The organism is Burkholderia sp. FW306-1C-G01B (assembly GCF_058781685.1).
In genome coordinates this window covers 57,672-113,630 of sequence record NZ_JBYSWZ010000005.1, presented here as the reverse complement: position 1 = coordinate 113,630, position 55,959 = coordinate 57,672, and the positions used below count along the sequence as shown (strand labels likewise).

51 protein-coding genes and 1 pseudogene (2 of these 52 running past the window's edge) are annotated in these 55,959 nt (G+C 68.3%); 33 read left to right on the top strand and 19 right to left on the bottom strand.

Annotated features, from left to right (window positions below; translation table 11 throughout):
• From AC3WLY_RS12140 to AC3WLY_RS12130, 3 genes and pseudogenes are all read left to right on the top strand, one after another.
• On the top strand, positions 1-664 hold the end of the coding sequence (locus AC3WLY_RS12140) for a penicillin-binding protein 1A (RefSeq protein ID WP_492308329.1). 1,916 nt of this gene lie to the left of the window's left edge; 664 of the gene's 2,580 nt are visible here — the last part of the coding sequence; its start codon lies beyond the left edge, outside the window; the stop codon is at positions 662-664.
• A 24-nt stretch (positions 665-688) separates the two neighbouring features.
• Positions 689-892 (top strand): annotated as a pseudogene (locus AC3WLY_RS12135) (PilZ domain-containing protein); the annotation flags it as partial.
• A gap of 224 nt (positions 893-1,116) precedes the next feature.
• A complete protein-coding gene (locus AC3WLY_RS12130) occupies positions 1,117-1,446 on the top strand; it encodes a DUF4148 domain-containing protein (protein ID WP_034179562.1) in 330 nt (109 codons plus the stop codon).
• Positions 1,447-1,577: 131 nt separating this feature from the next.
• On the opposite strand, the gene AC3WLY_RS12125 is transcribed toward AC3WLY_RS12130, so the two are convergent.
• From AC3WLY_RS12125 to AC3WLY_RS12115, 3 genes are read right to left on the bottom strand one after another with little or no spacing between them, the layout of a single operon-like run.
• Entirely contained in the window at positions 1,578-2,471 is an 894-nt protein-coding gene (locus tag AC3WLY_RS12125; protein ID WP_492308330.1) for a DMT family transporter, read from the bottom strand.
• An 8-nt stretch (positions 2,472-2,479) separates the two neighbouring features.
• A complete protein-coding gene (locus AC3WLY_RS12120; protein ID WP_492308331.1) occupies positions 2,480-3,268 on the bottom strand; it encodes a DUF2182 domain-containing protein in 789 nt (262 codons plus the stop codon).
• A gap of 23 nt (positions 3,269-3,291) precedes the next feature.
• Positions 3,292-3,894 (bottom strand): DUF1326 domain-containing protein, encoded by a 603-nt coding sequence (locus AC3WLY_RS12115; protein ID WP_492308332.1) that lies wholly within the window; start codon positions 3,892-3,894, stop codon positions 3,292-3,294.
• A gap of 342 nt (positions 3,895-4,236) precedes the next feature.
• Here AC3WLY_RS12115 and AC3WLY_RS12110 point away from each other — a divergent pair, with 342 nt between their 5' ends.
• Complete coding sequence (locus AC3WLY_RS12110) at positions 4,237-4,641, top strand: lysozyme inhibitor LprI family protein (protein ID WP_492308333.1); 405 nt, start codon at positions 4,237-4,239, stop codon at positions 4,639-4,641.
• Between the two features lie 55 nt (positions 4,642-4,696).
• Here AC3WLY_RS12110 and AC3WLY_RS12105 read toward each other — a convergent pair whose 3' ends face one another.
• Positions 4,697-5,344, bottom strand: a complete 648-nt coding sequence (locus AC3WLY_RS12105; protein WP_034179559.1) for a response regulator — start codon at positions 5,342-5,344, stop codon at positions 4,697-4,699.
• Positions 5,341-7,455, bottom strand: coding sequence for a PAS domain S-box protein (locus AC3WLY_RS12100; RefSeq protein WP_310139989.1), 2,115 nt, complete (start codon positions 7,453-7,455; stop codon positions 5,341-5,343). Before AC3WLY_RS12100 ends, AC3WLY_RS12105 begins: the two co-directional genes overlap by 4 nt.
• A 320-nt stretch (positions 7,456-7,775) precedes the next feature.
• Between AC3WLY_RS12100 and AC3WLY_RS12095 the strand changes: the two genes are divergently transcribed.
• The 5 genes from AC3WLY_RS12095 (at position 7,776) to AC3WLY_RS12075 (ending at position 13,311) form a co-directional block, all read left to right on the top strand.
• Positions 7,776-8,246: a universal stress protein gene (locus AC3WLY_RS12095; protein ID WP_072436774.1), complete on the top strand. Its 471-nt coding sequence runs from the start codon at positions 7,776-7,778 to the stop codon at positions 8,244-8,246.
• Positions 8,247-8,614: 368 nt separating this feature from the next.
• On the top strand, positions 8,615-9,121 hold the full coding sequence (locus AC3WLY_RS12090; RefSeq protein WP_175959096.1) for a cupin domain-containing protein: 507 nt from the start codon (positions 8,615-8,617) through the stop codon (positions 9,119-9,121).
• Between the two features lie 188 nt (positions 9,122-9,309).
• Positions 9,310-10,335: a DedA family protein/thiosulfate sulfurtransferase GlpE gene (locus tag AC3WLY_RS12085; RefSeq protein ID WP_175959097.1), complete on the top strand. Its 1,026-nt coding sequence runs from the start codon at positions 9,310-9,312 to the stop codon at positions 10,333-10,335.
• Between the two features lie 441 nt (positions 10,336-10,776).
• Positions 10,777-12,159 (top strand): amino acid permease, encoded by a 1,383-nt coding sequence (locus AC3WLY_RS12080; protein ID WP_175959098.1) that lies wholly within the window; start codon positions 10,777-10,779, stop codon positions 12,157-12,159.
• Positions 12,160-12,375: 216 nt separating this feature from the next.
• Positions 12,376-13,311: a universal stress protein gene (locus AC3WLY_RS12075; protein WP_492308334.1), complete on the top strand. Its 936-nt coding sequence runs from the start codon at positions 12,376-12,378 to the stop codon at positions 13,309-13,311.
• Between the two features lie 517 nt (positions 13,312-13,828).
• Here AC3WLY_RS12075 and AC3WLY_RS12070 read toward each other — a convergent pair.
• Together AC3WLY_RS12070 and AC3WLY_RS12065 are read right to left on the bottom strand one after the other, a co-directional pair.
• Positions 13,829-14,263: a hypothetical protein gene (locus AC3WLY_RS12070; RefSeq protein ID WP_492308335.1), complete on the bottom strand. Its 435-nt coding sequence runs from the start codon at positions 14,261-14,263 to the stop codon at positions 13,829-13,831.
• 83 nt (positions 14,264-14,346) lie between these two features.
• Entirely contained in the window at positions 14,347-14,835 is a 489-nt protein-coding gene (locus AC3WLY_RS12065; protein ID WP_492308336.1) for a hypothetical protein, read from the bottom strand.
• Between AC3WLY_RS12065 and AC3WLY_RS12060 the strand changes: the two genes are divergently transcribed.
• Together AC3WLY_RS12060 and AC3WLY_RS12055 are read left to right on the top strand one after the other, a co-directional pair.
• A complete protein-coding gene (locus AC3WLY_RS12060; protein WP_175959101.1) occupies positions 14,828-15,082 on the top strand; it encodes a DUF3562 domain-containing protein in 255 nt (84 codons plus the stop codon). The two genes, AC3WLY_RS12065 and AC3WLY_RS12060, sit on opposite strands and share 8 nt — an antisense overlap.
• A 342-nt stretch (positions 15,083-15,424) precedes the next feature.
• Positions 15,425-17,224, top strand: coding sequence for a methyl-accepting chemotaxis protein (locus tag AC3WLY_RS12055; protein WP_175959102.1), 1,800 nt, complete (start codon positions 15,425-15,427; stop codon positions 17,222-17,224).
• Positions 17,225-17,254: 30 nt separating this feature from the next.
• Here AC3WLY_RS12055 and AC3WLY_RS12050 read toward each other — a convergent pair whose 3' ends face one another.
• Positions 17,255-18,292, bottom strand: coding sequence for a sigma-54 interaction domain-containing protein (locus AC3WLY_RS12050; protein ID WP_175959103.1), 1,038 nt, complete (start codon positions 18,290-18,292; stop codon positions 17,255-17,257).
• 388 nt (positions 18,293-18,680) lie between these two features.
• On the opposite strand from AC3WLY_RS12050, the gene AC3WLY_RS12045 reads away from it, so the two are divergent.
• Entirely contained in the window at positions 18,681-20,672 is a 1,992-nt protein-coding gene (locus AC3WLY_RS12045; protein ID WP_492308337.1) for a hybrid sensor histidine kinase/response regulator, read from the top strand.
• A gap of 121 nt (positions 20,673-20,793) precedes the next feature.
• A complete protein-coding gene (locus AC3WLY_RS12040) occupies positions 20,794-21,414 on the top strand; it encodes a DUF4142 domain-containing protein (RefSeq protein WP_425130949.1) in 621 nt (206 codons plus the stop codon).
• Between the two features lie 22 nt (positions 21,415-21,436).
• Here the strand turns inward: AC3WLY_RS12040 and AC3WLY_RS12035 are convergent, their stop codons facing one another.
• The 3 genes from AC3WLY_RS12035 to AC3WLY_RS12025 form a co-directional block, all read right to left on the bottom strand.
• Positions 21,437-21,949, bottom strand: a complete 513-nt coding sequence (locus AC3WLY_RS12035) for a PRC-barrel domain-containing protein (RefSeq protein WP_310140005.1) — start codon at positions 21,947-21,949, stop codon at positions 21,437-21,439.
• Between the two features lie 109 nt (positions 21,950-22,058).
• Positions 22,059-22,490, bottom strand: coding sequence for a CBS domain-containing protein (locus AC3WLY_RS12030; RefSeq protein WP_034179547.1), 432 nt, complete (start codon positions 22,488-22,490; stop codon positions 22,059-22,061).
• A 338-nt stretch (positions 22,491-22,828) separates the two neighbouring features.
• On the bottom strand, positions 22,829-23,077 hold the full coding sequence (locus tag AC3WLY_RS12025; protein WP_175959107.1) for a hypothetical protein: 249 nt from the start codon (positions 23,075-23,077) through the stop codon (positions 22,829-22,831).
• A gap of 143 nt (positions 23,078-23,220) precedes the next feature.
• Here AC3WLY_RS12025 and AC3WLY_RS12020 point away from each other — a divergent pair, with 143 nt between their 5' ends.
• From AC3WLY_RS12020 to AC3WLY_RS12000, 5 genes are all read left to right on the top strand, one after another.
• Complete coding sequence (locus tag AC3WLY_RS12020) at positions 23,221-23,520, top strand: hypothetical protein (RefSeq protein ID WP_072436785.1); 300 nt, start codon at positions 23,221-23,223, stop codon at positions 23,518-23,520.
• Between the two features lie 320 nt (positions 23,521-23,840).
• Positions 23,841-24,152: an ATP-binding protein gene (locus AC3WLY_RS12015; protein WP_310140015.1), complete on the top strand. Its 312-nt coding sequence runs from the start codon at positions 23,841-23,843 to the stop codon at positions 24,150-24,152.
• A gap of 213 nt (positions 24,153-24,365) precedes the next feature.
• On the top strand, positions 24,366-25,244 hold the full coding sequence (locus tag AC3WLY_RS12010) for a MipA/OmpV family protein (protein ID WP_072436788.1): 879 nt from the start codon (positions 24,366-24,368) through the stop codon (positions 25,242-25,244).
• A gap of 91 nt (positions 25,245-25,335) precedes the next feature.
• Positions 25,336-27,030, top strand: coding sequence for a VRR-NUC domain-containing protein (locus AC3WLY_RS12005; protein ID WP_492308338.1), 1,695 nt, complete (start codon positions 25,336-25,338; stop codon positions 27,028-27,030).
• Positions 27,027-29,327, top strand: a complete 2,301-nt coding sequence (locus AC3WLY_RS12000) for an ATP-dependent DNA helicase (RefSeq protein WP_492308339.1) — start codon at positions 27,027-27,029, stop codon at positions 29,325-29,327. The genes AC3WLY_RS12005 and AC3WLY_RS12000 overlap by 4 nt, the downstream gene beginning before the upstream one ends.
• A gap of 96 nt (positions 29,328-29,423) precedes the next feature.
• Here AC3WLY_RS12000 and AC3WLY_RS11995 read toward each other — a convergent pair whose 3' ends face one another.
• Positions 29,424-30,194, bottom strand: coding sequence for an IclR family transcriptional regulator domain-containing protein (locus AC3WLY_RS11995; RefSeq protein WP_175959112.1), 771 nt, complete (start codon positions 30,192-30,194; stop codon positions 29,424-29,426).
• Between the two features lie 164 nt (positions 30,195-30,358).
• On the opposite strand from AC3WLY_RS11995, the gene AC3WLY_RS11990 reads away from it, so the two are divergent.
• Both AC3WLY_RS11990 and AC3WLY_RS11985 read left to right on the top strand, forming a co-directional pair.
• The gene (locus AC3WLY_RS11990) at positions 30,359-30,592 is read left to right on the top strand and encodes an AbrB/MazE/SpoVT family DNA-binding domain-containing protein (protein ID WP_175959113.1); all 234 of its coding nucleotides are present in this window, start codon (positions 30,359-30,361) and stop codon (positions 30,590-30,592) included.
• Entirely contained in the window at positions 30,579-30,992 is a 414-nt protein-coding gene (locus tag AC3WLY_RS11985) for a PIN domain-containing protein (protein ID WP_175959114.1), read from the top strand. The genes AC3WLY_RS11990 and AC3WLY_RS11985 overlap by 14 nt, the downstream gene beginning before the upstream one ends.
• 259 nt (positions 30,993-31,251) lie before the next feature.
• Here AC3WLY_RS11985 and AC3WLY_RS11980 read toward each other — a convergent pair whose 3' ends face one another.
• Together AC3WLY_RS11980 and shiA are read right to left on the bottom strand one after the other, a co-directional pair.
• Positions 31,252-32,553 (bottom strand): UDP-N-acetylglucosamine 1-carboxyvinyltransferase, encoded by a 1,302-nt coding sequence (locus AC3WLY_RS11980; RefSeq protein WP_492308340.1) that lies wholly within the window; start codon positions 32,551-32,553, stop codon positions 31,252-31,254.
• Between the two features lie 204 nt (positions 32,554-32,757).
• Positions 32,758-34,065 carry a shikimate transporter gene (gene shiA / locus AC3WLY_RS11975; protein ID WP_492308341.1) on the bottom strand — a complete coding sequence of 436 codons (1,308 nt, stop codon included), beginning with the start codon at positions 34,063-34,065 and terminating at the stop codon, positions 32,758-32,760.
• Positions 34,066-34,423: 358 nt separating this feature from the next.
• Between shiA and AC3WLY_RS11970 the strand changes: the two genes are divergently transcribed.
• Entirely contained in the window at positions 34,424-35,551 is a 1,128-nt protein-coding gene (locus AC3WLY_RS11970) for a 4-hydroxyphenylpyruvate dioxygenase family protein (protein WP_492308342.1), read from the top strand.
• 159 nt (positions 35,552-35,710) lie between these two features.
• On the opposite strand, the gene AC3WLY_RS11965 is transcribed toward AC3WLY_RS11970, so the two are convergent.
• Complete coding sequence (locus AC3WLY_RS11965; protein WP_492308343.1) at positions 35,711-37,051, bottom strand: type II toxin-antitoxin system HipA family toxin; 1,341 nt, start codon at positions 37,049-37,051, stop codon at positions 35,711-35,713.
• A 2-nt stretch (positions 37,052-37,053) separates the two neighbouring features.
• Positions 37,054-37,470, bottom strand: a complete 417-nt coding sequence (locus tag AC3WLY_RS11960) for a helix-turn-helix domain-containing protein (RefSeq protein WP_072436796.1) — start codon at positions 37,468-37,470, stop codon at positions 37,054-37,056.
• A gap of 402 nt (positions 37,471-37,872) precedes the next feature.
• On the opposite strand from AC3WLY_RS11960, the gene AC3WLY_RS11955 reads away from it, so the two are divergent.
• The 8 genes from AC3WLY_RS11955 to AC3WLY_RS11920 all read left to right on the top strand — a co-directional run bounded on the left by AC3WLY_RS11955 (position 37,873) and on the right by AC3WLY_RS11920 (position 47,047).
• The gene (locus AC3WLY_RS11955) at positions 37,873-38,892 is read left to right on the top strand and encodes a DNA-binding protein (protein ID WP_492308344.1); all 1,020 of its coding nucleotides are present in this window, start codon (positions 37,873-37,875) and stop codon (positions 38,890-38,892) included.
• A 100-nt stretch (positions 38,893-38,992) separates the two neighbouring features.
• Complete coding sequence (locus AC3WLY_RS11950) at positions 38,993-39,613, top strand: TetR/AcrR family transcriptional regulator (protein WP_175959120.1); 621 nt, start codon at positions 38,993-38,995, stop codon at positions 39,611-39,613.
• 236 nt (positions 39,614-39,849) lie between these two features.
• Positions 39,850-40,908, top strand: a complete 1,059-nt coding sequence (curA, locus tag AC3WLY_RS11945) for an NADPH-dependent curcumin/dihydrocurcumin reductase (RefSeq protein ID WP_492308345.1) — start codon at positions 39,850-39,852, stop codon at positions 40,906-40,908.
• Positions 40,909-41,007: 99 nt separating this feature from the next.
• Entirely contained in the window at positions 41,008-41,307 is a 300-nt protein-coding gene (locus AC3WLY_RS11940; protein WP_492308346.1) for a putative quinol monooxygenase, read from the top strand.
• A 139-nt stretch (positions 41,308-41,446) separates the two neighbouring features.
• Positions 41,447-41,902 carry a 2Fe-2S iron-sulfur cluster-binding protein gene (locus tag AC3WLY_RS11935; RefSeq protein WP_310140040.1) on the top strand — a complete coding sequence of 152 codons (456 nt, stop codon included), beginning with the start codon at positions 41,447-41,449 and terminating at the stop codon, positions 41,900-41,902.
• Between the two features lies 1 nt (position 41,903).
• Positions 41,904-44,138, top strand: coding sequence for a xanthine dehydrogenase family protein molybdopterin-binding subunit (locus AC3WLY_RS11930; RefSeq protein WP_492308347.1), 2,235 nt, complete (start codon positions 41,904-41,906; stop codon positions 44,136-44,138).
• 12 nt (positions 44,139-44,150) lie between these two features.
• Positions 44,151-45,449 carry a c-type cytochrome gene (locus AC3WLY_RS11925; RefSeq protein WP_492308348.1) on the top strand — a complete coding sequence of 433 codons (1,299 nt, stop codon included), beginning with the start codon at positions 44,151-44,153 and terminating at the stop codon, positions 45,447-45,449.
• Between the two features lie 152 nt (positions 45,450-45,601).
• Positions 45,602-47,047 (top strand): NAD-dependent succinate-semialdehyde dehydrogenase, encoded by a 1,446-nt coding sequence (locus tag AC3WLY_RS11920; RefSeq protein WP_204422912.1) that lies wholly within the window; start codon positions 45,602-45,604, stop codon positions 47,045-47,047.
• A 157-nt stretch (positions 47,048-47,204) separates the two neighbouring features.
• Here the strand turns inward: AC3WLY_RS11920 and AC3WLY_RS11915 are convergent, their stop codons facing one another.
• From AC3WLY_RS11915 to AC3WLY_RS11905, 3 genes are all read right to left on the bottom strand, one after another.
• Entirely contained in the window at positions 47,205-48,434 is a 1,230-nt protein-coding gene (locus AC3WLY_RS11915; protein ID WP_492332673.1) for a phosphotransferase, read from the bottom strand.
• Positions 48,435-48,524: 90 nt separating this feature from the next.
• Entirely contained in the window at positions 48,525-49,991 is a 1,467-nt protein-coding gene (tagH, locus tag AC3WLY_RS11910; protein WP_492308349.1) for a type VI secretion system-associated FHA domain protein TagH, read from the bottom strand.
• 48 nt (positions 49,992-50,039) lie between these two features.
• Positions 50,040-50,426, bottom strand: coding sequence for a TssQ family T6SS-associated lipoprotein (locus AC3WLY_RS11905; protein ID WP_175959215.1), 387 nt, complete (start codon positions 50,424-50,426; stop codon positions 50,040-50,042).
• A gap of 630 nt (positions 50,427-51,056) precedes the next feature.
• Between AC3WLY_RS11905 and tssJ the strand changes: the two genes are divergently transcribed.
• The 4 genes in view from tssJ to tssM are tightly spaced (at most 14 nt apart) and all read left to right on the top strand, a layout consistent with a single transcriptional unit that may run on beyond the window.
• Positions 51,057-51,572, top strand: coding sequence for a type VI secretion system lipoprotein TssJ (tssJ, locus tag AC3WLY_RS11900; RefSeq protein ID WP_034179516.1), 516 nt, complete (start codon positions 51,057-51,059; stop codon positions 51,570-51,572).
• Positions 51,569-53,002 (top strand): type VI secretion system baseplate subunit TssK, encoded by a 1,434-nt coding sequence (gene tssK, locus AC3WLY_RS11895; RefSeq protein WP_425130935.1) that lies wholly within the window; start codon positions 51,569-51,571, stop codon positions 53,000-53,002. The genes tssJ and tssK overlap by 4 nt, the downstream gene beginning before the upstream one ends.
• Before the next feature lie 14 nt (positions 53,003-53,016).
• Positions 53,017-54,351: a DotU family type VI secretion system protein gene (locus AC3WLY_RS11890; protein ID WP_175959129.1), complete on the top strand. Its 1,335-nt coding sequence runs from the start codon at positions 53,017-53,019 to the stop codon at positions 54,349-54,351.
• Position 54,352: 1 nt separating this feature from the next.
• On the top strand, positions 54,353-55,959 hold the 5' end (the start) of the coding sequence (tssM, locus tag AC3WLY_RS11885) for a type VI secretion system membrane subunit TssM (protein ID WP_492308350.1). 2,026 nt of this gene lie beyond the right edge of the window; 1,607 of the gene's 3,633 nt are visible here — the first part of the coding sequence; the start codon lies at positions 54,353-54,355; its stop codon lies off the right edge, out of view.

The window sequence follows — 55,959 nt, the reverse complement described above, 5'->3', positions numbered from 1 at the left end:
CGGCAGCATCCGCACGCGCTTCGGCATTCGCGGCGATGTAGCCGGCAAGACGGGCACGACGCAGGACAACGCGGATGGCTGGTTCATCCTGATGCAGCCCGGCCTCGTCGCCGGTGCGTGGGTCGGTTTCGACGACGGCCGCGTGACGCTGCGCAGCGATTACTGGGGGCAGGGCGCGCACAGTGCGCTGCCGATCGTCGGCGATTTCTTTCAGCGCGCGCAGCGCGCCCGGATCGTCGACACGAAGGCGAAATTCGATACCGAGCCGTCGCCCGGCTGGTTCGCGTCGCTGCGCGAGCGTGCGACGGATCTGTTCGACACGTGGTTCAGGCCCGAGCCGACGAAGGCGCCCGCACCGGTCAGGACGCAGCGCATGGAGCCTTCATCGGAGGCCGACGAAGGCGCGGCATCGGCCGCGTCGGCGGCATCGGCGCCCGAAGCGGCGTCCGGCGGCATCGTCGAGGAATGGATACCGGCGTCCGAAGTGGCCGCATCGGCCGCTGCATTATCGCCAGGCGCATCGCAACCGCAGACAGCGCAGCCGCCGGCAGTGGGCGCAAGTACGACGAGCGACGGCAGTGCGGGCATCGGTGCTGCGCCGGCCGCCACGCCGACCCAGCCGCCCGCGCCGGTCGCTCCCGACGCGACGGGCGCCTCGCAGTAACGAAGCCGTTCAGATTTCGCAGCGATGCTGCCGTACGCGGCGGGCGACCGCGTCGAGCAACTGGCGCTCGACGGCACGGTGCGGGCCGTGCATGCCGATCCGGCGGCGCCGGCACTGACGCTGCATCACGCGGCGTTCGGCGAGACCGGCGCCGACGATCTGGTCCGCCTCAAGGCACTGCTGTTCGACAGGCTGATGGCCTCGGCGGACATTGGCCCATCGCGCTGACGCGTGGGCCGCGCGCGCCAGATGCTGTATCGCAGCATTCGGCGCATGAATGTCGACAATCATCTGATGATTGTGGCTATTCCGGCGAAATTGTACGGTTTCCGTCAACAGTGAATTTGCGATTTAAGTATTTACCCTGATAGTCGCGCCTCCTAGACTTCTACCCATGCGCAACGACCCCGAGTCCGAAGCGCCTGACAAAACAATCCTGGAGGTAACGCATCATGAAATCGCTGATCAAGGCAGTTGCACTGGCCGCCCTGGTGGCCGCACCGGTCGTCTCGTTTGCCCAATCGAACCAGCAGCCGCTGACGCGCGCGCAAGTGCGCGCCGAGCTGGTCCAGCTGGAAAAGGCCGGCTACAACCCGAACGACTGGGTGAACTACCCGGAAAACATCCAGGCCGCACAGGCAAAGATCGCCGCAGCGCAGAACACCGGCGCGCAAGCTGACGCAACGGGCTACGGCGCGAATGCCGCCGCGACGTCGCAGTCGGGCCAACGCGTGGTCGTGCCGGCCGCCGCCGATCGTTCGTCGGTGTACTTCGGCCACTAAGCGGGCCGGCGCCCGCAACGGCACCCGGTTTGCGGTTCCCCCGAAACCCGTGCACGGTATCCGTGTACGGGTTTTTCGTTTCCGCATGCCCGAATGAGCCGCCGGGGCGAGCGCGGTGCGCCTGCCTGGCATTACGGCGCGGTGCCTGCCTTGCGAGCACGGGTCGCGAGCACCGCCGCGACGCCACCGAGGATGGCGGCCGATGCGAGCGCGAGCCGCCAGGTCGGCTGTTCGGACAGGAACAGCACGGCGCCGCACGCGGCGATCGGCGGCACGGACAACTGGATTGCCGCGGCGCGCATGGCCGTGAGGTGCCGCAGCGCGGCATACCAGACGACGTAGCCGAGGCCCGAGGTGAGCGCACCGGAAAGCACGGCAAGCGCGACGCCGGCCGGCGTCACGCGCATGCGGGGGGCGAGCGCGACGCTCAACGCGAGCGCCAGCGGTGCGGCACGCAGGAAGTTGCCGGCGGTCGCCGCGACCGGATCGGCGGGCTTGCGGCCGCGTATCGAATAGATGCCCCATGCAATGCCGGCGACGGTCATCAGCGCGGCGCCTTGCGGCGTCGGCGCCGCGAGCCCCGGCGACACGAGATACAGCAGCCCGCCGAGCGCGACGCCGAACCCGGCCCAGCCCGCCGGGGCGAACCGTTCGCCGGCGCGCCATCCCGCCGCGAACATCGTCAGTTGCACGGCGCCGAACAGGATCAGCGCGCCGGTTGCGGCACTGACGGTCAGGTACGCGAACGAGAAGCACGCGACATAGGCGAACAGCATCGCCGCCGCGGGCCAGTCCGCGGGCGGGGCGGGCCGTCGCGCACCCGCGCGGGCAACGATCGCGAGCATCAGCGCGCCCGACACGAGGCGCAGGCTGCCGAAGCTGGCCGCGTCGATCCGCCCGGCCTGCAGCGCGAGCCGGCACAGCAGCGAATTCGACGCGAATGCGAGCATCGCGACGGACGTCAGCGCGGCGACCCGCACGCCCGGCCGTACGTGCAGCGCGAATGCGGAGGCGGGCGGGCGCATCGCGGGCCTCACGCGTGGTTCGCGACGATCAGCATGGCCGCGCCGAACAGCGCGGCGCCGAGCGGCGCCGTGAGCTGCCGTCCCCACGCCGCATTCTTTTCGATGGCCATCAGCGCGGCGAGCGACAGCATCCAGCCGAGACTGCCGGCGCCGACGACGAACATCAGCAGCATCAGCGCCCAGCAGCACCCGACGCAGAAGAGCCCGTGGCTTGCGCCCAGCGCAAATGCGTTGCGCAACGGCGTGCGGCCGCGCCAGCGGCTGATCACGAAACTGAAAGGGGTGCGGCACCGGTCCAGGCAGTGTTCCTTCAGCCAACTGAACTGAAATGCACCGGCGAGCGCAAACACGGCCGCGCCGATCAGCCAGCCGCGCCACGCGAGCGCCGGCACATGCGCGACGCCCGTCAGCACCAGTGCATGCAGCCCGTGCGCGACGAGGCCGAATCCGCTCCACACGACGACGTAGCCGACGCCGACGAGCGCGAGCAGGCGCGCCTGATCGGGGCGGTTCGCGACGACGCGCGCGAACGCATCGAACAGCGCCAGCGTGGTCGGCAGCATCATCGCAAGGATCATCAGCGTCCAGGCGGCCGCGTCGAGCACGGCCGGCAGCCATAGCGCGCCGCCCGGCAGCGCGCGACAAAGTGCGCTGAACGGTTCGGGGGCGGCACCGTCGCCGTGCTCGAGATAACGCCCGTACGGACTGCGCGTCCACGCCCACAACGTGACCCACGCGAATCCAACGAGGCTTGCGAGCACGAGCGGAAACAGGCGCCGGTGCAGCGACGCTGCCATGGCCGTTTCCGTGCGATCGCGATTCACGCGTCGAACAGGAACGTGCTCTGCAACGCGTTGTGATTCTTCAGATCGATGTCGATGCCGATCGCCGCATTCTTCGACCGGTAGACGGGCGCCTTGCCGACGAACACGGGGGCGCCGGGCACGGTCGAGAACACGGTGTCGGTCAGCGTCGTCTGCGCGCCGCTCGGGCCCAGGTACGGCTCGAGTTCCGCGTGATAGTCGGTGCCGATCGACAGCGTGCCGCGCGCGCCTTCGACGTCGAACCGGATCGGTGCGCGCTCGATCGACACGACCTTGCCGATCAGTTTCGCGAGTTCGGCGATCGGGCCGCCGGCCTGTCCCGTGTAGACCTTGAGCAGCGCCTGCTCCTGCTCGTCGGACGCCGTGTCGCTGACGTAGATCGCAGCCGTCCAGTTGCCTTCCAGGATATTGCCCGGCACGCGGCACACCGCGGCGATCGTGTTGCCGCCGACGTCGACGCCGTCGACCGTGCCCTTGTCGACATGCCAGGCGACGATGGTGTCGCACACGCCGAAATCCGGATCCTCGCCGATCCAGCACGGGCACAGTACGCGACAGTTGCAGACCTCGAGCAGACGGCCTTCCAGGTGATAGCTCATGATTTCCTCCAGAGAGCGACGGCGATCGCGCGTTGCGCAAGGCAGAGGAAACCGGCTGACGAAACGTCAGGCCCGCTCGGCGGCACGAACGCGAAATGCGCTGAGAAATGCGCGGAAGCGGGACGGGATGGACGCGATAGCGCTGGCCTGAAGCGGCGTATCAATTTTTCCAGTGTAGGTGCGCGTGGATGATATGCAAGCCGACGCGCGAGTATGATGCCGGCTGACAAGCGGACGCGCGTGCGCTAGCATCGCGGACGGTGTCGCCGCGCGCCGAGGCGCGGCAGGGGCGTCAGGCTCCGCACCGGCTTCCACGACTTCAACGAACAACAAGGAGCATCCATGCGTGTCTTGACCGGTCTGCTGTGCTCGCTGGCACTCGCGGCGAACGTCGCCCATGCACAGGCGAATTGTGCGGACGCAACGGATCAGGCGACGATGACGGCGTGTGCCGATCGCGCGTACAAGAAATCCGACGGGGATTTGAACCGGACCTACCAGTCCGTCACCGCGCGCCTGCGCGATGCACGGCCGCTTGCCGACAAACTCGTGAATGCGCAGCGCGCGTGGATCGCGTACCGCGATGCCGAGTGCAGTTTCTCCAGCGCGAACGCCGAGGGCGGTAGTGTATATCCGATGGTCGTATCGACCTGCCTCGACGATCTGACGAAAGCGCGTACGGAAACGCTGAAGGCCTATCTGTCCTGCGAGGAAGGCGATCTCGCGTGCCCGGTGCCCGCCATGTAAAGTCACGCACCGGCTCGACCGGTGCGGTTCGCGATCCTCTGTTACACGTCGTCCGTTACACGTCGTCCGTTTCGTCGAGCAGCTTGTGCCGCATCGCGTAACGCACCAGCGCCGCTTCGTGCGGCATCTGCATCTTTTCCAGGATTCGCGTCTTGTAGGTGCTGACCGTCTTCGCGCTCACGCACAGCGCGTGCGCGATCTCGGTCAGCGTCTGGCCGGCGGCGATCCGTCGGAACACGTCGAATTCGCGATCGGACAGCCGCTGGTGCGGCAGCGTCTCGGCCGGCTCGTTCAGGCTCTGCGCGAACTGCTCGGCCATCGCGAGGCTCACGTAGACGCCGCCCGACGCCACCTTCGTGACCGCGCCGACCAATTCGGCGCTCGCGCTTTCCTTCGTCAGATAGCCTGACGCACCCGCGCGGAACGCGCGTACCGCATATTGCTGTTCCGCGTGCATCGTCAGCACGAGCACGCGCAGCGCGGGCTTCTCGTCCTTGATCTGCTTGATCAGTTCGACGCCGTTGCGGCCCGGCATCGACAGGTCGAGCACGAGCACCTGCGCGGGCGTCGAGCGCACGAGCGCAATCGTCGACGGGCCGTCGCAGGCTTCGCCGGCCACCTCGAATCCGCTGGCGTTCTGGAGGATGTGCCGCAGACCGTCGCGCACGAGCGTATGGTCGTCGGCGATGAGCACCTTGATCATGTGATGAGGGTTTCCTGTTGGACGGTACTGAGCGGTAACGCGACGGTAATCGAGAAACCGCGCGCGAGCGCGGTGTCGATCGTCACGGTACCACCGAGCATGTGCGCGCGTTCGCGAATGCCGATCAGGCCGAACGATTTGTCCTCGTGGACCGTGCCGCCGGGCGCCGCGCCGCGGCCGTTGTCCGCGACGCGCAGCACGCAGAAGCCGTCCTCGATGTCGAGCCGCAACGCGACGCGCGTCGCATCCGCATGGCGCGCGACGTTCGTCAGCGCTTCCTGGACGATCCGGAACAGCGTGGTCGCGCCCGCGCTGGTGAACGTAAGGCCGCCCGTTTCGATGTGACGCTCGACATCGATCCCGTAGCGGTTCGTGAAATCGTTCGCGAGCCATTCGATCGCGGGCACGAGGCCGAGATCGTCGAGCATCACCGGCCGCAGGTCGGCCGCGATGCGCCGCACCGACGCGACCGTCGCGTCGATCAGCCGCCGCATGCCCTGCAGGTGCGACAGCATGCCTTCGTCCGGCTGCGCGCGGCCGGGCACGCGTAACTGCTGCTCGACCACCGACAGGTCCATCTTCAGCGCGGTGAGCTGCTGGCCGAGGTCGTCGTGCAGCTCGCGTGCGATGCGCGTCTTTTCTTCTTCACGCACGTTCTGCAGGTTCGCCGACAGTTCGCGCAATTCCTCGCGCGATTGCTTCAGCGCATTCTCGGCGCGCAGCCGCTCGGTGATGTCGCGCAGCATCACCGTATAGAGCTTGCCCGACGCGTCGCGAATCTGCGAGATCGACGCCTCGATCGGAAATTCCTCGCCGCTGGCGCGCAGCCCGAACAGCACGCGCTGGCGGCCCATCTGCCGCTCGGAAACGCCCGTCACGCCGAACTGGTCGACATGCCTCGCGTGCGCGGCGCGGAACCGCTCGGGGATGAAGCGCGACAGCGGCGCGCCGATCGCCTCCATCGCGGACACGCCGAACACCTGCTCGGCCATCGGATTGAAGATCACGACCGTTTGCTTCTCGTCGATCGTGATGATCGCTTCCATCGACGAACGGATAATGCCCATCATCCGCGCCTCGTTGAGGATGCCGCGGCTGCTCGCGCCGGAATCGGCCGTGGCGCCGGACCGGCCGCGCATCAGCGCATGGACGAGCGCCGCGAACGCGAACGACGCGATCAGTCCGGCGGCAAGCACGGTGCCGGCCGCGCGCTGCGCGCCGGTTGCGCTCGGGCGGCCGTCGGCGGAATAGGCGAGCGTCAGCACGGTGCCGCCGAAATTCAGCACGTCGGTGCGCCGCAACAGGTCGGGCGAAGCCAATGCCTCGTCGGTCGTCGTTTCGACGCTGGCGATCGCGCGCGGATCGCCGCCGGCGGTCATCCACAGGTCGATCCCGCGTTCCGCGTCGAGTGCGCGCTCGACCAGGCGCCGCGGGCTCAGCGCTGCGAACAGCATCCCGTCGGCGCCGGCTTCGCGCGTGCCGGACGGCGTGGCGGCCGCATGCGGCGAGGCGCTCACGGGCAGGAACAGTGTGAGGGTGCGCGCGTCGCGGGACGTGTCGTCGTCGGCCGGGTGAACGCCGAGCGCGATGTCGCCGGTTTGCAGCGCGCGCGCCAGCGGCGCTGCGTCGGACGCGCCGAAGCGCACGACAGGCGAACTCGACGGGGGCGCGCTGAGCGCCGCGGCCGCGAGCGCGCCGCCCGGCATCGGTTTCGAGCCGGCGAGGGCGCTGCGTGTCGCGGGCGGCAGCGGCACATAGCCGATCTGCCGCACCGGCGAGCGGCCGCTGTCGAGATCGAGCGTCTCCGCATACCGGCGCCATTGCTCGGGCGTCATTTCCGGGACGAGGCTGAATGCGCCGCGCGCGCCTTCGAGCACGGCGACACCGGACTGCAGCTCGTGGCGCAGCATCGCGGTCACGTGCGTCGTGCGGCGCTCGAAGCGCGTACGGACGGCGCCTTGCCACTGCTCGCGCACCAGCAGCGCGACGCCGAGCGACAGCACCGCGCCGGCGCACAGCGCGACGATGCCAGCCGCAAGCGGCTGGCGTAACATGCTCTGGAGGCGCGTGGGCCCTCGGGAATCACGCGTCGGGGTTCCACTGGCGGTCATTCGATGGCCATTCTGTTGTCGGGGCGGCCCGCAGCACTCGGGCAGCGCGGCAAAACCGGGCAAAACTCGCACCGGCTGCGTACAGCGTCTATTTTGAAGATGAAATTGTGCGCGTTTTACACGTTTTATGTAATAGGGTCAGCTGAAAATGCGGCAAACGGCGTGGAGCAGCGGGCGCGCCGGCCGCGCTTGACGCGCGTCAACGAGCGCGTCGGCACGTGGGGCAGACTGTTCGGCAGGCGAGCCGGCAACGGGCCGGCTTGCGGTAACGGGCCGTCGTCGTACAACGCGCGACGCATGCCCGGTCGGAGGGACGGACCATGTACAAGCGGATTTTCGTCGGGCTCGACGGCGGCCCGAGCGCGCGTCTCGCGCTGAACGAGGCGATCCGGATCGCGGCGGCGTCCGGCGGCGAGGTCACCTGCGCGTATGTCGTCGAGCATCGGCCGCAGCTCGTCGACGTCGACGCGGGCTTCGCAGCCGAGCGCGACGGCGATGCGGCGGCCACCGCCGCTGCGACGCCGGTGCTAGACGCTGCGAAAGCGGAGCTCGCTCAGCAGCACGTGCCGGGCACCGTGCGCGCGCTCGACGCGTACGGCGAGGATGTCGCCACGGTGCTGATGCGCACGGCGGCCGAAACCGACGCCGACCTGATCGTAATGGGCACGAGCGGGCGGCACGGGCTGCGCCGGCTGCTGCTCGGCAGCGTCGCGGAATCGCTGCTGCGCACGGCCGACCGGCCCGTGCTGCTGGTGCGGCACAGCGAGCCGGGCGCGCCGGCGACCGCGTGATGCATGCGGTGCGTTGCTGACGCATGAGCGGTTGCGGGCAGGAGACTGCCGCGCGCCTTTGCCGGATGTCTGCCTGATGGAACGCGCGACGCGCTGATCGGCGCAGCGCGCGCGAGTGCGCCTGTCGCGTTCGACGCATGCGTCGTCCGGACGAGAGGGCGCCCCGGATGCGCACGCATAGGCGCCATTGCGCGCCCGCGGGTTGCATCCCGACCCGCAGTTCTGGCAGCATCGACCGTGTCCGATTCCTCGCCGCGCGCATGGCCGCGGCGATCGACGCAGCGGTATCCGGCGGCACCCGGTCGCATCCGCGACGAACCGGGCCATACGCTGGATGCCGGATTCCTACCTTGCCGACGTCATCCGCCATGCCGATTTCCGCCACCGACCTGATCCGCCAGTTCGACCTGCAGCCGCACCCCGAGGGCGGCTATTTCCGCGAAACCTACCGTGCGGCCGATTCGGTCGTGCGTCCGGCCGACGGTGCACCGCGCGCCGCATCGACCGCGATCTACTACCTGCTTTGCGACGGCGCCTATTCGTCGTGGCACCGGATCCGCTCCGACGAGGTCTGGCATTTCTACGCAGGCGATCCGCTCGAGGTGTGGGTGCTCGACGAGCGCGACGGGCTGACGATCCACCGGCTCGGCAACCCGCTCACGCATCCGGGCACCGTGTTCCAGACGGTCGTGCCGGCCGGGCGCTGGTTCGGCGCGCGCTGCGCGTCGCCGGAGCACGTCGCGCTGGTCGGCTGCACGGTTGCACCGGGCTTCGAGTTCGCGGAATTCGAGCTGGCGGACGCGGCCATGCTGACAGCCGCGTTTCCCGACTACGCGGAGCACGTCGCAAGGCTCGCGCAGCGCCCGGACGCGTAACTGTCGCAAGTGGTGCAGCCGTCGGCCTGAAGCCCGTGACGATGGCGTGTGTTCCGCGCGATTCCGGTCAAACCCGTTTAGAATGCGCGTGATGCACAAGGTCTGCTGCGGACGTGCCGCGGCGGCCGTTGCGCAGCCGGTCCGACGGCCCCCGTCGCGCGGCCCGCATGTCTTCCAGGAGCGCCGCCGTGTGGCACTTTCCCATTGCAATTCCATCGTCGCTCGGCCCGTGGGCCGTGTTCGCGAGCGTGTTGATCACGCAGCTCGGCGTGCCGGTGCCGGCCGTGCCGATGCTGATTCTCGGCGGCACGATGGCGGCGATGGGGCAGGCGTCCTGGGCCAGCATGTTCGCAGCGGCGATCGGCGCGACGATGCTCGCCGATTCGCTGTGGTTCTTCATGGGCCGCACGCGCGGCCGGCGCCTGCTGAACGGCCTCGTGCGCTTCTCGCTGTCGCTCGACACGACGCTGCGCTTCGCGCGTAACGTATTCGAAAGATACGGCGCGCCGCTGCTCGTGCTGTCCAAATTCCTGCCGGGCCTCGGCCTCGTGTCGGCGCCGCTGCTCGGCACGACCGCGATCGGCGTGGGCGTATTCCTGTTCTGGGATCTGGCCGGCGCGTCGCTGTGGGCCGCGTTCTGGCTCGTCGGCGGCGCGGCCATTCACGACCAGATCGTCCAGTTCGTGCTGTGGGTGCGCGCGAGCGGCGGCACGATCCTCGACGCGTTCCTCGCGATCTTTATCACGTTCCTGCTGTACCGCTGGGTGCGCCGCGTGCAGTTCCGCCGCTATCTCGCGCAGGTGCGCATCTCGCCGCCGCAGCTCGTCGAGATGATGACGTCGGACGAGCCGCCGCTGATCTTCGACGCGCGGCCGAAGGCGATCCGCGAGCGCGAACCGTACCGGATCGCCGGTGCGGTGCCGGTCGACCTCGATTCGCCGGACCTGCTCGATCCGGAAGTGTTGAAGCGGCCGATTGTCGTCTATTGCGTGTGCCCGAACGAAGCGACCGCGAAACGCATCATCGCGAAGATGCAGCGCAAGAAGATGATCCACAACATCCGGGCGCTGAAGGGCGGCCTCGATGCGTGGGAGAAGCACGGCTATCCAGTCGAGCCGCTGCCGGCCGATCTCGATTCGTCGCGCTATTTCGTGCGGCCCGAACACGGTGCGCTCGAAGGCGAATATACGGTGAGGGCGACGCTGTCCAAATAAATGCGTGCGCGGCGTCGCGCGCATTCGAATTCCGCCAGCGGTTTCACGCATAGCGATTTGAGAAAATCGGCTGGCATGAAACCTCCGATCATTCATATAATCCCGCCTGCATATTGCGTGCGCCTAATCGCGCACATTCGACGCGCGCTCGTTCGCGCCGAAAGCGATTGATCCCGTTGCCGCTCGTCACGCGCACAGCCGCGTCGTACGGGCCGCACGGGCGTATTCCGTGAAAGGCCCGATCCGTTTTCCGGATTGTTCCGGAGAATACGGATAATCCGCGGCGATTCCAATCGAATTGACGCAGCACCCGTGTCGTTTCTCATTCGGAAAACGACGGCGGAGATTATTTCGTTTTCGGCTGCCGAGATCGGCATGAACGGTCGCGCATTGACATCGACACAATGACGGCGGCCCGCGCGCGGCTGCAAGGAGACGGACTTGAAACAACCAGAAGACCAGTTGCACCGCGGGCTGGAAGAGCGGCACATCAACCTGATGGCGCTCGGCGCGACGATCGGCGTCGGCCTGTTCCTCGGCTCGGCCACCGCGATCCGCACGGCCGGCCCGGCGATCCTGCTGACCTACCTGCTGGGCGGCATCGCGATCTTCCTGATCATGCGCGCCCTCGGCGAGATGGCGATCACCAATCCGGTCGCCGGCGCGTTCAGCCGCTACGCGCGCGACTACCTCGGCCCGCTCGCCGGCTACCTGACCGGCTGGACCTACTGGTTCGTGTGGATCGTCACCTGCATGGCGGAAATCACGGCGGTCGGCGTCTACATGCACATGTGGTTCCCCGGCGTGCCGAACTGGATCTGGGCGCTCGCGGCGCTCATGGCAATGGGCTCGGTGAACTTCATCGCGGTCAAGCTGTACGGCGAATTCGAGTTCTGGTTCGCGTTGATCAAGATCGTCACGATCGTGCTGATGATCGTCGGCGGCGGGTTGATGATCGCGTTCGGCATCGGCAACGGCGGTGTCGCGACCGGCATCTCGAACCTGTGGGCGCACGGCGGCTTCATGCCGAACGGCATCGGCGGCGTGATCGCCGCGCTGCCGATCGTGATGTTCGCGTATCTCGGCGTCGAAATGCTCGGCCTCACGGCCGGCGAGGCGCGCAACCCGGAGAAGTCGCTGACGAAGGCCGTGAACTCGGTGTTCTGGCGCGTGCTGATTTTCTACATCGGCGCGCTGTTCGTGATCATGTCGCTGTATCCGTGGGACCAGATCGGCACGCAGGGCAGCCCGTTCGTGATGACGTTCTCGCGGCTCGGCATTTCGGCCGCCGCCGGCATCATCAACTTCGTCGTGCTGACCGCGGCGCTGTCGTCGTGCAACAGCGGCCTGTTCAGCACCGCGCGGATGCTCTACAACCTCGCGCAGCAGGGCCAGGCGCCGGCCAGCCTCGGCCGCGTGAACCGCAACGGCGTGCCGGTGTACGGCGTGATCGTGTCGGTCGCGCTGCTGCTGATCGGCGTGCTGCTCAACTATCTCGCGCCGCAGCACGTGTTCACGTGGCTCACGTCGGTGTCGACGTTCGGCGCGATCTGGACGTGGTGCGTGATCCTGATCGCGCAGATGCGCTTTCGCCGCACGCTTTCAGCCGACAAGATCGCGCGCCTGCCGATCCGCGTGCCGTTCTATCCGCTGGGTTCGTACATCGCGCTCGGGTTTCTCGCGCTGGTCGTCGTGCTGATGGCGTTCACGCCCGACACGCGCGTCGCGCTCGTGATCGGGCCGGTATGGATCGTGCTGCTCGGCATCGCGTATGCACTGTTCTACGCGAACCGTCCGGCTGCATCGGTGCCGACGAAGTCGTAAGCAGTACGGGCAGGGGCTGCGCGATCGTTGATCACGATCATGCGCGCGTGGGCCGGACGTCCTATGCTGAACGCATTGCTTGTCCGCGCTTCGCGTGGTCACCCGGCGATCCCCGCGACCGCGCCAGCCGTTCGGCCGCCCGGCCGTCGCGCGCCGCTTCCGCGCGAAGCTCCCGTCGTCGTTCCGCGACGACGCGCCCGCACGGAGGCCTTCGCCATGCAGCCTGCCCAGTCCATCCCGACGCTCGCGCGAATCGCGCTGGCCGTCGATCCGACGCCCGAATCGCTGGCCGCCGCGCGCTACGCGCGCACGCTTCTGCGTGCCGGCATGCGATTGCGCATCGTCTGCACGATCGACAACCCGCGCCTCGTATTGCCCGACATCCCGCGCATCGACGCGCTGCTGACGTCGGCGCGCGAGGACATGATCCGCGAGGCGCAAGCCACCAACGCGCGGATCGCGGCGCTGTTCGACGACAGCGGCATCGAGGTCGAGCAGGTCGTCGTCGATACGTCGGTCACGGGCGGCACGGTCGCCGATGCGCTGGTGAACGACACGCTGGCGTGGCGCGCGGACGTGCTCGTGGTCGGCGCGAATCCGCATCACGGGCTGCTGCGGCTCGTCGAAGGCGCGATGTCGGACACGCTGACGACACGCGCGCGCTGCGCGCTGCTGATCGTGCCGGCCGGCTATGCACGTCCGTCGGACGGCACGCTGCAGCGGCTGATGTTCGCGGTCGACGGCAGCGAGCCGTCGCTGCACGCGGTGCTTGTCGGGCTCGGCTTCGCGGCGCCGACGACGTTGCTGTATGCGGCGTACGTGATCGATCGCGCGGTTCGTCTGACGGATTTCGTGCCGGTGCGCGCGCTCGAGGATGCGTACCGTGCGGAGGGCGAGGATGCACTCGCGAAGGTCGGTCCGCTGTTCCATGCGACCGGTAACCCGACCAAGCGCGGTATCGTCGAAACGCGTCCGACCAGCGACGACGTGGCCCATGCGCTGATGCGCGACGCCGTGCACTGGCGTGCGGAGTTGCTGGTGGTCGGCACGCATGGCCGGCGCGGCATCGCCGCCTGGCTGATCGGCAGCGTCGCGCGCCGCGTTGCGCACCTCGCGCAAGTGCCTGTCTTGCTCGTGCGTGGCGCGGAGTGAATGGCGCGCTGTCACGCACGAAACGGGCCTTGGTTGACCTGCATCAGAAACGGCATGCGCATCGCGTGAGACATTCATTGAATATCCGCCGATGCGGCCGGTCTGTCGTGCAAATGTAATGACAGTCGCGCATGAACGCGGGCATCGATCGACGGCGCGTTGGTCGCCGACCCATCCTTTTCAGGAGCCGCGCCTCGCATTGCATGGCGCATCGTCCGACCCGGAACTCTCTGGCACGAGGGTAGGCAGCCGATGGCTGCCTTGGAGGACGGGCGGGGTGCGAGTCACCCCGTCCGCTTTCCGCATTGCCGGCCCCGTCAGATTTCTTTTCCCCGCAGGAATTGTCGTGAATGCTGCCGTGTGGAACGGCACGCGATGGCCCGTCATGGCGCGCAGTCGATTCGGGCCGGCGGATGCTCGCGGCATGCATGGCATCGCCGTACATGCGCGGCACGCTGCAGGCCCTGTAGAAGCCAGGCCATCGCACGGCCCCGTGCCGTGCCTGCTGCGTGCGCGCTCAGAGGGTGCGAAGAGTCGACCGCAGAGTGTGCTGGCGGCCGGCACCGCGGCGTACATGCGGGCGTCGGCGCACGACATGCAGCGGTGCGCACACGCCGCATGTGCGATTGCGCAGCCGGTTCGCATGCGGCCAGCCGGGGCGCGCCTTCCGGCGCGACTCCGAAACGGCCGGCGCGTCGTCCGCGGCCCGCGCGCAGAGTGCCGCGGCGAACCGTTGCAGCGCGAGTACCGACCCCGCGACGCTCTGGTATTTTTCGCGACCGATCTGCCCGTCGAGCATGACGAGCAGCCCGGCTTCGCGTGCGAGCGCGAGCAAGGTGTCGAGATCGTCGGACGGACGGATGCCGGCTGACCCGACCCGGGCGGGCAGGGCGCGCGCATTGCCCGACGCGTGCCGCTGGCCGTCCCGGCCTGCGAAGTTGCGATGTGTCATGGTTGGTCTCCCGCGCCGGACCCCGCATGCCGGCTCGATGGCCGGCTGGGCGATGACCCGGTATGAACGCTTTGTTCATGCCATCAGTATCGGGCGGCGACAACGCGCTGCCAAGCAGCGTGCGCTGAAGTCGCTGTCAGGCATTGCGCGGTGCGTATCGGAATCCGCTGACACGCGTGGCGGCCGATCGGCGGGTGCGGTGGCATCTGCCGTGATCCGCGCGTTCGTTCCGACGAATGAGCGGGGTGCCGCAGACGTCGCTTGACGCATGATTTCGGCCGGTCTAAGTTCCCCAACTGCATCGGCGTCGCGCGGCGTTCCATCGTCAGCCCGTCGACCGGTGCCGCGCCCGGGGTGGCGTGGCAGGGCTTGCAGTTTCGTTCGCGGGCGGTTTGCGCCGCGAACCGGGCGCGGCCGGTCCGGAGACGGATCGGCACGGCGGCACGCAACGTGCCGTTGATCGCGCGCAAATATGCTCCGGCGCATCGTACGCCGCGCAGCCGTCCAGTTTCTAAACTTCCAGTACCGTCATCTTTTCGTTCCTCGACCGTCAGGAGTTCGTCGATGTCCAAGGACAATTTGCTCGATTCACTCAAGGAAGCCGCCCAACAGCGTGCGATCGGCGCAGACCAGTTGCGCGCGATGCTCGACGACGAAGTGCGCGTGCTGTCGTCCGGCGCGCGTGTGCACGACTACATCCACGTGTTCGCGATCCGGCACCTGCGCGAACGGATGCGCCAGCAGGACGATCTCGACAGCGACACGCGGGCCGATACGTCGCCCGCTGAATCCGATCCGCGCCCGAGCCATCGTCTATGACGGGCGCTCGCCGCGGCTGACGCGGCGGGCGTTACCCGATCCGTCGCCGGGCCGCGGTCAAATCCCGCTCGACCTTCACGCATGCGGTCGACGGCGAGCCGGCCAACCCGAAACGCCCGGCGATTTCCGCGCACGAGGCTGTCGGCACCGTCGCCGCGCCCGGCGACCTGCGCGCGGGCACCGGTCAGGCACGGCAGTCTCCTGACGATCCGCCGACAGCCGGCGGCGTTTCGTCATACATTTCGCTGAATTGTCGCAACGGCCTCAAGTAAGCGGCGCGATTGCCGTTTACCCGGTGAACTGGTCCACCGCGCGTTCGCGCTCCCTTACCGAGTCGTTGCCATGTTCTCCTCCATCCGCGCCCGCATCCTTGCCGCGTGCGTCGCCATCGTCGTATTCGCGCTCGTCGCCACCACGCTGATCAACTACTTCATCGCACGCTCGTACAACGACGACGCGATCGACCGCAACCTGACCTCCGTCGCGAGCGGCCACGTGGTCGGGATCGCCGACTGGGTCGCCACCCGGAGCCGGATGATCGCGTCGCTGCAGGATGCCGCGCTGGCACCCGATCCGCTGCCGGTGTTCAAGCAGATGGCCGCGGCCGGCGGCTTCACGAACGTCTACGCGGGTTATGCCGACAAGGCGTTCCGCTTCTCCGACCCGACCGGCATCCCGCCCGACTACGATCCGACCGGCCGCCCGTGGTACAAGCAGGCCGCGCAGGCCGGCAAGCCGGTCGTCACGCCGCCTTACGTCGACGCCGGCACCGGCAACCTGGTCGTCACGTTCGCGGTGCCGATCCTGCGCGACGGTGCGCTGAAGGGCGTGGTCGCCGCGGACGTCGCAATGGACAGCGTGATCGCGAACGTGAAGTCGATCCACCCGACGCCCGCGAGCTTCGGGATGTTGATCGACAGCAGCGGCCACGTCGTCGCGCACCCGAATCCGAAGCTCACGCTGAAGCCGGTCGCCGACGTGTCGCCCGAGTTCGGCGCGACGAGCGCCGCGTCGATCGCGGCCGCAACCGCGCCCGTCGAGGTCAGTGTCGGCGGCGAGGCGAAGCTGGTGCGCGCGCGGCCCGTGCCGGGCACCGACTGGTACGCGCTGGTGCTGCTCGACAAGACCGAGGCGACGGCCGGGATGCGCTCGCTGCTGACCGCGTCGCTGATCACGCTGATCGTGATCGTCGGCGTCGCGTCGCTGATCATCGGCGCGATCACCGCGACCGCGTTCCGCCGCCTGTCGCTGGTGCGTCAGGCGATGGCCGCGATCGGCTCGGGCGCGGGCGACCTGACGCAGCGCCTGCCGGCCGACGGCCGCGACGAAGTCGCCGACATCGCGCGCTCGTTCAACAGCTTCATCGACAAGCTGAACGACGTGATGCGCCAGATCCGCGACGCGAGCGAATCGGTGCGCACGGCTGCGAACGAAATCGCGGCGGGCAACCAGGACCTGTCGTCGCGCACCGAATCGGCGGCGGCGAGCCTCGAGGAAACGGCCGCTTCGATGGAAGAAATCACGGCGACCGTCGGCCAGTCGGCGGCAGCCGCCGGCCAGGCCGACGAACGCGCGGCAGCCGCGTCGCGGATCGCGTCGCACGGCGGCGTGGTCGTGTCGGACGTCGTCGCGACGATGGGGAAGATCGAGGAAGCGTCGGGCCGGATCGGCGACATCATCGGCGTGATCGACGGGATCGCATTCCAGACCAACATCCTCGCGCTGAACGCGGCCGTCGAAGCGGCGCGCGCGGGCGAGCAGGGCCGCGGCTTCGCGGTCGTCGCGCAGGAAGTGCGCAGCCTCGCGCAACGCAGCGCACAGGCCGCGCGCGAAGTGAAGGTGCTGGTCGAATCGACGGTCGCGAGCGTGTCGGCCGGGTCCGGGCAGGTGCGTCAGGCCGGCGACACGATGCGCGAGATCGTGTCCAACGTGTCGAACGTGACGACGATCATTTCCGAGATCACGCATGCGGCGAACGAGCAGACGCGCGGCATCCAGGAAGTGAATCGCGCGGTCACGCAGCTCGACGAAATGGTGCAGCAGAACGCGGCGCTCGTCGAACAGTCGACGGCGGCCGCAACCGCGCTGCAGTCGCAGGCGAACGCGCTGGCGACGACGGTCGGGCAGTTCAAGGTCGCGTGACGCGGCACGCCGGATGCGCGGCCGTGCCGCTCACGAGCGGCCTCGGTCGCGCATCAGCGCGAGCCGGTTGTAGAGCGTCTTCAGGCTGATCCCGAGCGCTTTCGCCGCGCGCGGCTTGTTGCCGTCGAAATGACGCAGCGTCGCCGCGATGAAGCGCTGCTGCGCGTGGTGCAGCGTCGCGCCGAGCGGCAGCGCCATTGCGCTCTCCGACGTGCGGTCGGGCGGCATCGCCTGCTTCGGCAGCGCGACGTCGATCCCGTCGTCCGCCAGGATGTACGCGCGCTCGAGCGTGTTGTGCAGCTCGCGCACGTTGCCGGGCCACGAATACGCGCGCAGCGCCGCGATCGCCGCGTCGGTCAGCCGCTTGTGCGAGCGGTGCCGCGCGTTCAGCGTATCGACGAATTCCAGCGCGATCGTCTCGATGTCGCCGTCGCGCTGGCGCAGCGGCGGCACGTACAGTGCGAACGCGGCGAGGCGGTAGAACAGGTCCTCGCGCAGCCGGCCGTCGCGCACGGCGTCGGCCGGATTGTGGCGGGTGGCCGACATGATCCGCACGTCGAGCGGAATCGGCTCGGTGCCGCCCACCCGCACGATCGCGTTCGACTCGATTGCCCGCAACAGCTTCACCTGCAGCGCCGCGGGCATTTCCGCGATCTCGTCGAGCAGCAGCGTGCCGCCGCGCGCGGCTTCGAAAAAACCTTCCCGCTGCGCGATCGCGCCGGTAAAACTGCCTTTCTCGTGCCCGAACAGTTGCGACTCGGCAATATCGGGCGGAATCGCGCCGCAGTTCACGGGCACGAACGGGCCGTCCCGCTGCGCGCTGAGATCGTGCAGCCGGCGCGCGACGATATCCTTGCCGACCCCGCTTTCGCCGGCAATCATCACGCTGGCGCGGGTCGGAGCGATTTTCTCGATGCGGCCGAGCAGCGTGCGCATCGCGGAGGACCGTCCGGACAACCGGCGGCCGTCTGCGCACTGCTTCGACCGGTTTGCGGGTTCGACCATCGGCGTTAGCGGGCCGTTTTGAAAATCGGCATCACGTGTTCCGTTCATTGCAATATTTGTCATCGACAGCGAAACGGCTGCGAAGGTGCCGCTGAATAGGAATTTCCAATGTGCGCGGCGTGAGCGGAAGGAATCGCCCATCGGTCTTTCCGCGAACCCGTGGAACGATCCACCGGCGCCTTTTTACAGAAACCCGATGAAAAAGCCGGTTGCGATTGCATTCCTCCCGGGCGGACCGCGACTTCGACCGGTGCCGGACCGGCTGCGACCGAACAGACGGCCGTCATGACGCCGGTCCGACCATCCTCGGTCCGGACACCGCCCCAGGCGCGCATCGGGCATGTTGCTTGCTGATACCACCATGCTCGCTCGGCACGCTCGACGACAATGCCGGATGGCCGACAAGCGGCACGATGCCGCGCGACGGGAGCCGGCGCGATGCAAGGATGCAATGAGGACCCTGAACCGTGAGTTGTTACGGCAGGGTGCATGGGTCGTGCTGGCCGTCGGGCTGGCGTCCGCGCTGCAGGCGTGGGCGATTCGCGTCGTCGGCGAGCACGCGCCAATTGCGCCGCTGCCTTTCTATGCGGCCGTTGCGGCTGCTGCGTGGCTGACGTCATTCGGCGGCGGCCTGGCCGCGACCGTTACGAGCGTGGCCGTGATCGGCATGCTGTGGTGGCGCGATGCGCCGCTGGCCACGTTGTTCGCGCAGGCCGGCACGTTCGTCGCGATCGGCTTCGTCGAGTGCATGCTCGTGACGGCCGTGAAGCCATTGCTCGCGAACGATCGTCTGCGTCCGCGCGAAATCGATGACGACGGCAACGGCAATACCCGCCCGCCGCGCCGCGAGCCCGCGCCCGCCGCGCGCGCGCCTGACGACAGCCAGCTGCGCCGTGTGGTCGACGCGTCGCCCGATGCGATCGTCGGGGTCGACGCCGCGCGGCGGATCACGAGCTGGAATCCGGCCGCGTGGCGGATCTTCGGGATCGACGCGGCGCAAGCGACCGGGCGCGACATCGTTTCGATGATCGCGCCGCGCTGGTTGCGGCGGCATCCGGTGCCCGCATCGTTCGCGAACCTGCATGCGCCTGTCGGGCCGCTCGACGTGCTGTGCGTGCGCGGCGACGGCGGCCGCTTTCGTGCGACCTTTGCCGCGTCGCCGATCATCGATGCGCAGGGCAACTGCACGGGCCTGTCGATGACGCTGAGCGAAGCGCGCGAACGCCGCCGCGACGAGCGGCGCGATCTGCGTTCGCTGCGCGGCGCGCGCGACGCGCGTGCGCAGGCCGACTCGTCGAACCGGCTGAAGGACGAACTGCTGGCCACGGTTTCGCACGAGCTGCGCACGCCGGTGAACGTGATCTACGGCTGGGTCGAGGTGCTGCGCAACGTCGACGGGCAGGGCTTCGCGCAACAGGCGATCGACGCAATCGATCGCAGCGCGCGATCGCTGTCTCACATGGTCGGCGACCTGCTCGACGCGTCGTCGCTCGCGACGGGCCGGCTGCGCCTCGAACACGTGCCGGTCGATCTCGTGCGGGTCGTGCGCGACGCCACGCGCGAACTCGACGCGACGGCACGGGCGAACGGGCTCGTGCTGTCGACGGAGTACTCGATGCCGACCTGCGTGATCTCGGCGGACGGCGAGCGCGTGCGCCAGATCCTGTCGAACCTGCTGTCCAACGCGATCAAGTTCACGCCGCCGGGCGGGCGCATCACCGTGTCGCTGACGCGAGCGGGCGAGCGCGTGCGGCTGTCGGTCGCCGATACGGGGCAAGGCATTGCGGCGGAACACCTGCCGCACCTGTTCGAGACGTTCAACCGGCCCGAAGGCGCGTTCGCTTCGCCGAAACGCGGCCTCGGGCTCGGCCTGTCGATCGTGCGCAACATCGCGCAACTGCATGGCGGCGACGTCGTCGCAACGAGTGCGGGCGCCGGACGCGGGACGACCGTGACGGTCACGCTGCCGGCCGGCTGGGACGCAGACGATCCGGTCGCACAACCGGTGCGCACGACGGGCCGGCCGGCCGCGGCCGCGCTCGACGGCCGGAGCGTGCTCATCGTCGACGACGACGCGACGTCGCGCGCCAGCCTCGCCGCGGCACTCGAAACGATGGGCGCGCAGGTATCGACCGCGCAGTCGGGGCACGATGCGCTCGACGTGGTGGAACGGCATCCGCCGAGCGTCGTGTTGTCGGATCTCGCGATGCCCGACGGCGACGGCTTCTGGCTGCTCGACCGCATTCGGCATTTGCCGGGCGGCGGCGGACACCTGCCGGTCGTCGCGGTCACCGCGCACGCCGGCAAGGCCGACCGTCACCGCGTGCTGGCCGCCGGCTTCGACGCGTATCTGTGCAAGCCGGTCGACATGCCGACGCTGGCGAGCGTGATCGTCGACGTCGCGCCGGACGATTCACGCGACGGGAAAGTGCGCGACCGGTAGCGGACACGGCGGGCGCATGGAGCAGCGGCGCGTGGACCGATTTCCTTACGTCGGCCGAGCGTTCCGCGTGACGGGAAACCGCGCGATCGGCCCGCTCCGTCTCGCATACGGAGGTCCCCGGATGAAAACGAATCGGATGAACCGGGACGAACGCCGGCCGGCGGCAGGCGCGCTGGCCGCCGCCGGCGCATTGGCGTTCGCGCTCTCGCACGCGCAGGCGCCGCCTGCTTCGTCGGTGCAGGTCGAGCCGGGCGTCGTCAGCCCCGGCCCGACCGCCGACGAGGCCGCCATGACGCAGCGGCCGACCGGCATCGATGCCGAATTCGTCGACAAGGCCGCGATGCTCGGCAAGGTCGAACGACAGGCCAGCCAGCTCGCGCTCGACCGCTCGTCGAACCCGGACGTAAAGGCCTTCGCGCGCCGGATGATCGACGATCTCACGCGCATCGCCGCCGAATTGCGGCAGCTTGGCGCGCAAAAGGGCGTACCGGTCCAGACGCGGATGCTTGTCGATCCGGCAGTGACGGCATTGCGAACGAAGGATGGCCGCGCGTTCGACACGGCCTATGTCGCGCTGGCGGGCCCGCGCACGCACGAGGCGGCGATCCGGCTCTACGAAGCCGAGGCGCGCAACGGCCGCGATCCGCAGCTTCGCGCATTCGCGGCCCGCGCGCTGCCGACGCTGAACGCGCATCTGGCCGCCGCGCGGAAGCTCGCGCAGACGGTGGCGGCCGCGCACTGAATCGCGTTGCAGACGGCCGATTTCAACGCTTGCGCCGGCCCTCGTCTTCGGGGCCGCCCGGCGACGCTTCGTACGGCGGCGAGTCGAGCGCCGTTTCGCCTTCCTCGATCAGCCAGTACGGCGCGCTGCCGTAGTACGCATGCAGCGCCTCGGCCCAGGCCGGATCGGCCATGGCCGGCCAGCGGTTCCTGTCGAAGCCGGGTGCGTCGCGCACCTGCTCGGCGGCAACGGGCAGCACGAAGCATTTGCGCTCGACGTCGAGTATCAGCGCGTTCCACGGCACCGCGAGCAGCTTGTCGCCGCTCCCGCTCCCGCTCCCGCCGCGCGACGCGACGACCGCGTACGCGATCCGGCCGGAACGCACGTCGAGCATGATGTCGGTGACCTTGCCGATGTCGTCGCCGTCCACCGTCAGAACGCGATCGCCTTCGAGCGTGCGGGCGGCCATCACGTCGGGCCCCGGCCCGCGTGCGTGCGGGCGGCGGCCGGCGCCGACAATGCGCGCGGCGTCGCGCGACGGTTTGTCCGTTGTCATCGAAAACCTCCTGGTCGAAACGGCAACCCGGCGCACGCGCGAAACGCATGCGTGTGCGCGTCGCACCCGGGCAGCGGGCCGTCGTGCGGAACGACGGAGCGCGCGTGTGTCAGCGCCGACGCGGCAGCGACACGTCCTCGAGCGTATTGGCGAGCTCGTCGCGCTCGGGGCCGCCCGCGCGCGTCGCGATATCGCCGAGCGACACGATGCCGACGAGCCGCAGGCTGCGGTCGAGCACCGGCAGCCGATGCAACTGCACGTCGGCCATCCGCTGCTGGACATCACCGACGCCGTCGTCCTCGACGCACCACTGCACGGGTGCGGATGCGACCGCCAGCACGGGCGTATCGGACGAATGGCCGTGCGACAGCGCCCGCACCGCGAGGTCGCGGTCGGTCACGATCGCGACGAGTTCGGTGCCGTCGCAAACGGGCAGCACGCCGATATCGAAGCGCTGCATCAGTTCGGCCGCATGGCGAATCGTATCGGTCGGCGCGACGCACACCACGTCGCGCGACATGATCTCGTTGACGCGATACATGAAGCCTCCTTCGTGAGCGAATCGATTCAGGAGCAGATACCGTGCCGCGCGCGCTCCGCGCACGCCGGCCGTTGTCGGCCGGACGACGGAGAAATTTGCCAGCCCGCTTGTACATCTTCCACGGCGGCAGTCGCGAACGGGCGGCAAGCGATGTCAGTGGCCGATGCCGGTTATCGCGACGATCGCGAGCACCACGGCGCTTTCGATCGCCGCCAGCGTCGCGACGCCGGCGGCGCCGCTGATTTCATGCCATCGGCGTTCAAGGATCTTCATCAGATCGCTCCGGATTCCGCCGGCCCGCCGATGCGCCGCAATGCATCGCGAGCCGGGTGCCGCCGTCAGCCGTGATCGCGGGGCGGGGAAGGGACGTGCGGCGCACGACGTTCGTGCTTGCCGGACGGCTTGGCGGGGTCGATACGCGTCGCACCGCCGACGGCGGGCGGATCGCTGGCCGGGAACGTCTCCTCGAGCCCTTCGTCGATGCGCTCCTCCGTCTTGTCTTTGGGCGGCGGGCGGGACGTGGCGAGCCTGAGCAGGCCGGCAGCCGGTGACACGGCGTCGCGGCGGCCGGGGGCGTGAACGTTCATGGTCGAACCTCCTTGTTCGTTGATGCGGGCGCAAGCGCCGTGCCTGCGCGGCATCGGCGGCACGACGCTTGCACGCCGGGGGACGCCGGCCGGTGCGACGGGCATGACCCGCGCGCCGCCGGCGTGGACGAGAGGACATCGTGATGAATGCAACCAAGGAAAGAATACGTTACGACGCGAACGTATGCGGCGGCGATTTCGGCCACGTACGCGAGCGGTTCGACGCGTGGAAGCGCGAATCGCTGGTCTATCGGCCCGAACGGCGCATGTTCGACGGCAAGGACGAGGTGCGCGAGCTGAACGACGTCGTCTACGACGGTCCCGAACGCGCGCAGCGGGCGCTCGTCGCGCAATGCTCGCCGTCCGATCCGTTCGCGCTCGCGGTGCGGCTGATCGCGGAAGGGCGCACGATGTGGCTGGTGATGGCGGCCTACGACGACTGACCGCACGGCAGCGTCAGGCCGGATCGGGCAACGGGCACGGCGCGGGAGCGGGCACGCCGCTTGCGTACGGCCGCAGCGCCATCGAGATGTGCGCCGTCGCGCAGGAGTGACATGAAGACGCCATTCACGCTGCACCGCCCCGAACCGACACCCGACGTCGACCCCGATCCGACGCAGCCCGGGCGCGACGACCCCGTCGATCCGCCCGTGCCCGACGGGCTGCCGCACGGCGATCCGCCGTCGCACCCGCCGCCGATGCGGATGCCGGGCGGGCGCGGTGCGCCGCAACCGGCCGCACGACCACTGAAAGGAGGACCATCATGGACATTCACGTGCAATCGCCAGACAAGCGCGCGATCGCTCAGGTGCTGGGCCGCTATTTCGAATCGCGCGCGTTGCGTTATCACATCGAGGAGTTGCCCGGCGGCGTGCTGCATATCGGCTTTCGCGCCAGCGGCCGCCCGGTCGCCGTCACCGTATCGTTCGACGATGCCGCATACGATACCTATACGCACTGGGATGCCAGCCAGAAACAGCTCGCGCTCGGGCGGCTCGCGGACGGCTTCTCGCGGATGATGTCGACGCGCAGCCCGGCCGCGCTGGCCGGCGACTATCACGTCGAGCGTTTCTGATCCGGCAACGCTTCCCCCCATCCATTCCGGAAGGCGGCAAAGTGCCCGCGCGCAGCGGGCGCTTTGCGTCTGCGCGCGCGTCGCGTAGGATGTCCGTTAATTCAGCGCACGCTACGTTCGCGCCGCAGGCTGCCTTGCCAGCCGCTGCAGCCGAAGAGGCTGCGATGCGCTTTTCCTCAGGTTCGTTTCGCGCAACCGACGGAGACCGCCTTGATGACTGTTGCCCGCCCGTTACTGTCACCCGGCGCGCGCCGGTTCGTATCCGGCTTGTCGGCATGCGCGGCGCTTGCCGCGGCCGGCGCCCGCGACGCGTCGGCCCAGACACCTTCGCCGCTCGGCGAGTGGCAATATTCGGCAGGCGTGCCGCTCGAGAAACTGTTCGATCCGACCGTCTCCACCTGGCAGGTCAGCGTCGGCGCCGCGATGACGCTGCAGCCGCGCTACGCGGGCTCCGACCGCTATCGCGTGATGGGCGGCCCGAATCTCGACATTCGCTATCGCGACCTGTTCTTCCTGTCGACGGGCGAGGGGCTGGGCGCGAACGTGCTGCGCGGGCCGAACTGGCGCGTGAGCCTGTCGGTCGGTTATGACCTCGGGCGCCGCTCGGCCGACGATCTCGGCCACCTGAACGGCCTCGACAACATCAACGCGGCGCCGGTGATGAAGCTGGCGGCCGATTACGTGATCTCGAAGGAATTCCCGCTCGTGCTGCGCGCGGATGTCCGCCGTAGCATCGGCGGCTCGAACGGCTGGACCGGCGATTTCTCCGCATACATGCCGATGCCCGGCAGCAACGAAAACTTCTTCTGGTTCGCGGGGCCGACCGTGTCGTTCGCCGACTCGCGCTACATGAACAGCTGGTTCGGCGTGAGCCAGGGCGCCGCCGCTCGCTCGGGGCTGCCGGCTTATTCGTCGGGCGCGGGGATCAAGTCGGCTGGCCTGGGCGTGACGATGGTCTGGTTCGTGAACAAGCACTGGTTCGTGACGATGGACGGCGCGATCGAGCAGCTCGTCGGCCGCGCGGCGCGCAGCCCGATCACGCAGCAGTCGACCAACGGCGTGTTCGACATGTCGGTGAATTACCAGTTCTGATCCCGGCGTCCTGGCCGGGCGGCGGCGTGCGGCAATTCCCGTCACATTTGATATGATTCCGACCTGTACAAACGTACAGTGATCGATTCCCGTGACGCCTGCTTCGCCGACGCCCCCGTCGTTTTACTACCTGACCAATTTCGAACGCGCGCTGGCCTGGCTCGGCGAGCGTTACGACGACCTGCTCGACCATCGGGAGCAGGCGTTCGTTCGCGATTTCGCGTCGCTGCCGCAGGCATCGCGCGCGCTGCTGGTGCGGATGCTGATGCGCAGCGGGTCCGACTTCCGCGCAAGCAAGCTCGCGTACGACGAAATCGGCTGCACGCTCGATGCGGCCGCGCCGCTCGTCGAGCTTGGCTGGGTCGATCCAGCGCCCGCGCTGACGCCCGACGAGCTGTTCGCGTTGTCGACCAAGGCCGACCTGCTGCGCATCTTCCCGTCGCTCGCCGCGCATGCGGGCGAGCGCAAGCCCGAATGGCTCGAACGGCTGCGGCCCGCGCACGACGCCGCGCAGCCGCTCGACGCGTGGTGCGCGCAGGCCGGCGACCGCGTGCTGCGCGTGACGGTCGGCGCGCTGTGCGACCGGCTGCGCCTGATGTTCTTCGGCAATCTGCATCAGGACTGGAGCGAATTCGTGCTCGCCGATCTCGGCGTGTTCCAGTACGAAAGCGTGCCGATCGCGCCGTCGTCGCGTGCGTTCCAGCAGCGCGACGACGTCGACGCGTATCTCGCGCTGCAGATGTGCCGCGACGCGCTCGACGCGTGGCCCGACGATCTGCCGTTCGACGACCTGCTGCGCGCGATCGACGCGGTGGGCTGTGCGCAGCCGTGGCTCGCGACGCGTCGCGCGAAGCTGCTGTTCGCGCTCGGGCAGACCTGCGAGCGCCGCGCCGACTGGGCCGCCGCGCTCGACGCTTACACGCGCAGCGCATGGCCCGGCAGCCGCCATCGGCGCATCCGCGTGCTCGAGCGCTGCGGGCGCGACGACGACGCGCTCGCACTGGCGCTCGATGCGCGCGGCGGTTTCGAGAGCGACGAGGAGCGCCAGCGCGTCGAGCGCATGCTGCCGCGCCTGCAGCGCCGCGTCGGCCAGCGCGTCGAACGCGCGGCCGCCGCGCCGGACGTGCCGCGCGAGACGCTCGTGCTGGCGCGCCCCGACGCGTTCGTCAGCGTCGAATTCGCGGTGCGCGACCATCTCGCGCAGCCGGCGTCGACGGTCCATTACGTCGAAAACACGCTGATCAATTCGCTGTTCGGGCTGCTGTGCTGGGAGCCCGTGTTCGCGGCCGTGCCCGGCGCGTTCTTCCACCCGTTCCAGCGCGGCCCGGCCGACCTGCACGCGCCCGATTTCGCTGCACGCCGCGCGGACGCGTTCGCCGCCTGCTTCGCGCAGCTCGATTCGGGCGCGTATCGCGACACGATCCGCCGGCATTACTCGACGAAGGCGGGGCTGCAGTCGCCGTTCGTGTTCTGGGGCGTGCTGACGGACGAACTGCTCGACGAGGCGCTCGCGTGCCTGCCGCCCGAGCACCTGCGGCTGTGGTTCGCGCGCCTGCTCGCGGATATCCGCAGCAACCGCTCGGGGCTGCCCGATCTCGTCCGCTTCTGGCCCGGCGAGCGCCGCTATGAACTGATCGAGGTGAAGGGCCCGGGAGACCGGCTGCAGGACAACCAGACGCGCTGGCTCGCGTACTGCGTCGCGCACGGCATGCCGGTGCGCGTCGTCGATGTCGAGTGGGCCGGCGCGGGCGGCGCGCACGCCGACGCGGCGAGGCTGTCCGCGTGAGCTACGTCGTCGCGGTGCGGGCAATGTGCGAGTTCACCGCGCGGCGCGGCGATCTCGACCTGCGCTTCACGCCTGCGCCGACCGCGCTCGAAGGCATCGCCGGCCACGGCGCGGTCACGTCGAACCGCGGCGCGCGCTACGAAACCGAGGTCGCGCTGACGGGCACGTGGGGCACGCTCACCGTGCGCGGCCGCGCGGACGGCTACGATCCCGTGGCGAACCGCATCGAGGAAATCAAGACCTATCGCGGCAGCCTCGACGCGATGCCGGCGAACCACCGCGCGCTGCACTGGGCGCAGGCGAAGGTCTATGCGCACCTGATGTGCGACGCGCGCGGCCTCGCGGAAATCGACGTCGCGCTCGTGTATTTCGACATCGTGTCCGAGCGCGAGACCGTGCTGACGGAAACGCTGGACGCGCCCACGCTCGCGGCGTTCTTTGCCGAGCAGTGCGCATGCTTCGTCGGCTGGGCCGAGCGCGAGACGGCCCATCGCGCGGCGCGCGATGCGGCGCTGCGCGCGCTTGCGTTTCCGCATGGGCAGTTCCGCAGCGGCCAGCGCGAGCTGGCGGTTGCCGTCTATCGCGCGGCGCGCGACGAGCACTGCCTGATGGCGCAGGCGCCGACCGGCATCGGCAAGACGCTCGGCACCGTGTTCCCGCTGCTGAAGGCGTGCGGCGAGGGCGAGCTCGACCATGTGTTCTTCCTCACCGCGAAAACGCCCGGACGCGCACTCGCGCTCGAAGCGGCGACGACGCTCGGCGCCGGCACGCCCGCGCTGCCGCTGCGCGTTCTGGAGCTCGTCGCGCGCGACAAGGCGTGCGAGCATCCGGACAAAGCGTGCCATGGCGAATCGTGCCCGCTTGCGCAAGGCTTCTACGACCGGCTGCCGGCCGCGCGCGACGCGGCGATCGGCGCCGGGCTGCTCGATCGCGATACCGTGCGTGCGGCCGCGCTCGCGCACGACGTCTGCCCGTACTACCTCGCGCAGGAACTCGCGCGCTGGTCGGACATGATGATCGGCGACTACAACTACTATTACGACGGCAGCGCGATGCTGCACACGCTCGCGCAGCAGAACCAGTGGCGCGTCGGCGTGCTCGTCGACGAAGCGCACAACCTGCTCGACCGCGCGCGCAAGATGTACAGCGCGTCGCTCGATCCGCTCGCGTTCGCGGCCGCGCGCGAAGCCGCGCCCGCGGCGCTGCGCAAGGCGTTTGACCGGCTCGCCCGCGCATGGGGCACGGTCAATCGCGCGCAGGCCGAACGCTATACGGCGTATCCGGACATTCCGGGCCCGATCGTGTCGGCCGTGCAGAACCTCGTCGCGGCGATCGGCGAACACCTGACCGACGCGCCGCGCGCGAACGGCGACGCGCTGCTGCGCTTTCATTTCGAGGCGATCCAGTTCGGCGTGCTCGCCGAAGCCTTCGACAGCGCGTCGATCTTCGACGCGACGCTGCACGGCGTACCGATGCCGCGCCAGCCGGCACTCGACGGCGTCGCGTCGGCCGGCCGCCGGCGCCGCGTCCAGTCGACGCTGTGCGTGCGCAACGTGATCCCGGCCGGATTTCTCGCGCCGCGCTACGAAGCCGCGCGCGCGACCGTGCTGTTCTCGGGCACGCTGAGCCCGTTCCATTTCTACCGCGACACGCTCGGGCTGCCTGGCGACACGGGCTGGCTCGACGTCGACGGGCCGTTCCGCGCCGAGCAACTGACGGTGCGCGTCGCGAGCCATGTATCGACGCGCTGGCGCGACCGGGACCGTTCGCTCGAACCGATCGCCGACCTGATCGCCGCGCAATACGCGACCAGGCCCGGCAACTACCTCGGCTTCCTGAGCAGCTTCGACTACCTGGGGCGCGTGGTCGCGCTGATGCAGACGCGCCATCCGGACGTGCCGGTGTGGGCGCAGGCGCCCGGCATGGCCGAAAGCGAACGCGATGCGTTTCTCGCGCGCTTCGACACGGGCGGGCGCGGCGTCGGCTTCGCGGTGCTGGGCGGCGCGTTCTCGGAAGGCGTGGACCTGGTCGGCGAACGGCTGATCGGCGCATTCATCGCGACGCTCGGGTTGCCGCAGGTCAACGATGTCAACGAGCAGATGCGGCGCGCGATGGACGCACGCTTCGGCAACGGCTACGACTACATGTACCTGTATCCGGGCTTGCAGAAGGTCGTGCAGGCGGCCGGGCGCGTGATCCGCACCGAGCACGACGAAGGCGTCGTGCATCTGATCGACGATCGTTACCGGCGGCGGGAAGTGCGCGATCTGCTGCCGCGGTGGTGGCGGATCGGGTGAAGGAGAAGTTGCCCGGCCGGCAGACTGCCGGTTGCGGCGCAGAAGCGCTATCCGTTCTTTGCGTAGCGGTGTAGCAGGCGTCGCCCGGGCGGGGCACTACAGCACGTTCAGCATCGCCAGCGCGGCTTCCTGCAGATACGGCAGCACGCGCCGCACGGCGGCGTCGGTCGTCTCCGTGCCGATCGGCATGTTCGTGCTCAGCGCGGCGACGACTTCGCCGTGACGATTCTTCAGCGGCACCGCGATCCCGCGCACGCCGACCTGCAGTTGCTGTTCGATCGCCGCGAAACCGGCGTCGCGCGCGTGGTCGACCTGTTCGAGCAGGCGCGCCTTGTTGGTGATCGTGTGCGGCGTGAACGGCGGCAGTTCGGTATCGTCGAGCCACGCGCGCACGGCCTCGCGATCGGGATGATGCGCGAGCAGCACGACACCCGGCGACGTCAGCGGCGCCGGCACGCGCGCGCCGAGCACGAAGCCGGTCGTCATCACGCGCGACACGCCGTTGCGCGCGATGAACACGAGTTCCCAGCCGTCGAGCACGCTCACGTACGCCGATTCGTTCAACGACGCGCTCAGTTGCTGCAGATACGGCTGGACCGTGCGCGGCAGCCGCGCCGAGTCGAAGTACGACCAGCCAACCCGCAGTACGCGCGGCGTCAGGCCGTACAGCTTGCCGTCGGTGTAGACGTAGCCGAGCGATTCGAGCGTCAGCAGGTAGCGCCGCGCGGCCGTGCGCGTGAGGCCGGTGCGCGCGGCGGCCTGCGTGGGCGTCATGCGCGCGTGCTGGCTGTCGAATGCTTCCAGGATCATCAGGCCTTTTTCGAGGCCGGCAATCCAGTCGCGTCGGTCGAGTTCGGGCTTGTTCATCGTCGGGAAGCGGTGCCGTCATGCGCGGTGATCGCGCGGGAGTGGGCGATTATCGCGCAGATCGAACGGTGGGGCCCGCGCTGCATGCGTTATGCCCCGACTTTGCAGACGGGATATGGGAGATATACAATCATCAATGTATATCCAAAGTCCAAGAGGTCCGTATGCAAGTCGCAAAGTGGGGCAATAGCCTGGCCGTCCGTCTCCCCGCCAGTGTGGTCGATGCACTGGAGCTCCGCGAAGGGGACGATATCGAAATCGTGGTCGATAGCCCGCGCGTTTTTGCCGTCAGCCGCAAGCCGAGGCCCGATGAACTTCTGCAACGGTTGCGGCGTTTCAGGGGCAAGCTGCCCGCCGATTTCAAGTTCGGCCGGGACGATGCGAATGAGCGGGATTGAGTCGGCGAAGTCGTTCGTCGACAGCAATATCGTGCTTTATCTGCTGTCCGGGGACGAAACCAAAGCGAATCGGGCGGAGGCGCTGTTCCTTCGGCGGCCGACCATCAGTGTCCAGGTACTGAACGAAGTCGCCAGCGTTTGCAGTCGAAAATTGCGGATGCCGTGGAGCGACGTGGGGCAGTTTCTGGAACCGATCAGGAGCTTGTGCCATGTCGTACCGGTCACGATCGATACGCATGACCTGGCGCGAAGGCTGGCGGAACGGCATGGCTTGTCCTTCTATGACGCGTGCATCGTCGCCGCCGCGTCGCTCGATGGCTGTGAATACCTGTACACCGAGGACATGCACGACGGCCTGCGCGTGGACGGCGGTCCGGTGCTGCAAAATCCGTTCGCCTGAACGTCGGGAATTCCGGGTTTGCTACGGACAGACCCGCTGGTGGAAGCGCTGTGCACGGGACGACCGCCGTGATGCTGTACGGCTTCGACCACATGGGAGCGGGCGACGTCGAGTGCGGGGAGGGAGAGTAACGCCTGGAAGCGAAGCGGCGATCCTTCAACGCGCGCCGCTTGCCGGGCAGTTTGCCGACGCCGGCCGGGGAAGGAGGGAAGACGGATGCGGCGCCGACTTCACGCGAGCCGCACCCGCCGGAGCGGCATTATTCGCTGCTTGTCCACTCGACGTTCGCGCCGACCGAGCGCAGGTTCTCGACGAAATGCGGATGCGCGCGGCGGATCGGCAACGCGTTCATGATTTCCGAGCGGCCTTCGATGCTCGCGGCCACCATCAGCAGCGCGATCGCGACGCGGATGATGTACGGGCTCTCGACGCGCGCCGGCGTCAGTTGCAGACCGCCGAACGTGATCAGCCGGTGCGGATCCGACAGCAGCACGTGCGCGCCGAACTTCGACAGCTCGCCGGACCAGCCGAGCGCACCGTCGTAGACCTTGTTCCAGAACATCGCGCTGCCTTCCGCGCGCACGCCGAGCGCGATGAAGATCGGCAGCAGGTCGACCGGCAGGTACGGCCACGGCGCGGCTTCGACCTTGGTCAGGATGTTCTGCGTGAACGGCCGGCGCACGCGCAGCGGGCCGTCGCGTTCCGCGCGCGACCAGCCGTCGCGGTGCGTGACGTTGACGCCGAACTTCGCGAACGTGCGGTCGATCAGCGGGAAATGCTCGGGCGACGAGTTGCGCACGGTGATGTCGCCGCCCGTGATCGCGCCGAGCGCGAGGAACGTCGCGATCTCGTGGAAATCCTCGGCGAAGCGGAATTCGCCGCCGCCGAGCTTGCCGCCGCCCGTCACGCAGAGCCGCGACGTGCCGATGCCCTCGATCGTGACGCCGATCATCGCGAGGAACTGGCAGAACTCCTGCACGTGCGGCTCGGATGCCGCGTTCATCAGCGTCGACGTGCCGTTCGCGGCCGTCGCGCACAGCGCGAAGTTCTCGGTGGTCGTCACCGATGCGTAGTCGAACCAGTGATCGTTGGCCGTCAGCGGGCCGTCGGTGCGAACGATCAGCGAATCGGGCGTGCGCTCGATGTGCGCGCCGAAGCGCTCGAACACCTCGACGTGCGGATCGATCTCGCGCACGCCGAGCGTGCAGCCTTTCACGTCGTTCTCGAGGCGCGCGACGCCGAAGCGCGCGAGCAGCGGCGGAATCAGCATGATCGACGAGCGCATCGCCTCGGGCAGCCGGTGGACGGCCGGATCGAACTTCGTGTTGAGATGGTGGAGTTCGAGCAGGCCGGTCGTGAAGTCGACCGACACGTCGCTGCCGAGCGTGCGGAAGATGTCGAGGATCTTGCGCACGTCGGTGATGTCCGGCACGCCGACAAGGCGCAGCGGCTGATCGGTCAACAGGGTGGCGCACAGGATCGGCAGGACGGCGTTCTTGTTCGCGGACGGCTTGATGTCCCCGCGCAGCGGAGTGCCGCCGTGGACGATGAGATTCGACATGATATGGGGGCGTATCGGTAACTGACGTAGGCCCATATGATGCCATTGGTCGGTGGGCGGCGTGGAATGTTCGGAAGGGAAAAGGGGGATCGGCGCGCGTGATTGACGGTGTTTGACGTTGGGCGGAGAGGTGCCGCCGTTCGGCTGGCGGCCGACGCGGAGCAATGGCCGGCCGATGACCGGGCCGGCCACGCGCTCACTTCGTCACTGCGCCGCCCGCATCCGCGCGGCAACCACCAGCGAGATCAGGCAGCCCGCCGCGAGATAGCCGGCGACGAGGTGCCACGAGCCGCCGGCCAGGGTGACCAAGCCGACCGCGATGAACGGCGTGAACCCGCCGCCGACGACGCTCGCGAACTGGTAGCCGACGCCCGCGCCGCTATAGCGGTATTCGGCGCCGAACAGCTCGGTGAACAGCGGCTGCTGGACGCTCACGACCATGTCGTGCGCGGCGTTCGCGAGCAGGATCGAGAAGATCACGATCCACGCGATCGACCGCGCCTCCAGCGCGATGAAGAACGGCACCGCGGATGCAAGGCCGATCAGCGCGCCGATCAGGTAGATGCGGCGCAGGCCGTAGCGGTCGGCCAGCCACGCGAAGCACGGGATCGTCACGCAGCTCACCGCGCCGACCAGCAGGCCTACGTTCAGGAACAGGTCGCGCGACATGCCGAGGTTCGTCGTCGAATAGCTGAGCGCGAACGCGGTGACGATATACATCGTGAACAGTTCGGCGAGCCGCAGCGCGACGATCAGCAGGAACGCCTTCGGATGGCGCGTCAGCGCTTCCAGCACCGGCAGGCGCAGCTTGCGGTTGCCGTGCTCGACCTTCTCGACGAACTCCTGCGATTCGTCCATGCTCTTGCGCACCCACAGCCCGACCAGCACGAGCACGATGCTGAACACGAACGGCAGGCGCCAGCCCCACGACTTGAACGCGGCCTCGCCGAGCGTGTGGCTCAGGATCGATACGATGCCCGTGGCCAGCACGAGGCCGACGCCATAGCCGACCTGCACGCCGCTGCTGTAGAACGCCTTCTTTTGCTTCGGCGCGCTCTCGACGGCCATCAGCGCCGCGCCGCCCCATTCGCCGCCGACCGCGAAACCCTGGATCGCACGCATCAGCACCAGCAGCACCGGCGCCCACCAGCCGATGGTTGCGAAGGTCGGCAGCAGGCCGATCGCGACCGTCGACAGCCCCATCAGCATCACCGTCAGCACGAGCATCCGCTTGCGGCCGAGCCGGTCGCCGTAGTGGCCGAACACGACGCCGCCGAGCGGCCGGAACAGGAAGCCGACGCCGAACGTCGCGAACGCCGCGAGCGTGCCCATCGTCGGGCTGACTTTCGGGAAGAACTCGGAATTGAATACCAGCGCGGCGACGATCCCGTACAGCAGGAAGTCGTACCAGTCGACGACGGCGCCGACGAAGCTGCCGATCGCGGCCTTGCGCGCCTGGCTGCGCGCGCGGGTGCCGGCGGCGGCGTCGAGGGTGTCGAAGGTTGGGGTCATGGCGGTGTCTCCTGGTACGGCGCATCGTGGAATCGTGGCGGCGCCGCGTCCGATGCTGCATTGAAGTCGATGAGTGAACGGAGAATAGGGTGCGCGCCGCACGGCGGCAATTGGCCAATCGGGCAAAGTGCGCGATTATCGTTCAATATCGTGCGATTATCGAACGCTTTTCGGGTTTGCACTAGGCGGCGCGACGATATCCCGTTCGGCCGGGGTGTGCCGCCGTGAACGATCTGGTTAAAATCTGCAGCATCGACAACTCGCCCGTTCGGGGCGGAAGCAAGGCCGCCATATCGGCCGCGCATGCCGCACGCGACGGGCCCAATCCCCCATCGACTGCATGCCCCCGGAGACTGGAATGCCCGGTAATTCCCACCCCTTGTCCAGCGATACGCCGCCCGTCGCCGATCCGGCCGCCAATCCGCTCGGGATGGCCGGCCTCGAATTCGTCGAATTCGCGGCGCCCGTGCCGGACGCGCTCGCGCAACGCTTCGAGCAGCTCGGGTTCAAGGCGATCGCGCGGCATGTCAGCAAGAACGTCACGCTGTACCGGCAAGGGCAGATGCATTTCCTGATCAACGCCGAGCCCGATTCGTTCGCCGCACGTTATGCGGAGGAATACGGGATGGGCGTCTGCGCGATCGGCTTGCGCGTGGCGAATGCCCGGCGCGCGTTCGAGCGCGCGATCCAGCTCGGCGCGTGGGCGTTCGAAGGCGAAAAGGTCGGTGTCGGCGAGTTGAAGATCCCCGCGATCCAGGGCATCGGCGATTCGCACCTGTATTTCGTCGACCGCTGGCGCGGGCGGGACGGCCAGCGCGGCGGCGTCGGCGACATCTCGATCTTCGACATCGATTTCCGGCCGATCGACATCGCGACCGCGCATACCGATCTCGACTGCGCGGGCGTCGGCCTGCAGCAGGTCGACCACTTCACGCAAACCGTCGGCGCAGGCCGCATGCAGGAGTGGCTGGATTTCTACCACGACCTGCTGCATTTTCGCGAGATCCACCAGATCGACGCGCACTGGCACGTGTCGGAGGAATCGCGCGTGATGGTGTCGCCGTGCGGCGCGGTGCGGATTCCGGTCTACGAGGAAGGCACGCGGCGTACCGAGCTGATGCACGCGTATCTGCCCGACCATCCGGGCGAGGGCGTGCAGCACGTCGCATTGTCGACTGACGACATCCTGTCATGCGTCGATGCGCTGCGCGCGAACGGCGTCGAATTCATCGAGCCGCCCGCACGGTATTACGACGACGTCGATGCGCGGCTGCCCGGGCACGGCGTCGATCTCGACGCGCTGCGCAGCCGCGCGGTGCTGGTCGACGGCGAGATCGGCAGCGACGGCGTGCCGAGGCTGTTCTTCCAGACCTTCGTCAAGCGCCGGCCCGGCGAGATCTTCTTCGAGATCGTGCAGCGCAAGGGGCACCACGGGTTCGGCGAGGGCAATCTGGCGGCACTCGCCCGCGCGCGCGACGCCGGCTGAACGATCAGGCGCCGGCGGCCGGCACGCGGTTCTGCACCGGGTCATTCCGCTCGCGCAGCAAGCACGCGGTGCCGCCGGGCGTGTCGAGCCCGGCTTGTCGGCCGGAAGCATCGACGTGCCATAGCGGATACCGCAGCCCCGTTGCGCGCCGTCGATTCATCACGCCGGATCGGCCGCTGCGAGCTTGCGGCTTTGCCGACGCATTCCTTCGAAGATCGCGTCCGCCACATCCGCCGGAAATTCCACCGGGATCTGCGCCGCGACTTCGGCAATCGCGGGTTCCGTGCGAGCGGCGACAGCCGCCATCGCCACGCGCACGTCGTCTTCGGTCAGGCCGATGCGCCGCCCCTGCGCGATCCAGTGACGCGGCTGGATCTCGCCGATCACGTAGTGCCGGTTCTTCCCGCACACGGCCATCGCGAGCCGCGCGCGGCGCGGCGGCAACTGGTTGCGGCGTGTACCGATGATCGGATGCGCGGACAGCACGTCGTACAGCGGCGTGCTGCGGTACGTATTGCCGGGCAGGTGCGCGATGCTGAAGTTCTTCGCATGGCCGTCGATCGCCGCCAGCACCCAGAACACGAGCTGTGCGACGAAGAAATTCATCCTGTCGTGCGCGGCGTCGGTCGAATTCGCGAGGATGCCCATGATCGTCTCGATGCCGGGGCCGCCGTCGGATTCGTATTTCGCGCCGGACGGCGTGCCGGTTGCCTGGCACATGTCCTCCTGCGGCAGTCGCAGGATCCACGTGCCGTCGCGCGAAGGACGCCGGTCGAAGCGCTCGACGATCAGCGCCTTCTGGTCGTCGAACCGGCCGATCTCGCACGGCGCGACCGGCAGGCCGTATGCGGCGACGAGCTTCGAGCACAGCCATTCGTTCTCGACGGACGTCCGCATGTCGGCCTGCATGTTCCCGACGCGCCCGAGCGGCAGCTTGAAGATGTGTGTCGTCGGCGTGCTGCCCGACGGCCGCAACCAGCGGTTGCCCTGACGCAGCAATGCGGTCTTTTCCTGCGCGCCGGCGATCGACAGGCGCAGGTCGCCGTCCGGCTCCGCGCGGCCGGGCAGCGGAGCGGCGGTCGCGTAGCGCAGCACGTCGGCGACGGCTGCGTCGTCGAGCGCCACGCCGTCGATCGTCTCGAGGTCAACGGGCATTTCGCCGGGCGGCAGCATCTGGATCGCGCCGACGCAATCCCGGCCGATCGACGCGAGCAGTTCGAACGGTGCCGTCGATCCGAGCCGGTAACGCTGCGCGATGCGGCGGCGGATCGGCTCGCTGTCCGGCAGCAGGTTGTCGAAGTAGTCGGCGACGATCGCGCCCTGGTGCGGCTGGTTGCCGGGCGTAAAGGGCAGCGACAGCGATAGCGGCCGCCCCTGGGGATCGTCGAGCCAGCCCGGCAGGTAGACGAGGCGCTCGACGCCGCGCCGGATTTCCCAATAGCCGACCGGAATGCCGTTCATCCACAGGTCGAGCCGGTCGTGGCGGGCGCGCGACGCCATCGTCACCAGTCCTCCCGTTTCGAGACCCGTGGCTTGCCCGGCGCTGCTGTCGCCGGCCGCTTGCGCGCGGCGCCGGTCGTGGTTTTGGTTTGAGCTTTTGCTGCCGTTGCGCCGCGCGCCGGGTCCGGCATGCGCTTTTTCGCGGCCGGCTTGGGAGCCGCCGGCCGTGCATCGGTACTGGCTGGTCCCGCCGATTCGTCCTGCGCGCCCAGGTCGAGCGTCATACGAACGCCAAGCGTGTTCAGCACCTTGAAAAGCCGTTCGATGCTCACCGCCGACGGATTGGCTTCGAGCTGCGCATAGGATTGCTGCGTGACGCCCAGGCGGGCGGCCAATTGCGCCTGCGTGAGCCCCGCGGATTTCCGGAAACCGACGAGTATCGGGCGCAACTGGGTCAGGGTCTGGACAGGAAAGGCCATCGGGCGCTCCGCAGGATGACAGGCGATCGTTTGTAATCTGAAAATACAGTCTATGGCATGTATTGTAAAAATACAAACCTGAGGCTGTATTTCGTTAAAACAAACGATAGCCTGTTACGCGAAAACCGGACCAACCCTCCTGCCGGCACCGCGACCCCGCAGCCGGCCGTATCGATTCGATCGTCGGCGGGCTGGTTGGCAACCCAGGCTCGGCCCATTCATCGCCAACCCGGCGCGCAATGGAGACAAGGAGGGGCCGGCGCGCGCTTCGATTCCACACGCCCACACCGATCTTCGGCCATCTCGACATTATAGAAATAATGTCAAATAAATAGACTGCGAGAATTGGATATCTAACGGTTTACGTTATATTATTTACGAAAATCCCGACGAAACCACACCATGTCCGATCTCGCCGCCGACGAACCCCGCCTGACCGCCGAAATCGAGCGCCTCAAGGCCGACTTCCCGAAAACCCGCGAGCTATACCGCGAGGTCTGCGCGCTGCTGTTCTTCCGCTTCGGCATCACGCCTACCGCGAACCGCCTGTACCAGCTCGTCCGCAAGGGCAGCATGAGCACGCCGACGGCTGTCCTCGGCGAGTTCTGGGCCGAGCTGCGGGAAAAGAGTCGCGCGCGGATCGAACATCCCGACCTGCCGGCCGATCTGCAGGCGGCAGCCGGCGAACTGGTCGCGGCGTTGTGGAATCGTTCGAGCACCGACGCGGCCGCCGCGCTCGACGCACTGCGCGCGGACGTCGAAGCCGAACGAACGGCGGCGCAAGCGGAAGTCGCTACGCTGCAGGCCGAGCTGGCCCGCACCGAAACCGCGCTCGAACAACGCACGGCCGCGCTGCTGGCCGCGCAGGTGCGCATCCAGGAACTGGAGCAGGCGAGGGCGGCCGACGACGCATCGAGGCGCGCGATGCAAGCGGAGATCGAACGCCTGAAAGCCGACAACGCGGAAGGCGACCGCGCACTTGCGCAGGCGCGTGCGGATTTCACGACTCAACTTGACCGGCTGCGCGACGACGCAGGCCGGGCCGAGGAACGCTTGCGCGCATCGGAGAAGCGGGCGCTTCAGGAGATCGATCGCGAACGGCTCGCCGCCGCACGGCTGCAAAAGGAACTCGACGCGACGGCATCGCGCGCCGAGCAGCGCGATGCGCAGCAGCGGAAGGATGTCGCCGCGCTGCAGGCGCAACTCGGCGATGCACTGCATCGATGCGGGGTGCTTCAGGGGCAGCTCGACGGCGCGCAGGCGACCGATGCGGCGCGCGTCAAGGAACTCGATGCGTTGAGGCGGGAGATGACGGTGCTCGCGCGCCGGGCACCGGTGCGCGGCACGAAGACGGCTCCAGCCGCACAGCGAAGCGAGCGGCGGGCGCGCACGAGGAAGCGCGCCGACGAAGCGGCGCGCTGACGGCGGTCGATTGTCCGGTCGCGATCGGGTAAAGTGCCGCTCAACATGCCGGCCCGGCGTTACTAGACGACCGGTCTAATCGTTGCTACCATACGCCATCATGAATGCATCTTCAGGCGCGGAAGTCCGCCAGCACATCCTGAACATCGCGAAGCCGATCATGCTCCACAAGGGGTTCTCGGCGGTCGGTCTGAACGAGATTCTCGCTGCAGCGGGCATCCCGAAGGGCTCGTTCTACCATTACTTCGGCTCGAAAGAAGCATTCGGCGAAGCGCTGCTCGAAGCGTATTTCGAAGGTTATCTCGCGCATCTCGACAACCTGCTCAAGCATCAGGCCGGCACGGGCGCCGAACGCCTGATGACGTACTGGGGCAACTGGCTGCACACGCAATGCGCGGACGATCCGGAGGGCAAGTGCCTCGCGGTGAAGCTCGGCGCGGAAGTGTCGGACCTGTCGGAAGCGATGCGCGCGGTGCTGCGGCGTGGCACGAGCCAGATCATCGAACGGCTCGCGGGCGGCATCGAGGCAGGGCTCGCCGATGGCTCGCTGCGTGCGGTCGACGATCCGCCGCACACGGCCGCGATCCTTTACGAGCTGTGGCTTGGCGCAACGCTGCTGGAAAAGATTCACCGCAACCGCAAACCGCTCGAAAGGGCGATGATCGAAACGCGGCGCATGCTGAACCTGCCGCCGGCCGCGCATGACGGAGCGCAGTCGTAACCCGGGCGCGCATCGGCGCGCCTTGTTTTTGCCCCGATTCTAGACGACTGGTCTACTTATCCGCGCATGACGAATACCTCGCTCCGCGTTACGCTGTCCCGATTGTTCCAACCGCACGCGTGCAATCACGCCGGCCTGACCGCCGACGCTGCCACGCGTGCGTGCCTTCTGTCGGTCCATCCCTGATCCGATCGTGCCCACGAAGCACGTTTATTCCTGTTGACGGAGACACTCTTATGCCGCAAAGCAAAACCGCAAACCGCCAGATCATCCTGACGTCGCGCCCGGTCGGCGCGCCGACGCCGGGCAACTTCCGCACCGAATCCGGCGACGTGCCGACGCCCGGCGCCGGCCAGGTGCTGCTGCGAACGGTCTGGTTGTCGCTCGACCCGTACATGCGCGGCCGGATGAGCGACGCGCCGTCCTATGCCGCGCCGGTAGAACTCGGCGACGTGATGGTCGGCGGCACAGTCAGCCGCGTCGTGTCGTCGAACCTGCCCGCGTTTCGCGAAGGCGATCTCGTCGTTGCCGGCGCCGGCTGGCAGGACTATGCGCTGTCCGACGGCCGCGACCTGATTCCGCTCGGCCGCGACTTCGCGCATCCGTCCTACGCGCTCGGCGTGCTCGGCATGCCGGGCTTCACCGCGTACACCGGGCTGCTGAAGATCGGCGAACCGAAGGCCGGCGAAACCGTGGTCGTCGCGGCAGCCAGCGGCGCGGTCGGCTCGGTCGTCGGCCAGATCGCGAAGCTGAAGGGCTGCCGCGTGATCGGCGTCGCGGGCGGCGCCGACAAGTGCGCGTACGTGACCGACACGCTCGGCTTCGATGCGTGCGTCGACCATCACGATCCGGCGTTTGCCGCGAAGCTGAAGGACGCCTGTCCGAACGGCATCGACGTCTATTTCGAGAACGTCGGCGGGGCCGTGTTCGACGCGGTCTGGCCGCTGCTCAACGATCACGCGCGCGTGCCGGTGTGCGGAATCATTGCGCATTACAACGACGCGGCATACGACGACACCGCGGTGTCGACCGGCCGTGATCGCGTGCCGGCGCTGATGGGTACGATCCTGCGCAAGCGCATCCGCGTGCAGGGTTTCATCATCCTCGATCACTATGCGACCGGCTATGCGCCGTTCCTGAAGGAGATGAGCGAATGGGTCGCGCAGGGCAAGGTGAAGACGCGGGAAGATGTCGTCCCCGACCTCGCCGACGCACCGGAAGCGCTGATCGGCCTGCTGGCCGGCAAGAATTTCGGCAAGGTCGTCGTGCGCGTGGGCCCGGAAGAACTGGCCTGATGCTGCGGCACGGCAACACAAACACACCGAGGTCGCACGCTGGCGTCACGCGACGCCGGCTTGTGGCATGCTCGATTCCGTTTCGAAAGGAGTGACAAGATGGCGCTTCACGTGATTGCTTCGCTGTTCGTGAAACCCGAACACGCTCAGGCTGCCGAGGCCGAACTGCGCAGCCTGGTCGTCAAGACGCGCACCGAACCGGGCAACCGGCGCTACGACCTGTTCCGCGAGCAAGACGGCTCGCCGAACCTGCACCTGTACGAAATCTACGACGACCAGGCCGCATTCGACGCGCACCTCGCCAGCCCGTATTTCGGCGAATTCCTCACGAAGTCGGCCGACTGGTTCACGGCACCGCCGGTCATCAAGGTGCTGTCGGGCATCGACGTGGCCGAGTAACGACGCAGGACCACCGCCGCGGCTCGTTCCTCCCGGGCCGCGCGGCATCCGTTGCGTACCCGCGACGGCGATGACGACGACGACCCCGCGCGGCGCGCCATGCGCGCCGCTTCCCCAATACAACGGCCCCGGAGGCTGAATGGTCACCCTCAACATCAACGGCGAAACCCGCACGGTCAACGCCCCCGACGACATGCCCTTGCTCTGGGTGCTGCGCGACGTCGTGGGCCTCACCGGCACGAAGTTCGGCTGCGGGATCGCGCAATGCGGCGCGTGCACCGTGCATCTCGACGGCGTCGCCGCGCGCTCCTGCGTGCTGCCGGTCGCGGCCGTCGCGGGCCGCAGGATCACGACGATCGAAGCCGTCGGCGCGACGCCGGCCGGCCACAAGGTCCAGCAGGCATGGCGCGAGCTCGACGTCGTCCAGTGCGGCTACTGCCAGTCGGGGCAGGTGATGGCGGCCACCGCGCTGATCGCAGCGAACCCGAACCCGAGCGACGCCGACATCGACGCGGCGATGGCCGGCAACATCTGCCGCTGCGGCACGTACAACCGGATTCGCGCGGCGGTCAAGCAGGCCGCGAAGGGGGTTTGACATGTCGCGAGGACTGATCGAAGCAGGCAAGGCCGCCGCACAAGCGGCAAGCGCCGGCGTGTCGCGCCGCGGGTTTCTCAAACTCGGCATGTCGCTCGGCGCGGCGGCGGGCGGCGGCTTGCTGCTCGGCTTCAGCCTGCCGGCGGCGGGCGACGACACGCGCCGTTCGGTGATCGGCGGCGACGGCGATGAAACCGCGCGTGCGGGCGTGTTCGCGCCGAACGCGTTCGTGCAGATCGACCGCGGCGGCAAGGTCACGCTGGTGATGCCGAAGGTCGAGATGGGGCAGGGCGTCTATACGGCGCTGCCGATGCTGATCGCCGAGGAACTCGAAGTGCCGCTGTCGAGCGTGACGCTCGATCATGCGCCGCCGAACGAGAAGCTGTTCCTCGATCCGCTGCTCGGCGGCCAGCTCACGGGCGGCTCGACGTCGGTGCGCTACGCATGGGAACCGCTGCGCCGCGCGGGCGCAACGGCGCGCACGCTGCTGGTCGCGGCGGCCGCAAAGCAATGGAATGTCGATCCGGCATCGTGCCGCGCCGCGAACGGCGAAGTGCAGCATCCGCCGAGCAGCCGGCGCGCATCGTACGGCCAGTTGGCCGACGCCGCGGCGAAGCTGCCGGTGCCGAAGGATGTCGTGCTGAAGAAGCCCGAGGATTTCAAGCTGATCGGCACGCCCGCGAAGCGGCTCGATTCGCCGGAGAAGGTCGACGGCACCGCGCAGTTCGGGCTCGACGTGCGCCTGCCGGGCATGCTGTACGCGGTAATCGTGAACAGCCCGGTGTTCGGCGGCACGGTTGCAAGCGTCGACGACACGGCCGCGAAGAAAATTCCGGGCGTACGCCAGGTCGTGCGCGCGGACAACGCGGTCGCGGTGGTCGGCGATCACACGTGGGCCGCGAAGCGCGGCGCGTCGGCGCTCGTCGTGAAGTGGAACGAAGGCGCGGACGCAAAGGTGTCGACGAAGGACATCGTCGCCGATCTCGCGCAGGCCGCCGCGAACGGCAAGGGCGCGGTCGCGCGCAAGGACGGCGACGTCGGCAAGGCGTTCGCGAACGCGAAGACGCGCGTCGATGCCGTCTACGAGCAGCCGTTCCTTGCGCACGCAACGATGGAGCCCGTGAACTGCACGGTGCACGTGCGCGGCGACGGCTGCGAGATCTGGGTCGGCACGCAGGTGCCGACGCGCGCGGTCGACACCGTGCAGCGGCTCACGAGCTTTCCGCCGGAGAAGATCGTCGTGCACAACCACCTGCTCGGCGGCGGTTTCGGCCGGCGGCTCGAAACGGACATGATCGGCCAGGCGGTGAAGATCGCCAAACAGGTCGGCGCGCCCGTGAAGGTCATCTGGACGCGCGAGGAGGACATCCAGCACGACATGTACCGGCCGTACTACTACGACCGGATCTCGGCCGGCCTCGACGCGAACGGCAAGCCGGTCGCGTGGCAGCACCGGATCGTCGGCTCGTCGATCCTCGCGCGCTTCGCGCCGCCCGCGTTCAAGAACGGCGTCGATCCCGACGCGGTGGAGGTCGCAACCGACCTGCCGTACGACCTGCCGAACCAGTTGATCGACTACGTGCGGCAGGAGCCGCGCCATGTGCCGACCGCGTTCTGGCGCGGCGTCGGGCCGACGCGCAGCACCTTCGTCGTCGAGAGCTTCATCGACGAGCTGGCCGCGCAGGCCAAGACCGACCCCGTGCAATACCGCCGCTCACTGCTCGGCAAGACGCCGCGCGCGCTCAACGTGCTCGACGTCGCGACGAAGGCAGCCGGCTGGGGGCCGTCGCTGCCGAAGGGGCAAGGGCGCGGCGTGTCGGTGATGCACGCGTTCGGCAGCTTCTTCTCGATCGTCATCGACGTCGCGGTGGACGACGGCGAGGTGCAGGTCAAGCGCGTCGTGTGCGCGGTGGATTGCGGGATGTTCGTCAATCCGAACACGATCGAGGCGCAGGTGCAGGGCGGCATCATCTTCGGGATCACGGGCGCGCTGTACGGCGAGATCACGATCGAGGACGGCCGCGTCGTGCAGAGCAACTTCACCGACTACCGGATGATGCGAATCAACGAGACACCGCCGATCGAAGTCCATCTGGTGAAGAGCGGCGAAGCGCCGGGCGGGATCGGCGAACCGGGCACGGCCGCGACCGCGGCGGCGCTGTCGAACGCGATCTTCGCGGCAACCGGCAAGCGGCTGCGCAAGCTGCCGGTCGGCAACCAGCTGAAGACGGCCTGAGGGGAGACGAACATGCGAAACCTCACCCTGAACTCGCTCGGCGCATCGCTGCTCGCACTGTCCGCGCTGCTGGCCGGCACGGCCGCGCACGCCGCACCGACGGCGCCCGCCGACAGCGCGCTCGTCGCGCGCGGCGCGTATCTCGCGAAAGCCGGCGACTGCGTCGCGTGCCACACCGCGCCGCGCGGCACGCCGTTCGCGGGCGGCCTGAAGATGGTCACGCCGATGGGCGCGATCTACACGACCAACATTACGCCCGATCCGGATACGGGCATCGGCGGGTACACGGAAGCCGAATTCGCGAGCGCGCTGCGCCGGGGCGTCGCGAAGGACGGCCATCGTCTGTATCCGGCGATGCCGTATCCGTCGTACGCGAAGCTGAAGGACGACGACGTGAAGGCGCTGTACGCGTACTTCGTGCACGGCGTCGAACCGGTGAAGCAGGCGAACCGGGCGGCCGACATCCCGTGGCCGCTCAACATGCGCTGGCCGCTCGCATTGTGGAACGCGGTGTTCCTCGACACGACGCCGTATGCCGACAAGCCCGGAAAGGACGCGACGTGGAACCGCGGCGCGTATCTCGTGCAGGGGCTCGGGCACTGCGGGTCGTGCCACACCCCGCGCGGTGTCGGCTTCCAGGAGAAGGCGCTCGACGAAGGCGGCTCGGCGTTCCTGTCGGGGGCGGCGATCGACAACTGGTTCGCGTCGAACCTGACCGGCGAGCACAACACGGGGCTCGGCCGCTGGAACGAGGCCGACGTCGCGCAGTTCCTGAAGACCGGCGCGAACCGGCACGCGACCGCGTTCGGCTCGATGGTGAGCGTGATCAACCACAGCACGCAGGCGCTGAGCGACGACGATCTGGCCTCGATTTCCCGCTACCTGAAATCGCTGCCGGCCGCGGGCGGCACGGGCGCGCCGCCGTACAACTACGATCCGAAGCCGACGCAGGTGGTGCTGGGCCGGCCGGCAGCCGACCCGGGCGCGAAGGTGTATAACGCTTACTGCCTGCATTGCCACGGCGCGGACGGGCGCGGTTACGCGCCGCTGCTCGCGCCGCTCGCCGGCAATCCGAACGTGCTCGAAACCGATGCATCGTCGCTGATCAACGTGACGCTGAACGGCAGCGACACGCTTGTGATCGACGGCGTGCCTTCCGCGTATCCGATGCCGGCGTTCTCGAACCAGTTGAACGACCGGCAGATCGCCGACGTGCTGACGTTCATGCGCGCCGGCTGGAACAACGGCGCGCCGGCCGTGCAGGCGGCGGACGTCGCGAAACTCCGCAAGGCGACGGCGGCCGCGCACTGAGCGCGGCCCCATGCGGAACGAGGCAGGCCGGCGAGCCTGCTGTCTGCACCGCCGGGTGGTTGTCAGCCCCGGCGGCTTTGCTCTTTCTGTCAACCGGCGCGCGGCCGTTCGCGGCAGCGCGCGTTTTATCGACGCAATGTAGGGGTGTCTGGATGGCTAACGTGACTTATACGGATACGCAACTGCTGATCGACGGCGAGTGGGTCGACGCCGCGAGCGGCAAGACGATCGACGTCGTGAACCCGGCGACCGGCAACGCGATCGGCAAGGTGGCCCACGCGGGCATCGCCGACCTCGACCGCGCGCTCGCCGCCGCGCAGCGCGGCTTCGAAACGTGGCGCAAGGTGCCCGCGCACGAACGCGCGGCGACGATGCGCAAGGCGGCCGCGCTGGTGCGCGAGCGCGCCGACACGATCGCGCAGCTGATGACGCAGGAACAGGGCAAGCCGCTCACCGAGGCACGCGTCGAAGTGCTGTCGGCGGCCGACATCATCGAATGGTTCGCGGACGAAGGCCGCCGCGTGTACGGCCGGATCGTGCCGCCGCGCAATCTCGGCGCGCAGCAGACGGTCGTGAAGGAGCCGGTCGGCCCGGTCGCCGCGTTCACGCCGTGGAATTTCCCGGTCAACCAGGTCGTGCGCAAGCTGAGCGCCGCGCTCGCGACCGGCTGCTCGTTCCTCGTGAAGGCGCCGGAGGAAACCCCCGCATCGCCGGCCGCGCTGCTGCGCGCGTTCGTCGACGCAGGCGTGCCGGCCGGCGTGATCGGCCTCGTGTACGGCGATCCGGCCGAAATCTCGTCGTACCTGATCCCGCACCCGGTGATCCGCAAGGTCACGTTCACGGGTTCGACGCCGGTCGGCAAGCAGCTCGCCGCGCTCGCGGGCCAGCACATGAAGCGCGCGACGATGGAACTGGGCGGGCACGCGCCGGTGATCGTCGCCGAGGACGCCGACGTCGCGCTCGCGGTGAAGGCCGCCGGCGGCGCGAAGTTCCGCAACGCGGGGCAGGTCTGCATTTCGCCGACGCGCTTCCTCGTGCACAACAGCATCCGCGACGAATTCACGCGCGCGCTGGTCAAGCATGCCGAAGGGCTGAAGATCGGCAACGGCCTCGAGGAAGGCACGACGCTCGGCGCGCTCGCGAACCCGCGCCGGCTGACCGCGATGGCGTCGGTGGTCGAGAACGCGCGCAAGGTCGGCGCGAGCATCGAGACGGGCGGCGAGCGGATCGGCTCGGCAGGCAACTTCTTCGCACCGACCGTGATCGCGAACGTGCCGCTCGAAGCCGACGTGTTCAACAACGAGCCGTTCGGCCCGGTCGCGGCGATTCGCGGCTTCGACAAGCTCGAGGATGCGATCGCGGAAGCGAACCGTCTGCCGTTCGGGCTGGCCGGCTACGCGTTCACGCGTTCGTTCGCGAACGTGCACCTGCTTACGCAGCGCCTCGAAGTGGGGATGCTGTGGATCAACCAGCCGGCAACGCCGTGGCCGGAAATGCCGTTCGGCGGCGTGAAGGATTCGGGCTACGGGTCGGAAGGCGGGCCGGAAGCGCTCGAGCCGTACCTCGTCACGAAGTCGGTGACGGTGATGGCCGTCTGACGGTCGGTCGTCAGCATGCGCGCCGCCCGTCGCTGGTGCGGCACGCGTGAGCGGCGCAGGTCGGGTATCGTGCCCGGCCTGCGCCGTTTTTTTTGTTTTCCGATCACCATGCCGTGGCGATTCACGATTCACGGCATCGGCGACGACAATGCCGCGTTCAGCCCTGCGTCGCGACCAGCGCCGCGGTCTGGCCCAGCCAGTCGGCCGGATCGCCGCGATGGTAGATGTGCTCCGACGGCTCGATATTGTCGATGAATCGCTGGTAGATCACCGCCCGCCTGGCCGTCGCGATCGGTGCAAGCAGGGCAGCGGCTCGCACCGGGTCGCTGCCGGGCAGCTTCGCCAGCCATTCGCGATTCCAGTGATCCTTGATCGCCGCCGCGTAATCGCGCGGAACCGCGTCGAGAAACGCGGACCGGTCGAGCAACGGGTGGCCGATTCCGCTGTCGCCCCAATCCAGCAGCGTGAGTTCCGATCGCGTGCCGCGAAAATTGCCGGGATGGCAGTCGCCATGAACCAGCGTATTCGGCAATCCGCATGCATCGATCCCGGCGAACCGTGCCGCGAGACCGCTGACGAAATGCCGTAGCGACGCACGTTCGTTGCGCGACAGTCCTTCGCCGGTCCGTTCGACGACGTCGGCAATATCCGCAGCCAGATCCGCGCCGCGCCAGTCGGGTAGCTGCATCGCGTGCAATTCGTCGACGCGGTCGATCCACGAGGCCTGGATATCGACCAGCAGCGTCACCATGCCGAGCAGTTGCGGCAGCGCTGCGTCGAACAGGTCGCTGCCGGGGATCTCCGCGAGCAGGATGCGCCCGCATTCGTCGTGCCCCAGCAGCGTCGGCACGCGCCGGCCGGCCAGCGCCGTGATGACGCGCGCCTCGTGGCCGAGGAACGGCGGCACCACTTTCAGCCAGGCCGATTGCTCTCCGATCGGGATACGCCAGACACTGGACAGATTCCAGGTTCGCACCTGCACGGGTCTGGCGGTAGGCGACAGGCCGCGACCGGCAAGCACGCGCGCCGCCCAGCCGAGATCGGCCGCCGGGCCGCCCGGGCGCGCGTAACTTCGGCGCAGCGAATGGGGCTCGATGTTCCCTGCCCAGGATTCGGCCGGAACCGGTTTCGCAATCTCGGCCAGATAGGTGACTTCGCCGCCGGGCGCGCGGTCGCGCACGGTTTCCAGCAGGCGCAGGATCGTCACGTCGACGCCATGGCGTTCGCGCGCGGCACGCACGACCGACTCGACTTCCTGCCACCACGGGACGGCGACAGGCATCGGCGGCAGGCAGCCGACCACCGCGCCATCCGGCGTCACCAGCACCAGCCGCGCGACGCGCGGCGGCGGTGCCGCCGGATCGAGGGTCCCCGTCATCGTGCTCATTTCGCTCCCGACCGGCGTCGATTGCCGGTGCAGGGCGCAGCGTATCCCAATTCGCGAATGCGCGGCTACGGGGTTATGCGGTTACATGGCTCAATGCCGGCCGCTCCCCCGATAGCTTTCCACTTCCGCGTCGTACGCCGCCAGAAACGCCTTGCCGAACACCGATGCGAAATCGTCCTCGATCGCGAACACCGTATCGCGATGGGTCGCCGCGTAGCGATCCCACATCCGCGCCTTGTACAGCGCGGGCACGCGCTTCTCGTACCAGCGCATCGCATCGTCGCGTTCGCGCAGCCGTTGCGGCGAAAAACGCGTCAGCAGATCCATCAGCGCGGCGCGCATGCCGGCGACCATGCCGATCTGGTGCGCGTGCAAATCCTGGAACGCATCGCTGACCGCGCTCTGCGGCGACATGAAGCCCGGCAGCGGCAGCCCGAACATCTGCCGCAGCACCGCGCCGCCGTCCGGCAGCAGCTTCAGCGGATTGTTCTCGCGATCGAGCAGCATCGTCATGTGCGCCTTCACCTCGCGCTTCAGGATGCTGCGCGACGACAGCAGCTCGACCGTGCCGTTGGCGAACAGCGCCAGCAATTGGCCCGCGATATAGAGCTGTTCGGCCGACCATTGATGCGATTCGGCGGCCGTATCGAGCCCCGCGCCTTCGAAGAACGCGTTCAGCAGTTCGTCGGGTGTCGGCGGCGCCGGTGCACGCGCGGCATGCGGCGCCGGTTCGTCGGCCGGACGCACGTCGGCGCGCGCGGCTGCCGGTTGCACGCGCACGTGCTGCGTCCACTCGGGCGCGTGGTCCGCCTGCGTCGCGGACGACGCCGCGCGATCCGCATTGCCGCGATCGGCCGACGGCGCCGCGCCCGGCGCGCCGATATCGCCGGACGACTGCGCGAACAGGTCGAGCGGATCGGTCGATAGCTGATTCAGGTCGCGCTGCGACGGTGCGGACGGCCCGGCCTGCTGCGCGGCACGGTTCGCCGGCTGCGCTGCATCGGCGCGGGCAGGACCGCCCGGCCTGCTGCCAGCGTCCGCCGCCTTGCCGCGCGGGGCGAGACGATCCTGGAGCAGCCCCCATAGCCGGTTGCCGGTGCCTTTCGTGTCGTCGCGCGAAGGCGAGTGCGGGTGCAGAGGCTGCGCCGATCCGGCGGCCTCCGGCGCGCCGCGCCTGTCGACGTGCACGCCGGTATCGGGCGCCATGTCGATGACCGGCGCGTCGCTGCCGTCGTCGCCATCATCGCGTTCGGCCCTCAGCACGTACGGCCCGATGCGGATGATGTCGCCGGTGTTGAGCGGGCGTTCCTGCGCATAGCCGACCGGCTCGCGATTCACCTCGATCGTCGACACGCTGCTCAGGTTCTTCAGCAGGCACGCGTCGTCGCCCACCTGCAGCAGCGCCTGCAGCCGCGAAATCTGCCGCGTGTCGTCGCGCAGCACCAGATGGTTGTCGCTGGCCCGGCCGATGGTGCCGCCCGGCGGGTGAAACACGACGGCGTCGTAGGAGTCGTTTTCGACCGGTTCGCCGGCATGTTCGATCACGATCAGTTGCATGTCATACGTCGCTCGGTGGATGAAGCGCTCGCGTGGAAACCGGTTCGTTCAGGATGACGACGCATGTCTGCGACGCGCGAACTCGAACGCGGGCCCCCAGACCGGATGCCCCTTCTCGGCGGCGGACAGGTCGAAGCGCGGGTTGAGGTCGAGAATCTTCGAGAACTCGGCGCGGCACTGCATGACGCGGTTCGTCACGCAATAGCTGAATGCGAGGAGCTTGTGCGCGGCAACCTGCGTGTCGGTGTCGGCGCCGTCGATCTCCTTCGCGCGGCTCAGCAGCGCGATCGTGCGCCCGTAGTCGCCGGCGGCGTACGCGGCGCGCGCGCTGTCGACCGTCGCATGCGCGGCCGACCGGGTCGGGGACGTGCTGCACCCGCCGACCCCCAGCAACAAGGCGCCGAGGAAAATAACGAGCAATGAACGGCCTTTCATTTTTTGAAATGAAAATTCGGCGTAATTGGAAGGTGGCGCACAAGCGCTGTTGGATTCTAGTGCCAATCATCGGCATCGATGCCGCTGTTACGTTTTGTTTCAACTGGACGATCCGATTCCATTTTAATCTGAAAATAGACTACGAATTTCATCACTTGTTAATCTGGGAAAACGACCTATAGTTCGCTGTGTTTTTCGGATTCGTCAGTTGTTTTGTCAGCGCTCGGCAATGCACAAAAAACCGGACCGTCCGTTCGGGCGGCACGAACAGCCTGGCACACCATCAGCGTCGCGAGCATCCCTTGCCCGGCGGCCGGCTGGCTTGCGCCCCGCGCCCATCCGACAGGTGTCCATGCAATAGAACCGGGCCGCCACGGCGAACCGGTCGGGTAAGCTTTTTCGATTAATAACCAATCTCGATTCAATTACCTTTCACCTCGACAATTCAACTTTCATAAACCCAGGATGATTTGCCCCGGTTTTTACGATAAAAATTTTCCGGAAAAAATTTCAGCGGAAGGATATGCCAGCCACATAATTACCGGTCAATTAATTGTCCCTTTTTTAATCCAATCAACCGGTTTCGAACTCGAAAACCGGCGGATGGCTATTGGGTGGCGAGGGTGGAATATGCAATGGCGGTCGAGCAGTTTCATCGTATGGGGATGCGTATTGCTGTTTCCGGGGTGCGGCGCGACGGAGCACGCAGCCGCGGTGCCGTATGCGATCACGGTCGACGTCGCGCCGGACGTCAACCCTGACATGAATCGCAAGCCTTCGCCGATCGTGCTGAAGGTGTTCCAGCTTCGCGCGGCGTCGGCGTTCGACAGCGCGGACTTCTTCTCGCTGCAGGACAAGCCCGGGAACGTGCTCGGCGCGGATCTGCTCGGCACCGACCGCGTGATCCTGCGGCCGGGCGAATCGCGCACGCTGCACTATCGCGGCAACGTCGAGGCCGGCGCGATCGGCGTCGTCGCCGAATACCGGATGCTCGAAAAGAACCGCTGGCGGCTGACGGTGCCGCTGCCGCGCGCGAAGCAGCTCAACCTCTACAAGTTCTGGCAGACGTCGCCGGGCGAGCTGAAGCTGTCGATCGCGGTACGGAACGGCGGCATCGCACTGAACGACGCGCAGGGGCGCCCATGACCGAACCGACGATGTCCGCGACGCCGGTCGCGGCCCTCCGCCAGCGCGTGGTGTGGACCGAGGGGATGTTCCTGCGGCCGCAGCATTTCCAGCAGCTCGAACGGCACTGGGAACGCTACGTCGCGCTGCGCTGCCTGCCGCTGCAGGGGTTCTACTGGGGCTTCGATGCGCTGGAAATCGATCGCGAGCAGCTCGCGCTCGGCAAGGTCGCGCTGCGCGCCGCGTCGGGCGTGATGCGCGACGGTACGCCGTTCGACCTGTCGCATCCGGACGATCTCCCCGAACCGCTCGACGTACCGGCCGACGCGAAGGATCAGCTCGTCGTGCTCGCGCTGCCGCTGTGGCGCGGCGGCGGCGAGGAGGTGTCGTTCGGTGCAGGTGCAGGCGTAGGAGCAGGCGCCGGAAACGTCGCGAACAACGCGAACGGCGGCAACGGCGCAAACGGCAACGCCGACGTCGCACGCTACGTCGTGCGCGAATACGAAGTGGCCGACGCGAACGCGGTCGCGCTCGGCCCCGCGCTGCTGCAGACGGGGCGCCTGAACGTGCGGCTGATGCTCGAAGCCGAGCTGACCGGCGACTGGCATGCGCTCGGCGTCGCACGGATCGTCGAGCGGCGCACCGACGCGCGGCTGCTCGTCGACGACGGCTACATTCCGCCGCGGCTCGTCGCGCAGCGCGATGCGGTGTTGCTGGCGTATGCGCGCGAGCTGCACGGGCTGCTCACGCAACGCAGCGAAGCGCTCGCGGAACGGCTGTCGGAGCCGGGGCGCGGCGGCGTGTCGGAAGTCGCGGACTTCCTGCTGCTGCAGCTCGTGAATCGTTATCTCGCGCTGACCTGGCATGCGCAGCAGCACGTGTCGACGCATCCGGAAGCGCTGTTCTGCGACTGGCTGAAGCTCGCATGCGACCTGAGCACGTTCACGGCGGCCGGCCGGCGCCCGCAGTCGCTCGCGGTCTACGTGCACGACGACCTGCGCACGAGCTTCGCGGAACTGTTGACGGAACTGCGCCGGTCGCTGTCGACGGTGCTCGAACAGAACGCAATCCAGATCGAGCTGCGCGACGCGGGCAACGGCATCCGCGTCGCGACGCTGGCCGATCCGGCGCTGCGCGACACGGCCGGCTTCGTGCTCGCGGTGCGCGCGGACGTGCCGGCCGACAGCCTGCGCGCGCGCTTTCCCGCGCAGGCCAAGCTCGGGCCGGTCGAGCGGATTCGCGATCTGGTGCAGTTGCAACTGCCGGGCATCACGATGCGCCAGTTGCCGGTCGCGCCGCGGCAGATCCCGTATCACGCGGGTCATACGTACTTCGAGATCGACAAGGGCAGCGACCTGTGGAAGCAACTGGCGCGCTCCGGCGGTCTCGCATTTCATTTCGCCGGCGAATTCCCTGGGCTCTCGATGGAGTTCTGGGCGATCCGCGGGTGAGGGCGGGCATCGCGATGAATAGTTCCTCCGATTCGATCGCCACCGGCGCAGGCGCGGGCGGCTTCGTGCCGCCGAATCCGGGCGGCATGCATCCGGCCGCCGCATCCGGCGCGTCCGGCGCGACCGGGCCGACGGCCACGCAGCCGCGGCCCGGCCGCTGGGCCGCGAGCGGCACGAACCCGCTCGTCGCGGCCGCGAACCCGCTGCTCAACCTGGTGCCGCAGATCCGCTCGACCGTCCATCATCCGAACCCGGCGTGGCTGCGCGAGCATCTCGTCGTCGAGATCCGGCAGTTCGAGGCGCGCGCGCAGGAAGCCGGCGTGCCGTCCGAGGCGATCATCGGCGCGCGCTACTGTCTGTGCACGGCGCTCGACGAGGCGGCCGCGCTGACGCCGTGGGGCGGCAGCGTATGGTCGTCGCACAGCCTGCTCGTGTCGTTCCACAACGAGACGTGGGGCGGCGAGAAGTTCTTCCACCTGCTCGAACGCCTGTCGCAGCAGCCGCGCCAGCATCTCGACCTGCTCGAGCTGCTGTATTTCTGTCTCGCGCTCGGTTTCGAGGGCCGCTATCGCGTGCTCGACAACGGCCACGCGCAACTCGATGCGCTGCGCCGCCAGCTCGCGCAGACGATCCGCTCGGTGCGCGGCGAATTCGATCCCGCGCTGTCGCCGCACTGGCGCGACGTCGTCACGCGCGACGTCGCGCGCCGCTTCACCGTGCCGCTGTGGGTGTGCGTGGCGCTCGCGCTGCTGATCGGCTTCGGCGTGTTCGTCGGGCTGCGCATCGCGCTTGCCGGGCATTCGGATCGACTGTTCGCATCGATCGACGCGCTGCACGTACCGAAGCTGCAGCCCGCGCAGGCGCCGCCGCGCCCGGCGCCGGCGCCGCGCATCGCGAAGTTCCTGGCACCCGAGATCGCGGCCGGCCTCGTATCGGTGCGCGACGATGCCGATCGCAGCGTGATCGTGTTGCGCGGCGACGGGCTGTTCAAGTCCGGTTCGACCTCGGTGATCGATCGCTACGTGCCGGTGCTCGCGCGCGTCGCCGACGCGCTGAACAAGGTGCCCGGCAACGTGCGCGCGACCGGCTACACCGACGACACGCCCGTGCATACCGCACGCTTCGCGTCGAACTGGGACCTGTCGCGCGAACGCGCGGAAGCCGTGCGCAGCATGATCGCCGCGCGGCTCGACCATCCGGAACGGCTCGCGGCGGAAGGGCGCGGCACGCTCGATCCGGTCGCGCCGAACGATTCGCCCGCGAACCGCGCGCTGAACCGGCGCGTCGAGATCACGCTGCTGCCGGCTCCCGGCAGCGCCGCCGTCGGCGCGACGCAGGGGGCCAACTGACATGAACCAGGCTGTCGCGCGTTTCGTCCGACCGTTGCCGTTGCCGTCGCGGGAGATCTGGACCTTCGCCGGTCTGGTCGTGCTCGCGTGCTTCGTGTGGCTCGCGGGCCCGCTGTTCGCGTTCGCCGAGGTCCGGCCGCTCGAAAGCGGCTGGGCGCGCGGGCTGACGATCGCGGTGCTGTTCGCCGCGTGGGGTGCGCGCGTCGCGTGGCGAAGCTGGCGTGCCGGCCGCCTCAATGCGCAGTTGCTGAACCAGTTGCGCGAGGCCGCGCCGGGGCCGGCCACCGCCGACGATCCGGCGAAGGCGCAGCTCGACGAGTTGCGCAGCCGCTTCGACGAAGCCGCGACGCTGCTGAAGAAGGTCCGCTTCGGGCAGGCCGATGCGGTGCGCAAGGGCCTGCCGCGCTGGTTCGACCGGATGTCGCGCCAGTATCTGTATCAATTGCCGTGGTACGTGTTCATCGGCGCGCCGGGCTCGGGCAAGACGACCGCGCTCGTGAATTCCGGGCTCAGCTTTCCGCTCGCCGAGCAGTTCGGCCGCGCGGCGATTCGCGGCGTGGGCGGCACGCGGCACTGCGACTGGTGGTTCACGAACGACGCGGTGCTGATCGACACGGCCGGCCGCTACACGACGCACGAAGGCAACCGCGCGCTCGACGAAGCCGAATGGAAAGGCTTCGTCGACCTGCTGAAGAAATACCGCACGCGCCAGCCGCTGAACGGCGCGATGCTGACGATCAGCGTGGCCGACCTGCTCGGCGCGTCGGAAGCCGAACGCACGCAGCACGCGATGGTGCTGCGCAAGCGGCTGCTCGAACTGCGCGCGCAGCTCGGCATCCGTTTCCCCGTATACCTGCTCGTGACGAAGGCCGACCTGCTCGCGGGCTTCGCCGAGTATTTCGGCGGCTACGGCCGCGCGGAATGCGCGCAGGTGTGGGGCTTCACGTTCCCGCTCGCGCAGAGCGAGGCGCCCGGCTTCGACCTGCGCGCGGCATTCGACCGCGAATACCGGCTGCTGCACCAGCGGCTGAACGACGGTCTGCCCGAACTGCTCGCCGCGCAGACCGATGCACGCCAGCGCGAGATGACGTACCTGCTGCCGCAGCAGATCGCTGACCTGCAGGACATGCTCGGCCAGTTCGTCGCCGAGGTGTTTTCCGTATCGAGCTTCGAGCCGATGCCGATGCTGCGCGGCGTCTACCTGACGAGCGGCACGCAGGAGGGCACCGCGTTCGATCGCGTGATGAGCGGCATCAAGCGCTTCCTGAAGATCGAGGGCGTGCCGCCGGTCGCGCAGGTCGGCTCGACCGGGCGCAGTTTCTTCCTGAAGTCGCTGCTGCAGGAGCACATCTTCCGCGAAGCCGCGCTCGCCGGCAGCGACCTGCGCTGGCATCAGAAGCGGCGCGTGCTGCGGATCGCCGGCTACGCGCTGCTCGCGCTCGCATGCGTGGCCGTGCTGGCCGCGTGGCTGCGCAGCTATTCGAACAACCGCGCGTATCTCGACCAGATCGCCGCGCGCGTGCCGGCCGTCGATTCACGGATCGCCGGTGCGAAGTTCTCCGACGCGGCCGACATCGCGCGGCTGCTGCCCGTGCTCGATGCGCTCGG

What these genes read in the sequence shown, in the direction of transcription:
- AC3WLY_RS12050 (WP_175959103.1), bottom strand. Translation starts at nt 18,292, where the DNA reads ATGACAAATATTGCAATGAACGGAACACGTGATGCCGATTTTCAAAAC.
- AC3WLY_RS12040 (WP_425130949.1), top strand. Translation starts at nt 20,794, where the DNA reads ATGAAAACGAATCGGATGAACCGGGACGAACGCCGGCCGGCGGCAGGC.
- AC3WLY_RS12070 (WP_492308335.1), bottom strand. Translation starts at nt 14,263, where the DNA reads ATGACACATCGCAACTTCGCAGGCCGGGACGGCCAGCGGCACGCGTCG.
- AC3WLY_RS12115 (WP_492308332.1), bottom strand. Translation starts at nt 3,894, where the DNA reads ATGAGCTATCACCTGGAAGGCCGTCTGCTCGAGGTCTGCAACTGTCGC.
- AC3WLY_RS11950 (WP_175959120.1), top strand. Translation starts at nt 38,993, where the DNA reads ATGAATGCATCTTCAGGCGCGGAAGTCCGCCAGCACATCCTGAACATC.
- AC3WLY_RS11960 (WP_072436796.1), bottom strand. Translation starts at nt 37,470, where the DNA reads ATGGCCTTTCCTGTCCAGACCCTGACCCAGTTGCGCCCGATACTCGTC.
- AC3WLY_RS11940 (WP_492308346.1), top strand. Translation starts at nt 41,008, where the DNA reads ATGGCGCTTCACGTGATTGCTTCGCTGTTCGTGAAACCCGAACACGCT.
- AC3WLY_RS12095 (WP_072436774.1), top strand. Translation starts at nt 7,776, where the DNA reads ATGTACAAGCGGATTTTCGTCGGGCTCGACGGCGGCCCGAGCGCGCGT.
- AC3WLY_RS12125 (WP_492308330.1), bottom strand. Translation starts at nt 2,471, where the DNA reads ATGCGCCCGCCCGCCTCCGCATTCGCGCTGCACGTACGGCCGGGCGTG.
- AC3WLY_RS11920 (WP_204422912.1), top strand. Translation starts at nt 45,602, where the DNA reads ATGGCTAACGTGACTTATACGGATACGCAACTGCTGATCGACGGCGAG.
- tssK (WP_425130935.1), top strand. Translation starts at nt 51,569, where the DNA reads ATGACCGAACCGACGATGTCCGCGACGCCGGTCGCGGCCCTCCGCCAG.
- AC3WLY_RS11915 (WP_492332673.1), bottom strand. Translation starts at nt 48,434, where the DNA reads ATGAGCACGATGACGGGGACCCTCGATCCGGCGGCACCGCCGCCGCGC.
- AC3WLY_RS11990 (WP_175959113.1), top strand. Translation starts at nt 30,359, where the DNA reads ATGCAAGTCGCAAAGTGGGGCAATAGCCTGGCCGTCCGTCTCCCCGCC.
- AC3WLY_RS12035 (WP_310140005.1), bottom strand. Translation starts at nt 21,949, where the DNA reads ATGACAACGGACAAACCGTCGCGCGACGCCGCGCGCATTGTCGGCGCC.
- AC3WLY_RS11980 (WP_492308340.1), bottom strand. Translation starts at nt 32,553, where the DNA reads ATGTCGAATCTCATCGTCCACGGCGGCACTCCGCTGCGCGGGGACATC.
- AC3WLY_RS12025 (WP_175959107.1), bottom strand. Translation starts at nt 23,077, where the DNA reads ATGAACGTTCACGCCCCCGGCCGCCGCGACGCCGTGTCACCGGCTGCC.
- AC3WLY_RS11925 (WP_492308348.1), top strand. Translation starts at nt 44,151, where the DNA reads ATGCGAAACCTCACCCTGAACTCGCTCGGCGCATCGCTGCTCGCACTG.
- tssJ (WP_034179516.1), top strand. Translation starts at nt 51,057, where the DNA reads ATGCAATGGCGGTCGAGCAGTTTCATCGTATGGGGATGCGTATTGCTG.
- curA (WP_492308345.1), top strand. Translation starts at nt 39,850, where the DNA reads ATGCCGCAAAGCAAAACCGCAAACCGCCAGATCATCCTGACGTCGCGC.
- AC3WLY_RS12105 (WP_034179559.1), bottom strand. Translation starts at nt 5,344, where the DNA reads ATGATCAAGGTGCTCATCGCCGACGACCATACGCTCGTGCGCGACGGT.
- shiA (WP_492308341.1), bottom strand. Translation starts at nt 34,065, where the DNA reads ATGACCCCAACCTTCGACACCCTCGACGCCGCCGCCGGCACCCGCGCG.
- AC3WLY_RS12045 (WP_492308337.1), top strand. Translation starts at nt 18,681, where the DNA reads ATGAGGACCCTGAACCGTGAGTTGTTACGGCAGGGTGCATGGGTCGTG.
- AC3WLY_RS12075 (WP_492308334.1), top strand. Translation starts at nt 12,376, where the DNA reads ATGCAGCCTGCCCAGTCCATCCCGACGCTCGCGCGAATCGCGCTGGCC.
- AC3WLY_RS11935 (WP_310140040.1), top strand. Translation starts at nt 41,447, where the DNA reads ATGGTCACCCTCAACATCAACGGCGAAACCCGCACGGTCAACGCCCCC.
- AC3WLY_RS11930 (WP_492308347.1), top strand. Translation starts at nt 41,904, where the DNA reads ATGTCGCGAGGACTGATCGAAGCAGGCAAGGCCGCCGCACAAGCGGCA.
- AC3WLY_RS12030 (WP_034179547.1), bottom strand. Translation starts at nt 22,490, where the DNA reads ATGTATCGCGTCAACGAGATCATGTCGCGCGACGTGGTGTGCGTCGCG.
- AC3WLY_RS11890 (WP_175959129.1), top strand. Translation starts at nt 53,017, where the DNA reads ATGAATAGTTCCTCCGATTCGATCGCCACCGGCGCAGGCGCGGGCGGC.
- AC3WLY_RS11970 (WP_492308342.1), top strand. Translation starts at nt 34,424, where the DNA reads ATGCCCGGTAATTCCCACCCCTTGTCCAGCGATACGCCGCCCGTCGCC.
- AC3WLY_RS12110 (WP_492308333.1), top strand. Translation starts at nt 4,237, where the DNA reads ATGCGTGTCTTGACCGGTCTGCTGTGCTCGCTGGCACTCGCGGCGAAC.
- AC3WLY_RS12020 (WP_072436785.1), top strand. Translation starts at nt 23,221, where the DNA reads ATGAATGCAACCAAGGAAAGAATACGTTACGACGCGAACGTATGCGGC.
- AC3WLY_RS12015 (WP_310140015.1), top strand. Translation starts at nt 23,841, where the DNA reads ATGGACATTCACGTGCAATCGCCAGACAAGCGCGCGATCGCTCAGGTG.
- AC3WLY_RS12010 (WP_072436788.1), top strand. Translation starts at nt 24,366, where the DNA reads ATGACTGTTGCCCGCCCGTTACTGTCACCCGGCGCGCGCCGGTTCGTA.
- AC3WLY_RS12060 (WP_175959101.1), top strand. Translation starts at nt 14,828, where the DNA reads ATGTCCAAGGACAATTTGCTCGATTCACTCAAGGAAGCCGCCCAACAG.
- tagH (WP_492308349.1), bottom strand. Translation starts at nt 49,991, where the DNA reads ATGCAACTGATCGTGATCGAACATGCCGGCGAACCGGTCGAAAACGAC.
- AC3WLY_RS11995 (WP_175959112.1), bottom strand. Translation starts at nt 30,194, where the DNA reads ATGAACAAGCCCGAACTCGACCGACGCGACTGGATTGCCGGCCTCGAA.
- AC3WLY_RS12130 (WP_034179562.1), top strand. Translation starts at nt 1,117, where the DNA reads ATGAAATCGCTGATCAAGGCAGTTGCACTGGCCGCCCTGGTGGCCGCA.
- AC3WLY_RS12120 (WP_492308331.1), bottom strand. Translation starts at nt 3,268, where the DNA reads ATGGCAGCGTCGCTGCACCGGCGCCTGTTTCCGCTCGTGCTCGCAAGC.
- AC3WLY_RS11965 (WP_492308343.1), bottom strand. Translation starts at nt 37,051, where the DNA reads ATGGCGTCGCGCGCCCGCCACGACCGGCTCGACCTGTGGATGAACGGC.
- AC3WLY_RS11985 (WP_175959114.1), top strand. Translation starts at nt 30,579, where the DNA reads ATGAGCGGGATTGAGTCGGCGAAGTCGTTCGTCGACAGCAATATCGTG.
- AC3WLY_RS12100 (WP_310139989.1), bottom strand. Translation starts at nt 7,455, where the DNA reads ATGACCGCCAGTGGAACCCCGACGCGTGATTCCCGAGGGCCCACGCGC.
- AC3WLY_RS11955 (WP_492308344.1), top strand. Translation starts at nt 37,873, where the DNA reads ATGTCCGATCTCGCCGCCGACGAACCCCGCCTGACCGCCGAAATCGAG.
- AC3WLY_RS12090 (WP_175959096.1), top strand. Translation starts at nt 8,615, where the DNA reads ATGCCGATTTCCGCCACCGACCTGATCCGCCAGTTCGACCTGCAGCCG.
- AC3WLY_RS11905 (WP_175959215.1), bottom strand. Translation starts at nt 50,426, where the DNA reads ATGAAAGGCCGTTCATTGCTCGTTATTTTCCTCGGCGCCTTGTTGCTG.
- AC3WLY_RS12055 (WP_175959102.1), top strand. Translation starts at nt 15,425, where the DNA reads ATGTTCTCCTCCATCCGCGCCCGCATCCTTGCCGCGTGCGTCGCCATC.